The organism is Paenibacillus cymbidii (assembly GCF_004764705.1).
In the GTDB taxonomy this organism is placed as follows: domain Bacteria; phylum Bacillota; class Bacilli; order Paenibacillales; family NBRC-103111; genus Paenibacillus_AN; species Paenibacillus_AN cymbidii.
In genome coordinates this window covers 288356-346026 of sequence record NZ_SHLX01000004.1, presented here as the reverse complement: position 1 = coordinate 346026, position 57671 = coordinate 288356, and the positions used below count along the sequence as shown (strand labels likewise).

At 54.3% G+C, this 57671-nt stretch carries 53 protein-coding genes (2 of these 53 running past the window's edge); 11 read left to right on the top strand and 42 right to left on the bottom strand.

The features are described 5' to 3' along the window. On the top strand, positions 1 to 689 hold the 3' portion of the coding sequence (locus tag EXY20_RS08540; protein WP_167859092.1) for a Gfo/Idh/MocA family protein. 331 nt of this gene lie to the left of the window's left edge; only the last 689 of its 1020 coding nucleotides appear in the window; the start codon falls outside the window, past its left edge; the stop codon is at positions 687 to 689. After that, a complete protein-coding gene (locus EXY20_RS08535; RefSeq protein ID WP_135549717.1) occupies positions 682 to 1512 on the top strand; it encodes a sugar phosphate isomerase/epimerase family protein in 831 nt (276 codons plus the stop codon). The genes EXY20_RS08540 and EXY20_RS08535 overlap by 8 nt, the downstream gene beginning before the upstream one ends. Positions 1513 to 1571: 59 nt before the next feature. Here the strand turns inward: EXY20_RS08535 and EXY20_RS08530 are convergent, their stop codons facing one another. The 5 genes from EXY20_RS08530 to EXY20_RS08510 form a co-directional block, all read right to left on the bottom strand. Beyond that, the gene (locus EXY20_RS08530) at positions 1572 to 3137 is read right to left on the bottom strand and encodes an extracellular solute-binding protein (RefSeq protein ID WP_135549714.1); all 1566 of its coding nucleotides are present in this window, start codon (positions 3135 to 3137) and stop codon (positions 1572 to 1574) included. Between the two features lie 111 nt (positions 3138 to 3248). Continuing rightward, positions 3249 to 4124 (bottom strand): carbohydrate ABC transporter permease, encoded by an 876-nt coding sequence (locus tag EXY20_RS08525; RefSeq protein WP_135549712.1) that lies wholly within the window; start codon positions 4122 to 4124, stop codon positions 3249 to 3251. Between the two features lie 10 nt (positions 4125 to 4134). Beyond that, the gene (locus tag EXY20_RS08520) at positions 4135 to 4878 is read right to left on the bottom strand and encodes an ABC transporter permease (RefSeq protein ID WP_407944899.1); all 744 of its coding nucleotides are present in this window, start codon (positions 4876 to 4878) and stop codon (positions 4135 to 4137) included. Between the two features lie 433 nt (positions 4879 to 5311). Next, positions 5312 to 7156 (bottom strand): sensor histidine kinase, encoded by a 1845-nt coding sequence (locus EXY20_RS08515; RefSeq protein ID WP_268966079.1) that lies wholly within the window; start codon positions 7154 to 7156, stop codon positions 5312 to 5314. After that, entirely contained in the window at positions 7156 to 8862 is a 1707-nt protein-coding gene (locus tag EXY20_RS08510; protein WP_135549706.1) for a response regulator, read from the bottom strand. Before EXY20_RS08510 ends, EXY20_RS08515 begins: the two co-directional genes overlap by 1 nt. A 157-nt stretch (positions 8863 to 9019) precedes the next feature. On the opposite strand from EXY20_RS08510, the gene spoVB reads away from it, so the two are divergent. Both spoVB and EXY20_RS08500 read left to right on the top strand, forming a co-directional pair. Next, a complete protein-coding gene (gene spoVB, locus EXY20_RS08505) occupies positions 9020 to 10558 on the top strand; it encodes a stage V sporulation protein B (protein ID WP_135549704.1) in 1539 nt (512 codons plus the stop codon). A 97-nt stretch (positions 10559 to 10655) separates the two neighbouring features. Continuing rightward, complete coding sequence (locus EXY20_RS08500; RefSeq protein ID WP_135549702.1) at positions 10656 to 11360, top strand: hypothetical protein; 705 nt, start codon at positions 10656 to 10658, stop codon at positions 11358 to 11360. Positions 11361 to 11483: 123 nt separating this feature from the next. Here the strand turns inward: EXY20_RS08500 and EXY20_RS08495 are convergent, their stop codons facing one another. From EXY20_RS08495 to EXY20_RS40250, 6 genes are all read right to left on the bottom strand, one after another. Further along, positions 11484 to 11654 carry a stalk domain-containing protein gene (locus EXY20_RS08495; RefSeq protein WP_268966078.1) on the bottom strand — a complete coding sequence of 57 codons (171 nt, stop codon included), beginning with the start codon at positions 11652 to 11654 and terminating at the stop codon, positions 11484 to 11486. Between the two features lie 381 nt (positions 11655 to 12035). After that, positions 12036 to 13220: a HAMP domain-containing sensor histidine kinase gene (locus EXY20_RS08490; RefSeq protein ID WP_235885428.1), complete on the bottom strand. Its 1185-nt coding sequence runs from the start codon at positions 13218 to 13220 to the stop codon at positions 12036 to 12038. Positions 13221 to 13398: 178 nt separating this feature from the next. After that, a complete protein-coding gene (locus EXY20_RS08485) occupies positions 13399 to 14079 on the bottom strand; it encodes a response regulator transcription factor (protein ID WP_135549697.1) in 681 nt (226 codons plus the stop codon). Positions 14080 to 14132: 53 nt separating this feature from the next. Next, positions 14133 to 15212 (bottom strand): alpha/beta fold hydrolase, encoded by a 1080-nt coding sequence (locus EXY20_RS08480; protein ID WP_167859089.1) that lies wholly within the window; start codon positions 15210 to 15212, stop codon positions 14133 to 14135. Positions 15213 to 15375: 163 nt separating this feature from the next. Beyond that, positions 15376 to 15681, bottom strand: a complete 306-nt coding sequence (locus EXY20_RS08475; protein ID WP_135549693.1) for a hypothetical protein — start codon at positions 15679 to 15681, stop codon at positions 15376 to 15378. Continuing rightward, entirely contained in the window at positions 15682 to 15804 is a 123-nt protein-coding gene (locus EXY20_RS40250; RefSeq protein ID WP_268966077.1) for a hypothetical protein, read from the bottom strand. Positions 15805 to 15851: 47 nt separating this feature from the next. Here EXY20_RS40250 and EXY20_RS08470 point away from each other — a divergent pair, with 47 nt between their 5' ends. Next, on the top strand, positions 15852 to 16142 hold the full coding sequence (locus EXY20_RS08470; RefSeq protein ID WP_135549691.1) for a hypothetical protein: 291 nt from the start codon (positions 15852 to 15854) through the stop codon (positions 16140 to 16142). Positions 16143 to 16150: 8 nt separating this feature from the next. Here the strand turns inward: EXY20_RS08470 and EXY20_RS08465 are convergent, their stop codons facing one another. The 9 genes from EXY20_RS08465 to EXY20_RS08425 all read right to left on the bottom strand — a co-directional run bounded on the left by EXY20_RS08465 (position 16151) and on the right by EXY20_RS08425 (position 26338). Beyond that, on the bottom strand, positions 16151 to 16771 hold the full coding sequence (locus EXY20_RS08465; protein ID WP_135549689.1) for a DNA-3-methyladenine glycosylase I: 621 nt from the start codon (positions 16769 to 16771) through the stop codon (positions 16151 to 16153). After that, the gene (locus EXY20_RS08460) at positions 16768 to 17028 is read right to left on the bottom strand and encodes a TetR family transcriptional regulator (protein WP_135549687.1); all 261 of its coding nucleotides are present in this window, start codon (positions 17026 to 17028) and stop codon (positions 16768 to 16770) included. Before EXY20_RS08460 ends, EXY20_RS08465 begins: the two co-directional genes overlap by 4 nt. 121 nt (positions 17029 to 17149) lie before the next feature. Continuing rightward, positions 17150 to 17896, bottom strand: a complete 747-nt coding sequence (locus EXY20_RS08455) for a prolyl oligopeptidase family serine peptidase (RefSeq protein WP_135549685.1) — start codon at positions 17894 to 17896, stop codon at positions 17150 to 17152. Between the two features lie 22 nt (positions 17897 to 17918). Further along, positions 17919 to 18761 (bottom strand): phytanoyl-CoA dioxygenase family protein, encoded by an 843-nt coding sequence (locus EXY20_RS08450; protein ID WP_135549683.1) that lies wholly within the window; start codon positions 18759 to 18761, stop codon positions 17919 to 17921. A gap of 153 nt (positions 18762 to 18914) precedes the next feature. Then, complete coding sequence (locus tag EXY20_RS08445) at positions 18915 to 19790, bottom strand: helix-turn-helix domain-containing protein (protein WP_167859088.1); 876 nt, start codon at positions 19788 to 19790, stop codon at positions 18915 to 18917. A 331-nt stretch (positions 19791 to 20121) separates the two neighbouring features. Then, the gene (locus EXY20_RS08440) at positions 20122 to 20745 is read right to left on the bottom strand and encodes a GNAT family N-acetyltransferase (protein WP_135549679.1); all 624 of its coding nucleotides are present in this window, start codon (positions 20743 to 20745) and stop codon (positions 20122 to 20124) included. A 100-nt stretch (positions 20746 to 20845) separates the two neighbouring features. After that, positions 20846 to 23164, bottom strand: coding sequence for a glycoside hydrolase family 2 protein (locus tag EXY20_RS08435; RefSeq protein WP_135549677.1), 2319 nt, complete (start codon positions 23162 to 23164; stop codon positions 20846 to 20848). Between the two features lie 189 nt (positions 23165 to 23353). Continuing rightward, positions 23354 to 24337 carry a Gfo/Idh/MocA family protein gene (locus EXY20_RS08430; protein WP_135549675.1) on the bottom strand — a complete coding sequence of 328 codons (984 nt, stop codon included), beginning with the start codon at positions 24335 to 24337 and terminating at the stop codon, positions 23354 to 23356. 39 nt (positions 24338 to 24376) lie between these two features. After that, positions 24377 to 26338 (bottom strand): GTP-binding protein, encoded by a 1962-nt coding sequence (locus EXY20_RS08425; protein ID WP_135549673.1) that lies wholly within the window; start codon positions 26336 to 26338, stop codon positions 24377 to 24379. Between the two features lie 217 nt (positions 26339 to 26555). Here EXY20_RS08425 and EXY20_RS08420 point away from each other — a divergent pair, with 217 nt between their 5' ends. Beyond that, a complete protein-coding gene (locus EXY20_RS08420; protein WP_135549671.1) occupies positions 26556 to 28562 on the top strand; it encodes a methyl-accepting chemotaxis protein in 2007 nt (668 codons plus the stop codon). Positions 28563 to 28679: 117 nt separating this feature from the next. Here the strand turns inward: EXY20_RS08420 and EXY20_RS08415 are convergent, their stop codons facing one another. The 6 genes from EXY20_RS08415 to EXY20_RS08390 all read right to left on the bottom strand — a co-directional run bounded on the left by EXY20_RS08415 (position 28680) and on the right by EXY20_RS08390 (position 36106). Beyond that, entirely contained in the window at positions 28680 to 29240 is a 561-nt protein-coding gene (locus tag EXY20_RS08415) for a hypothetical protein (RefSeq protein ID WP_135549669.1), read from the bottom strand. A gap of 71 nt (positions 29241 to 29311) precedes the next feature. Continuing rightward, positions 29312 to 30268, bottom strand: a complete 957-nt coding sequence (locus EXY20_RS08410) for an NHL repeat-containing protein (RefSeq protein WP_135549667.1) — start codon at positions 30266 to 30268, stop codon at positions 29312 to 29314. Positions 30269 to 30557: 289 nt separating this feature from the next. Next, a complete protein-coding gene (locus EXY20_RS08405) occupies positions 30558 to 31676 on the bottom strand; it encodes a PdaC/SigV domain-containing protein (RefSeq protein ID WP_135549665.1) in 1119 nt (372 codons plus the stop codon). Between the two features lie 134 nt (positions 31677 to 31810). After that, positions 31811 to 33604 (bottom strand): ABC transporter ATP-binding protein, encoded by a 1794-nt coding sequence (locus EXY20_RS08400; RefSeq protein WP_135549663.1) that lies wholly within the window; start codon positions 33602 to 33604, stop codon positions 31811 to 31813. After that, a complete protein-coding gene (locus EXY20_RS08395; protein ID WP_167859087.1) occupies positions 33601 to 35340 on the bottom strand; it encodes an ABC transporter ATP-binding protein in 1740 nt (579 codons plus the stop codon). Before EXY20_RS08395 ends, EXY20_RS08400 begins: the two co-directional genes overlap by 4 nt. 91 nt (positions 35341 to 35431) lie before the next feature. Next, positions 35432 to 36106 carry a TetR/AcrR family transcriptional regulator gene (locus EXY20_RS08390; RefSeq protein ID WP_135549659.1) on the bottom strand — a complete coding sequence of 225 codons (675 nt, stop codon included), beginning with the start codon at positions 36104 to 36106 and terminating at the stop codon, positions 35432 to 35434. Positions 36107 to 36119: 13 nt separating this feature from the next. Between EXY20_RS08390 and EXY20_RS40400 the strand changes: the two genes are divergently transcribed. The 3 genes from EXY20_RS40400 to EXY20_RS08375 all read left to right on the top strand — a co-directional run bounded on the left by EXY20_RS40400 (position 36120) and on the right by EXY20_RS08375 (position 38142). Further along, complete coding sequence (locus EXY20_RS40400) at positions 36120 to 36359, top strand: helix-turn-helix domain-containing protein (RefSeq protein ID WP_135549657.1); 240 nt, start codon at positions 36120 to 36122, stop codon at positions 36357 to 36359. 425 nt (positions 36360 to 36784) lie between these two features. After that, entirely contained in the window at positions 36785 to 37915 is a 1131-nt protein-coding gene (locus EXY20_RS08380; RefSeq protein WP_167859086.1) for a GerAB/ArcD/ProY family transporter, read from the top strand. Beyond that, entirely contained in the window at positions 37912 to 38142 is a 231-nt protein-coding gene (locus tag EXY20_RS08375; RefSeq protein WP_135549653.1) for a hypothetical protein, read from the top strand. Before EXY20_RS08380 ends, EXY20_RS08375 begins: the two co-directional genes overlap by 4 nt. Here EXY20_RS08375 and EXY20_RS08370 read toward each other — a convergent pair. The 4 genes from EXY20_RS08370 to fmdA all read right to left on the bottom strand — a co-directional run bounded on the left by EXY20_RS08370 (position 38111) and on the right by fmdA (position 42536). Further along, complete coding sequence (locus tag EXY20_RS08370) at positions 38111 to 39316, bottom strand: Ger(x)C family spore germination protein (protein WP_167859085.1); 1206 nt, start codon at positions 39314 to 39316, stop codon at positions 38111 to 38113. The two genes, EXY20_RS08375 and EXY20_RS08370, sit on opposite strands and share 32 nt — an antisense overlap. A gap of 45 nt (positions 39317 to 39361) precedes the next feature. Next, positions 39362 to 40930: a spore germination protein gene (locus EXY20_RS08365; protein ID WP_135549649.1), complete on the bottom strand. Its 1569-nt coding sequence runs from the start codon at positions 40928 to 40930 to the stop codon at positions 39362 to 39364. Between the two features lie 66 nt (positions 40931 to 40996). After that, entirely contained in the window at positions 40997 to 41275 is a 279-nt protein-coding gene (locus EXY20_RS08360) for an FmdB family zinc ribbon protein (RefSeq protein ID WP_135549647.1), read from the bottom strand. Between the two features lie 82 nt (positions 41276 to 41357). After that, the gene (gene fmdA / locus EXY20_RS08355; RefSeq protein ID WP_135549790.1) at positions 41358 to 42536 is read right to left on the bottom strand and encodes a formamidase; all 1179 of its coding nucleotides are present in this window, start codon (positions 42534 to 42536) and stop codon (positions 41358 to 41360) included. A gap of 133 nt (positions 42537 to 42669) precedes the next feature. On the opposite strand from fmdA, the gene EXY20_RS08350 reads away from it, so the two are divergent. Both EXY20_RS08350 and EXY20_RS08345 read left to right on the top strand, forming a co-directional pair. Beyond that, a complete protein-coding gene (locus tag EXY20_RS08350) occupies positions 42670 to 43572 on the top strand; it encodes a helix-turn-helix transcriptional regulator (protein ID WP_135549645.1) in 903 nt (300 codons plus the stop codon). A 77-nt stretch (positions 43573 to 43649) separates the two neighbouring features. Beyond that, complete coding sequence (locus EXY20_RS08345) at positions 43650 to 43919, top strand: zinc ribbon domain-containing protein (protein WP_135549643.1); 270 nt, start codon at positions 43650 to 43652, stop codon at positions 43917 to 43919. Between the two features lie 380 nt (positions 43920 to 44299). Here the strand turns inward: EXY20_RS08345 and EXY20_RS08340 are convergent, their stop codons facing one another. From EXY20_RS08340 to EXY20_RS08285, 12 genes are all read right to left on the bottom strand, one after another. Continuing rightward, entirely contained in the window at positions 44300 to 44713 is a 414-nt protein-coding gene (locus EXY20_RS08340; protein ID WP_135549641.1) for a putative periplasmic lipoprotein, read from the bottom strand. Between the two features lie 40 nt (positions 44714 to 44753). Then, positions 44754 to 45560, bottom strand: a complete 807-nt coding sequence (locus EXY20_RS08335) for a phytanoyl-CoA dioxygenase family protein (RefSeq protein ID WP_135549639.1) — start codon at positions 45558 to 45560, stop codon at positions 44754 to 44756. A 358-nt stretch (positions 45561 to 45918) separates the two neighbouring features. Then, a complete protein-coding gene (locus tag EXY20_RS08330) occupies positions 45919 to 47061 on the bottom strand; it encodes a sialidase family protein (RefSeq protein ID WP_135549637.1) in 1143 nt (380 codons plus the stop codon). 13 nt (positions 47062 to 47074) lie between these two features. After that, positions 47075 to 48670 carry an extracellular solute-binding protein gene (locus EXY20_RS08325; RefSeq protein WP_135549635.1) on the bottom strand — a complete coding sequence of 532 codons (1596 nt, stop codon included), beginning with the start codon at positions 48668 to 48670 and terminating at the stop codon, positions 47075 to 47077. A 49-nt stretch (positions 48671 to 48719) separates the two neighbouring features. Beyond that, a complete protein-coding gene (locus EXY20_RS08320) occupies positions 48720 to 49619 on the bottom strand; it encodes a carbohydrate ABC transporter permease (RefSeq protein WP_135549633.1) in 900 nt (299 codons plus the stop codon). Then, on the bottom strand, positions 49613 to 50581 hold the full coding sequence (locus tag EXY20_RS08315; RefSeq protein ID WP_135549631.1) for an ABC transporter permease: 969 nt from the start codon (positions 50579 to 50581) through the stop codon (positions 49613 to 49615). The genes EXY20_RS08320 and EXY20_RS08315 overlap by 7 nt, the downstream gene beginning before the upstream one ends. A gap of 160 nt (positions 50582 to 50741) precedes the next feature. After that, complete coding sequence (locus tag EXY20_RS08310; RefSeq protein WP_167859084.1) at positions 50742 to 53084, bottom strand: helix-turn-helix domain-containing protein; 2343 nt, start codon at positions 53082 to 53084, stop codon at positions 50742 to 50744. A 319-nt stretch (positions 53085 to 53403) separates the two neighbouring features. Beyond that, on the bottom strand, positions 53404 to 54111 hold the full coding sequence (locus EXY20_RS08305) for an SGNH/GDSL hydrolase family protein (protein ID WP_135549627.1): 708 nt from the start codon (positions 54109 to 54111) through the stop codon (positions 53404 to 53406). Between the two features lie 8 nt (positions 54112 to 54119). After that, positions 54120 to 55118 (bottom strand): aldo/keto reductase, encoded by a 999-nt coding sequence (locus tag EXY20_RS08300; RefSeq protein WP_135549625.1) that lies wholly within the window; start codon positions 55116 to 55118, stop codon positions 54120 to 54122. 623 nt (positions 55119 to 55741) lie between these two features. Then, positions 55742 to 56443: an alpha/beta hydrolase family protein gene (locus tag EXY20_RS08295; RefSeq protein WP_135549623.1), complete on the bottom strand. Its 702-nt coding sequence runs from the start codon at positions 56441 to 56443 to the stop codon at positions 55742 to 55744. Between the two features lie 21 nt (positions 56444 to 56464). Further along, entirely contained in the window at positions 56465 to 57430 is a 966-nt protein-coding gene (locus tag EXY20_RS08290) for a helix-turn-helix transcriptional regulator (RefSeq protein WP_135549621.1), read from the bottom strand. Positions 57431 to 57476: 46 nt separating this feature from the next. After that, positions 57477 to 57671 carry the 3' portion of an MDR family MFS transporter gene (locus EXY20_RS08285; protein WP_135549619.1) on the bottom strand. 1329 nt of this gene lie beyond the right edge of the window, so the window shows 195 of its 1524 coding nt (coding positions 1330-1524); its start codon lies beyond the right edge, outside the window — the gene reads right to left on this strand; the stop codon is at positions 57477 to 57479.

Sequence of the window (57671 nt, the reverse complement as noted above, 5' to 3'; positions counted from 1 at the left end):
TCAAGCAAGCCGGCATCATCAACAGCTCGGGCTATTGCCTGCGTTACCTCGACACGGTGCAGAAGGCGAAGGCGTATTTGGTCGACAAGCAAATCGGCATGGTGCTCGGCTATCGCATTGGCGGCCTGCCAGGAGCGGAATGGTGGCGCAAAATGGAGCTGTCCGGCGGCCAACTCGTCGAGATGTCGACGCATCAGGTCGACCAGATCCGCTACGTCGCAGGCGAATTTGCATCGATTCATGCCATCCACGAGCAGAGGAACATCCGGAATCAGTATCCGGAAGCGGATGTATACGACGTAGGCGTCCTTTCGTTCACGCTGCAGTCCGGCGCGGCCGGCAACTTCTGCAACACCTCGCTGTCGCGCCATTTCGGACGGGCGGATGTCGAAGTGTTCGGACACGATTTCTACCTCGCCCTGAACGGCAACGGTACGACGCTGCGCATCGTCGACGACGAGCAAGACATCACGGTGAAGTCGAAATACGATTTCTACCTCGAGCAGAGCCGGGCATTTGTGGAAGCGGTGCGCACAGGTAATCAGCAGCTGATTCTGTGCGATTACAACGAAGCGGTGTCCACGCTTGAAGTGACACTGGCGGCGAACGAAGCGGCGAAGACCGGTAAAACGGTGTTCCTCTCTTCCGCTTCTGCCGTACAGCCGACAAGGAGTGAGCCCGATGCTTAAAGGCGTAAATCAATGGTGTTTTCCCGAAGGAACGCCGCTCGAAGAACTGTTCGCGATCAGTAAGGACGCGGGCTACGACGCTGTCGAACTGAACCTGAACCCGGTTGGCGGCGTCGGCCTGACGCCGGAAACATCGGCTGCGGAGGTCGAGGCGATCGGCCGCTTGGCGAGAAAGCACGATATGGAGCTGCGGAGCGTTTCCACCGCTCTGCTGTGGCGCTTTCCCCTCGTCGCCGCCGACCCCGAAATTCGCGAGCAAGGCCGCCGCATTGTAAGCAAGCAGTTGGAGTTCGCCGAGCTGCTCGGCGCCGACACGGCACTCGTCGTTCCAGGCGCAGTCAACGAGGAGACGCCATATGACGTCTGTTATGAGCGAAGCCGGCGGGAGCTGGAGCTGCTTCTGCCGGAAGCGGAAAATCGCAAGGTGCACATCGCCATCGAAAACGTCTGGAACAAATTTCTGCTATCGCCACTGGAGATGAAACAGTACATCGATGATTTTCAATCCAAGTGGATCGGTGTCTACTTCGATGTCGGCAACATTCTCGCCTACGGGTTTCCGCAGCAATGGATTCGGATTCTGGATACGCGCATTCGCAAAATACACGTCAAGGACTTCCGCCCCGGCGTCGGTACCGGCAGCGGCTTCGTACCGCTCCTTTCCGGCGATGTGAACTGGGCAGCCGTCCGCGAAGCGCTGCAGGCGATCGGCTATACCGATACGCTGACTGCGGAGGTCGGCATCTACAAAGGAAATCCGCTGCAAACCGTCTATGATACCGCGCGTCATATCGGCGTGATTATCGGTGATGGCGAAAAATAATATTGTCCTCACAATGAAGGCTACAAGAGCAACTCCTGTAGCCTTCTCCGGTTATTCTTTTATTTCTTTTGCGCAGCGTACCAATCGTTCACCTCATTATAGCTGGCTTCTCCGCCTGCGCTTTTGTATTTCGTGATAAACGCATCCAGGTTCGCAATCGGATCGACGCCTACGATAAATTTGACCGTTTGGTCGTTCAGCATCGTATTCAACGAATCGCTGTTTTTGGAATATTGTTCCATATATGGACTAAGGCCAATTACATCGGACACTTTCGTATTCGCCGGCTCCTTGATGTTCAAGAATGCATAAGCATCGAACAAGCGGGCATCCTTGCGCACGCGAGCCTGCCAATACAGCGGATAGTTCTTCTCGTCCGATCCCGTCAAGTAGCTGCTTGCAAAATTGCGTTCGTCCGTGAAAATGGGCAATATCGGAGCGTATGCGCCATCCTTGAACGTATAATGTTTGTTCTCCTCGCCGATCGTCATGAGGCGGAACGTGTCTTTTTCCAGTTTGGCATCGATCCACTTGATCGCATCCTCCGGATGCTTCGCCGATTTGGGGATAAAGGTCAGGCGATCGAATCCGGTAGGCTGCGACAAGCCGAGCTTGCCTTGCGGTCCTTTTAAGGCCGGGATATAAACCATTTTGGCATTCGGATTATTTTTGATGAGCGCATCCGTAAGCGACGGCACGTTGGACCAATCCACCGCGATCACACCGGCTTTGCCGCTCGTGAATTTTTCATTTACCGTTGTCCCCTGGTTTACAGCGAATTCCTTGTCGAGCAACCCTTGCTTAAACAGATCGTTCATGTAGAGAATATAATCTTTGTAGCCCGTATCATAGGCACGCGGGAGCAGCTTGCCGTTCACATCGTTCCAGGAGTTCGTAATTCCGAAAGCTCCGGCCAAATTGACTACAATCGGTGCGTTGCCGGCAATTGTGAACGGAATATTTTGCTCCTTGTTGCCGCCGGGGTCCTTCTCCTTGAATGCCTTCAATACCGTCACTAATTCATCGGTCGTCGTCGGCGCCTTGAGCCCGAGTTTATCGAGCCAGTCTTGGCGGATCATCAGGGAACTTGCCACATTGCTTAGCGTTTGCGTCGGGATCGCATAGATCTTGCCGTCTACCTTGACCGCATCCAACGATTGTTGCGAGATGGCCGCCTTGATATTCGGACCGTACTTGTCGATGAGCGGACCAAGGTCCACCAGTGCTCCGCGTTTGGCATAATCGGAGTATAACGCCTTGTACATGCTCGCGCCTCCGGTGGTAATCGTATCATACGGTTCGGAGGAAGCAATCAACAGGTTCAGCTTCTCATTCGGATTCTCCTGGGGAAGCATGTCGTACTTCACTTTGTAGCCTGTACGCTCTTCCAGCACTTTGGCTACCGTATACGTGTTGTAATCGGCATTCATCCAAATGCCCAAAGACCGCAGTTCCGGCTTCGGCCCCGACGAAGGCGCCGCAGAAGGAGAAGCGGCATTCGCAGGGCTGGAGCTTGCGCCTTGACTCCCCTGCTCTTTCGTTGCGTTTCCTCCACATGCGGCCAAAGAAGCGGCCATCACACCTGCTAGGGAAATGCCAACCATTTGTTTTGCCCACTTTTTCAAAGTAAAGCCTCCCTTATTTGTTCCAGTTTATCATCTATTCATTAATCCGTGCGGGCGTCCCCGCTGATGGAGTTAATGCATCGCCACACGGTGTCCGGGATGCCTGATGCTTCAGCCTTTCACGGACCCGATCAATACCCCTTTGATAAAATATTTTTGCAAAAACGGATAAACGAGCAGAATCGGAATGGTGGAAGCAATTACTGTCGCGGATCGCACATTATCCGGAGATAAATTCATGATGTCGTCCGACGAACGCATGGACGAGACGGCTGTATTGGCATCCATGACAATATCGCGCAAATAGAGCTGCAGCGGTTTGAGCGCCGGACTGTTGATGTAGATCATTGCGCTGAAGAAGTCATTCCAGTACGCGACGGCATAGAACAACGCAATGGTGGCCAACACCGGCCCGCTGATCGGAAGAAGGATGCGGAACAAGACGGTAAAGGTTTTCGCTCCGTCGATCCGGGCGGATTCCTCAAGACTTTCCGGCAGCCCTTCGAAATAACTTTTGACGACAAGAAGGTTAAAGACACTAATTAAAGAAGGCAAAATAAGCGACCATACATTATCCATCAGCCCAATATTACGAATCAGCATGTAATTCGGTATGATGCCTCCGTTGAACATCATCGTGAAGACGAACAGCACCATCATCATGCCGATACCCGGCAAGTGCCGCCTCGAAAGCGGATAAGCCGAAATCGCGGTAAGCAAAAGCGATAATGCCGTCCCGATAATCGTGATGAATAAGGAAACGCCAAATGATCGCAGGAACTGATCCGAGGTGATAACGTATTGCATGGTCGCAAGCTGGAACCCGACAGGGAACAACCCGACTTTGCCCGATACGACCGCCCATTCCTGGCTTACCGACTTGGCCAGCACATTCACAAACGGGAACAAGGTGGACGCCGCAAAAACAATCAATACGCCATACACGACCGCATCCAAACCGATATCGCTTATCGTTCGTTTTTTCATCGCACTCTCCCTACCAGATGCTTCGTTTCATAAATTTTCGACTCAAGAAATTGCCCGACAGGATAAGCAGGAAACCGATGACGGAGTTGAACAATCCAACGGCCGTGGAGAAACTGTAGTCCATCTTCCCCAATCCCATTCTGTAAACATAGGTTCCGATGACATCCCCTGTCTGATATACGACCGGATTGTACATCGTCAATATTTGTTCGGTACCGGCATCGAGCAAGCTTCCGATTCGCAAGATCAACATCAGGATGATCGTCTGTGCGATCCCGGGCAACGTGATGGAGATCATTTTCTGAATTCTGCCGGCCCCGTCGATGGAAGCGGCTTCATATTGGTCCTGTTCGATGCCGGCGATGGCGGCGATGAAGATCACGGCGTTCCAGCCGACTTCTTTCCACCCTGCCGTAAAAACGAGTACCCCTCGAAAATAATCGTTGTCAAGCAGGAAGGACACCGGCTGACCGCCTAACGATTGGATCACCTCGTTCACGATCCCGGCCGAAGGAGATAAAATGTTGATAAACAAACCCGAAATAATAACCCAGGAAAGGAAATGCGGCAAATAGACAAGCGTCTGCACCGTTTTCTTGAACCACAGTCTTCCCACTTCATTCAGAAGCAAAGCCAACAGGATCGGCAGCGGGAATAACATAACGATCTTGTACATACTGATGATCAGCGTGTTGCCGAACACTTGCATAAATTCATCCGATTGCATCAATTTCTTGAAGTGTTCCAGCCCCACCCACGAACTTCCGCTTATCCCGTCGAAAATGTTGAAATCTTGGAACGCGATGATTACTCCGTACATGGGCGTGTATTTAAATAAAAACAGGAAAACGAGTCCCGGGAGCAACAACGCATAGGTATCCAGATTGTTGCGGATCAGCCGCCGGCGGGTTTTTCTTCCTTCACGTCTTTGAATGCTTGCAAGCGAGCCCTTCAGTTCTGTAGCCAAGTCTCTCATAATCCTCCCATTTCTTGATCGGCATCACAATCTTTCTGTAGGTTTAGTATAGCTAGCCGGAACGGTTAATTATAGGTGGTGATATTTCAATTTTCGGGCTTTTCTTACACTCTGAAGATCCGCTCGGTTGAACAATAACACCCCCCAAATCACGGCAGCCGTGAGTTGAGGGGTGATTGGATTAAGGAATTCAATCGATGGACCGCAAGCCTCATTCGGAATTGCTGCGAGTTGTCCGCTCCAAGCCTATTCGCACGTTCACGATGGTGCCTTCACCCGGCCGGGAGGAAATCGCAATCCCCGAAGTCTCCCCGCCAAACAATTTGATCCGTTCATTGACATTGTACAAGCCGTAAGAACCTTCTTTGCGGTTCCGCAGCGGCGGTTCGGCCAGTAGTCGTCGCGCTTGCTCTTCTTCCATCCCGATTCCATTATCGTCTACTTCAAGCACCAACAGGTTGTCTTCCCGATACGCCCGTATCCGGATCGTACCGAATCGATCCTCCTCCAAATTGCGAATGCCGTGCAGAAGTGCGTTTTCTACGATCGGTTGAAGCGTCAGCTTGGGAAGGTTCAAATCGAGCACATTCGGCTCCGGCTGGATCCGATATTCAAACGAATGCTGGAAGCGGTTCGACTGTAAATCCAAATAAACCTGGGCCAAGTTCAACTCATCCGCAACACTCATGACATCCCGCCCTCCATTCAAGCTCAACCGGAAATACTTGGCGAGTGCGCTTATCACTTGACTTATATCTTGCTTGCCATGTCCGATGGCCATCCAGTTGACCATGTCCAGCGTATTATAAAGAAAATGAGGATTGATTTGCGCCTGCAAAGCGCGTAGTTGCGCTTCTCTTTCCAGCATTTGAGCTTTGTAGGTTTGCTCCATCAGGGCGTGCATCTCGCGTGTCATCGCGTCGACGCTGCGTTCCAGCATCATAAAATTTCCGTCCTGGATCGTATGCGTTTCGTCGAGCCGTTCGATTCCATCCTTGCGGATCATACGAATCACTTGCACCAGACGCTGGTTCATATTCCGGGTGATCAAGCTGAGCAGCACGTATACGAGAACGAGGAATAATACGAATACGAAGGCAAGCGTAACGAGCCCATCCGTTTTTTTGACCTTGATGTTCTCGGACATATCCGCAGCGGGTACTTGTGCGACCACCTTCCAACCGGTTGACGGAATCGTGGCATACATCGCGTAATCGTCTTCGTTATGAAGCTGAAACTTGACTTTGCCTTCCGGGTGTTGTCGAATGGCCGACCATATGTCTTCCTCCACCATCGTGCCGATTCGCGATTTGTCCGAGTGCGCGACAATATTCCCCCGGTCGCCGACAATAAACAGATTGCCGGGATTCGGCAAGTCAGGGCTCGATAACGTGTCCATGATCAAACTTTCCGGTACGTCAACGACAAGAACAGCCGAAACTTGATTAAAGTTTCTGGCATCATGCAGGAGCTTGGCGCTCGAGAAAATATCAACCTCGCCTATGCCGTAATAATACTGCTTGTAAATATCGGTCCAAATCAAAGCCCCTTTTCCTTCCATCACCCTTTCGTAATACGGCCAAGCTTTTAAGCTGTCCAGTTCGAAAAAATTCACATGCTCCTTCGGAAGCATCGTAAAGTCATTCACGAATAATCGCATGCGGTAAATATCCGCATTCGCTTCGACGGTTTCCCCCAAATAGCGTAAATCTTTCAATAATTCCAATTGTCGCGCCATCTCCGGGACGCTGTCTTCTTGCAAGAACCGGTACAGCTCGGGGTTCATCGCCGCTGCATTGCTAATGTCCCGAATATGTCCGAGCCGATAGGACAAATTGGCACTCACCTGTTTGACCGTCTGCAGCATCGAAGTTGACACTTCTTCCTCCAGGATCGCGGCTGTTCGCTGGGAATACGCATATAAAATGACTATGCCGGGAAGTACGATCAATACGCCGAAAACAAATAGCCACTTCCGGGGGAGGCCGAATCGACGGACAATCGATTGGATCTGACCGAATAAATGGCGGAAGGAGTCACGCACGCCGCTCACCATCATTTCCCCGCTTGATTCGATTTGCGATAGTCGCTGAGCGTAAAGCCGGTCAACTTCTTAAACAGCTTGCCGAAATAACTCGGGTCCGAATAACCGACGGCATAACAAATGTCATAAAACTTATTCATGGGATCCGCAAGCAGTTCTTTGGCCTTCTCGATCCGATGCTGCGTTAACCATTCATTAATCGTTTTCCCCGTCTCTTGTTTGAACAGCAAACACACGTAGGTATGAGTCAAAAACACCTCGCGACCGATATCGATGACGGTTAAGTTGTTGTCCGCATACCGTCTCCCGATAATCTCTTTCACCCGATCGATAACATTGCTCATCTTGCCGCTGCGGTTCTCGTTGATGGTTTCACAAATCATGGCCAGATAGGACGCAAGAATGTGGCGCAGCTCGGCGATCGTCTCTTGATGGAACAATTCTTCCAATAACTGCGCTTCTCTTCGATCCAGCTCATTGTTGCGAATATTCAACTCCAAGACGAGTTGTCCCACCAGCAGCACCACCTGCATGACCACATTTCGGGCATTTTTCAGCCCGCCTCGGCGTTCCTGCGCCAACCCTTCGAACAGCTCGTCCAATGCGGTAGCGAGCTTCAGCGGATCTCCGTTCTTCAAGACCGTATACATATTCAAGCTCTCGGTTGGACCAAAGCGATAAGACTTTGCGGGATTTATGGAATTTTTATCCATATTGAGGCTGTCCATCGTCACAATTTGATTTTGCCCGAGATACCATTTTCCCGCTACCGCTTCTCGCGCCTGTACATAGGATTCTGTTAGATTTAGCAGACTGGCCACACGTTCGCCAATTCCGATCGTGACGCTAATCGATAGCCGTTGCTGCAATTGTTCGCGAAGCTGAACCGCCAATTCGTACAACCGCTCTTCAGGTTCGGCGACTTGATTGTGCGGCGGCAGATTATCCGGCCCTCCCGTTTCTAGCAGTTCAACCGATTCCGTTTCCGTTTCCGCATATACGATTCCTACGAACTCCCCGTTGCGATGCTCGATGACAACACCCTTGAGGTGTTCGTTGACCAAATCCTGACAGACGCTTTGAATCGCAAAAAGATAGAGCTGCAATTCCCGCTCCGAGTATTTCTCCCCTACATTCGCGAAGCGGTCGATGGAGATAACGATGACCCAATAAACCGTGTCGACAGGCAGCTTGAGCTCAAGAAAAGCAAGCCTTTCTTGAATCCGATCTTGACGGCTGGCCCCGTCCCGGATCAACGACAACAGGAATTGTTCTTTCAGAAGCGGCATGCTTTCTTTCAGCCTGGCCTGCATCTCTTCGGTCAAGCGCTGGACGGCATGATCTTCGTCCAATTCGGCTGCAACCCGCTCGAGCACGGTCTGTATTTCATGCAAATTGACGGGTTTTAATATGTAATCCATTGCGCTGACTTTCATGGCGGATTTCAGGTATTCGGTATCGTCGTGTCCGCTGATAAAAATAATTTTGATTTGGGGAAAGCGCTTCCGAATTTCTTGCGAGAACGTAATCCCGTCCATTTTGGGCATCAAAACATCCGTCAGCACGATGTCTGGCATCAGTTGCTCCACAGCCTTCAGACCGGCCACTCCATCCTTCGCCTCTCCAACGAGCACCATCCGATATTGCTCCCAATTCATATAGTGGCTCATACCGAATCGGACGGCCGGTTCGTCATCCACGACCAGAACTTTGTACATTGCCCCGCACCACTCCCCCGCATAATATCCACTTATTATAGCAGGGGCTCGAAAGATTGTGCTATAAGCACTTTATCACCGCCGCGGCGGGTTCACATTTTTTCCCGAATGTTGAAATACAATTGAAGTATTCGCTAACAGGAGGACAGGATGCCCAATGCCACAACCGTCGCAAACCTTCATGAGAGGTACGTTATTCTTATCCGTAGCCGCGTTTATCAATCGCATCCTTGGCTTCATCAGCGGGATGTATATAGCCAGAGTGCTGGGTGCGGAAGGAATCGGCCTGTTGATGATGGCCCATCCGCTGGTTCCGCTGGTTATCACGATTACGGAGCTGGGCTTGCCGGTCGCCATCTCCAAGCTGGTCGCTGAGGCCGATGCCCATGGAGATCGGGTCAAGGTGAGACGAATCCTGCACGTCTCCCTGTTCGTCACCGGCATCCTGAGCGTTACGCTGACTACTCTCTCCCTGCTAGGCTCGGAATGGATCGCATCCATTCTCCTCAGCGATCAGCGTGCTTATTACGCCATGCTCGCGATCACGCCCATTGCGCCGATCGTAGCGGTGTCGGCGGTTCTGAAGGGCTACTTCCGCGGGAAGCAGCGGATGCACACCATCGCCGCCTCCGATGTATTGGAGAACACCGTACAGATCGCATGTGTGCTGGCCCTGGTACACCTCTTGCTGCCCTATGGCGTTGCTTATGCCGCCGCCGGCGCTATGTCCGCCTCGGTGGTCAGCGAGATCAGCAGCCTTCTGTTTCTGCTGGCCAGTTACAAGATGCGCGGTGAAGTCAAACTTCCCGGAGAAACATGGGCGGCCCACCTTCGTAACGGTCGATCGACACTTACAGGTCTGCTCCGAATCGGCTTGCCGACCACCGGAAATGGTGTGATTCAGTCACTTTACGGCGCCTTTCAGCCCATGCTCATTACGACAAGCTTGGCAGCAGCCGGCATCGGTACGGCAATGGCTACCAAGCAGTTCGGTATGATCGCCGGATATGCTTTCCCGTTGCTCTTCATGCCCAGCTTCATTACCCAATCGCTTTCCACTGCCCTCATCCCGGCCATCAGCGAGGCGGCTGCTACCAAGAACAGTCTGTTGATGCACGAAAGAATGGAACAGGCTTTGCGTCTGGGCCTTTTTATCGGAGCGCCTGCCACCGTCATCCTGTACGTTTGGTCTACGCCGCTCACAACCCTTATCTATAACGCGCCGGAAGCCGGCTTGTTGCTGAAAATTTTGGCGCCGATGTTTTTCCTGCATTATTTCGATGCGCCGCTGCATGCTATCCTGCTGGGACTCGGCCGCGCGAATGCCACCCTGTGGAATTACGTCATTACCACGATGTTCAAGATTGCCGTCATCTACGTTCTCGGAAGCCAGTTTGGCATTGAAGGAATCGCTTTTGCGCTGGGCTTGAGCATGGTGCTCATTACTATGCTTAACTTCTTCTCGATCTCCGGCAGCATCGGGTTCTACTGGGATATCCGCCCTTATGCGAGGGTCACTTTTTCTATGATTATGATGGTTTTTTGCGGACAGTGGGCGATTGGATACCTGGATGGCTTGGACTTTCCCATGCTATGGAACACTCTCGGATCCGTCGGCCTCTCGTTGCTCGCTTACTTCGCCTCCCTGTCCCTGACAAAAGCCTGGGGTCGGAAAAGCAGAAAAATCTATTCCTGATACATCCCCCTCCCGAAACCAAACGTTCGTTCGCAGCTTATGATGGCATAATATGTTATGATAAACCGGCGAAGCGGCAAGGGAGGATGAACGTTACTTGGATTGGATGATTTGGATTGGTTTGCTCGTACTCATGCTGTTGTCTTATATGGACCGAATGAAAACGATGGGTGCCAAAAGCTGGCTTCTCATCGTCGCCACCTATCTCGCCTGCCAATTTTATGTAAATTTGTTTGGCCTAGTCGTTCCGGTAGGCTTCTTCTTGGGCTGGCTGTATGCAGCGCGAACGAAAAGATTGCATTTGGCCAAAGCGCTCGTCTTCGGACTTATCACTGTCCTCGCCGTCGCTTACGTCCCGAAAATCAGTTTAAGCGAAATCGGAATGGCTGCTCAAATCAAACGGGAAACGGAGCAGTTCAACCAAATCAAAGCGGTGGCTCGTTTCACATCGGATTCAACCATCAACGCCGATATGCAAGCCGCTGCCGATACGTTGAAAAAAAACAGTCCCAAGTCAACCATTCAAGCGGACGATCCTCATGTTTTGTTCGACATCTGGGTACTCCGCAATCGAAATGTGGCGGTTGCCGATTTGGATTGGCTATGGTACGAAGCTCCGAGAGAATTGCACTTCTACTGGCAATCGAACCGTCCCGATCAGCTGACGGACATGGAGTACGTGATTTTCCACGATGTCGGTTATATGGGGGTGTTCAAAAGGGCGAATTCAGCGAGCCCTTACCGGCTGCAATCGATTTACGAGTTTGACCGACTGAAGTGGAATCAGCCGCAGATCCCGTGATTTATGACTAGAACATTGTGCGATTCCCGACGTTCTGCTTTTTTTTGGAAAAACAAAAACAGGCTGCCGCCGGAGCAATAGCCTGTGTGCAAGTGAAACGGGCACTATCCCTATTAATTCAAATCAGCCGCTAATTCCGAAGAAACCGGAGGCGGTGCCCACTGCGCGCAGCCCCAGTATGCCGTCGAAGAAATCGACCGGCACATACATCGTATCGTTCACGATGATCGGCGCCTCGCTTAAAGCGACAGGGGCCGTCTTATTGACGAAGTAACGATTCTCGTCCACCGTCAACGAGGTCCATTGAGCACCTCGGGGTCGCCTCGGCAAAGAAGTTATTGGGCCTCGCAAACTGATCGCGCATCGCTTGATCCGCCTTCGCCAGCCCGCCTTCGCCCAGCTTCTGCTCCAAAGTCAAGTCAGGCGCGGCTTCCTGCGCCAAACGTCCTGAAAAATAGGTCCTGTTTGATGGCCTATTTCACCAAAATCGGGCAGCCTCGCCAAAAGGCCTCATTTGGGGCCTGGCGGAGCCAATAAGCCATTTTTCACTGACTATTTCGACGAGCCACCCGAAATCGGGCAAATAAGCCATTTTTCATGGGCTATTTTCGTTACCCGGCCCGGCATGATGCCGCGGCTGCAATAATTGCGCGACGGACAATGTTCTGTAATGCATCAGGGCCGCAACGGGCCGGAAGATCTCCCGAGCGGAAGCGTTACCGTGAACGCGGCGCCTCCGTCGGGGCCGGCTTCCGCGCGGATGGACCCTTCATGCCTGTCCACGATCTGCTTGACGATGGATAGCCCCAGACCGTTGCCTTTCACGGCTCGGTTGCGGGCTTTGTCCGCTTTGTGAAACGCCTTGAAAATATCCGATCGCTGATCCTCCGGTATCCCGATGCCGTTATCGATGATGCGAACGATTGCCGACCGGCTGTCGGCACGGGAGCAAATGTGGATGGTGCCGTGGAGCGGAGTGAATTTAATGCCGTTGTCCAGCAGGTTCGTCCACACTTGCCCGAGTTGATCCTTATCCGCGTAAACCGTCACCGGCTTCAGGTCCAGTTCGACGGCGATCTGCTTCTCCAGCCACTGTGGTTCGAGCGCGATGACGACGTTTCGGAGCTGTTCATCGAGCCGGAATGCCGTCGGTTGACCGGGATGCCGATCATGCTGCAAGGCGGAAAGCCGGAGCAGGTTTTGGCCGAGTCTGGACAATCGCTCGGCCTCCTCCTCGATGATCGACAAATAATAAAACCGCTTTTCCTCGCTCATCGGCTTCTCCTTCAACGCCTTGACGAAACCGGAGATGGACGTCAGCGGCGACTGGATCTCGTGCGAGACGTTTGCCACGAACTCGCGTCTCATCCGATCCAGCTTGGAAAGCTCATGTGCCATCTCGACGAAGCTTGCGTTAAGCTGGCCAATTTCATCCTTGCGGTTCGAACGGAACCGCACATCGAAGTGGCCTTTGGCCATTCGTCCGGCCGCATCCCGCAACCGAAGCAGGGGCTTCACAATCGATCGGGCTGCGACCAGCACGAGGCAAGCTCCGACCAGAAAGATGGCCAACAGCTCTGTGTTGACTTCCCTGTTCGCCTGGAGCCACAGATCGTTGCTTTTCAGCTTGACGAACAAGGCATAAGACTTGTCGTCAACCGAAAAAGGCAACCCGACCATCGGATTCCGGCGCTCTTTCCCGGTATTCCGTACCACGTCGCCGGCCAGGGCTAGACGAATCCGTTCCGCGTCCGGAACGACGACCTCCGATCCATCAACGAGCAACGGCTTGCCGGACTCGTCGAACAATTGAATAGCGTAAATCGATAGGCCGGCAACATCGTTCATGAAAGGAATCAATGCCGTCCCAGCTGATGAACGGTAGGTCTGTATGATTTGCTTACCGTTCGATAGCAGGCTGTTCTCGAGCGTGCGCGTAAAGGACTTCCGGTACAGTAGATCGGATGTGACGGAACCGACCGCGAGACTGACGACGATCACACCGATGAACAAGAGGACGATCCGGGTATACAGGGATTTAATCCCGATACACCTCCAGCCGGTAGCCGAGATTGCGCAAGGTGACAATGCGAAAATCGGATTCGTGATCCGCAAAACGATCCCGTAGCCGTTTGATATGGACGTCCACCGTTCTTTCGTCCCCTTCGTAATCCCTTCCCCAAATCTCTTCGATCAGATGGTCTCGAGTGAACAACTGGCCGGGGTAGCTCCCGAGTTTGTAAAGCAGTTCGAATTCCTTCATCGGCAAGGTGATCTCCCGGCCGTTCTTGTCCGTCACCTGGTAGCTGCTGCGGTCCATCAACAGATCGCCGAGCCGGACTGTCCGGGAACTGGCGATCCGGTAACGCCGCAACAGCGCCTTGACCCGGAGCACCAGTTCCGTCGGATTGAACGGCTTCACGAGATAATCGTCGGTGCCCAGCCTGAAACCTTTGATGCGATCCTCGGGCTCATCTTTTGCGGTGATCATAAGCAGCGGAATGTCCCCAAGCTCGCGCAACCGGGCGCACAAGTGCCATCCGTCCATTTCCGGCATCATGATATCCAGGATAATCAAGTCCGACGCATGGTTTTCGGCATATGCCAACGCTTCGATGCCGTTTTCCTTCTGTACGATCTCGATCCCTTCATCCTCGAGATAGAGCCGCACCAGTTCGCGAATGTTCGCATCGTCGTCCACTACCAGCACCACGGGCATCCGCCGTTCCTCCTTTTATGCCGAGACTGTCTTGTGCCGCAAGACCGCCATGCTCATTGGCGGGCAGCTTCGCCGCGTCCCCTTCTGTTGTTCGCTGTCTTGCCCACGACTTCTTGGATCGCATCGACGATTGCGTCCGGGCGTTCCAATTGGATGACGTGGCTGGAGTCCTTGAGGATTCGCTGTGTGCTGTCGGAGGACCAGCCGACTTCTTCGGCCTGCATGCTTGCCCACTCGGATTCCGCACGATCGAACTGTTCACGTGTAAGACCGCCCGCTTTCTGTTGAGCTTCAGTGAACGCACTCCAAGGCTTGCCTCTGGAGAGCACGGCAAGCGGCCGGCTGCCGAGCGTGCGGAAGGTGCCGGCTTCGCGAAGCGAATCCTCGAAAGAGGCTGCCTCCGCGAATGCGGCCGCGAGCGATATCGGTTGGTAGGCCGTAATGGCTTTGGCCGTCAGGGGCGGCAGTTCCGGTACTTCCGCGTCGGGAAGCACGAGCCTCGGCAAACCGGTCCATACAACAGTCGCAAGGGCGTGAAACACGAAAGGAATCGGATCGCTCTCCGGCTGCCCGGTTGCCAGTGCGAGTCGTTTGGTCTGCTCCGGATGCGAAGCGTCTGCAAGGACCATTCCCGCGACCTCATCTCCATAGCGCTTGGTGAACGTCATGACGTACGGGCCGCCCATGGAAGCGCCGACCATTACGTATGGGGCGCTTTCATGGGCGGCGCTCAGCGCCTTGTGAAGATCCTCGGCAATGTCGGCGCCGGTACGCCGCCCCTTCGCCGGATCGCTCCACATAATACCGGCACGGTCGTAGGAGCATACCCGCGTGAACCGCGCGACCTGCTCCTGCACGGGTTGCCAAAGCGCGGACCCGCTTGTATCGGCCCCCGCCTCGAGCACGACGAGCGGTGCACCCTCGCCTTCACAATTCAGATGAATCTTGCGGCCGCCGATGTCCACGAGCTTGCCGGGGGCAGGAAATTCCCTGGCCGCCTTGCTGCGGGCCGATTGTTCATAAGCGGAGCCGAGCGCAGTGAGCCCAATTACTAATAGAATAAGGGCAATGGCTGTGCGCTTAAACCACTTTCTCCAAAATTGACGCATCCTTTTCCATTTCGTTTGCTCCATGTCACTCTCTCCTTTCAATTCTGGGGCCATTATAAAAACCCAATTTGAATTGAAAATGAACGGAGAGTTACAAATTTCAACCGCCACCTCCAATTATCGAGGCGGAAAACATCTTGCCATTCGAAGCGGTTCGGAACCGCACGGTTCAATTGCGATATCGGCGTCAAGACCGTGTGGAATGAAAAGCTGCTCTCCCCGTTTCAGCGGTATCGCCGCCTCCCCGCAGATCAGACGCCCCTCTCCCGCCGTCACGACGGCGATCCAGAACGACGCTGCCCGGGGGAAGCTCCACGCAGCTGTTCGCTTCGACCAGCGTCATTCGGAAACATTTGCCGAACCGCGATTGAAACAAAGACTGAGCCGTTGCAGGATCGGGATGCACCTGAATCGTCAGCCGTTCGGCCGAATCGAGCGCTTTGGCGAGCAGTGCGGTGGTTGCGCCGTATTTGGCAACGTGCGCGGCCCCCAACTAATAATCGGGATCCACTTCGATCAACTCCAGGAGCGTGACGTCAGCGGCCCGATCCGTTTCCTTGTCTCCCGTATCGCAGCCGGCTTCACCCGCTCCCCGCTCGCCGGCGATTTTGCTCAACCCGTCGGATTCGTCCGCCTTTCCTCCATGAGCAACCGTCGTGACCGATGCGATCCAATCCTCCGGGTTACACCAATGTCACGCACGGCAAACCGCTCGTCGTCAGCGAAACGAACAAGCTGCCGGACGCCGCGACGATAAGCGCCCAGCCGCTCTATTCCTACTTCATGATCTGGGGCGTTCGCCTGACCCAGGACAACACACCCACTGATTTGACCAATACGTACAACGATACTCGCGTCGTGAGTCGCGGCTCCGTCAGTGCAATAACTTTCTGCATCGGATCAAAAGACCCGGAAGCGGATTTCCTATCCGTTTCCGGGGGCTTCAAACACTGAATATCAGATCAATAGCTCTCTTTCCCCGGACGCTGGAAATGTTGGCGCGCCGCCTCCACCTCTCCCCGGATCGCACAATCCTCGACATGATCGTTGATGAGCCCCATCGCTTGCATGAAAGCATATACGGTTGTTGGCCCAACGAATTTCCAGCCCATCTTTTTGAGCTCCTTCGACAGCGCAATGGATTGCGCCGAGGTCGATGCGGTCTGCGGCTTGGCAAGCTGGGTTCGATCGGGCTCATACCGCCAGATGAAGGCGGCGAGCGAGCCTTCCCGTTTGACGAGCTCCTGCGCCCGCTGCGCATTGTTGATAACCGCCTCGATTTTGCCTCGATGTCGGACGATGCCTTCATCCCCGAGCAGACGGTCGAGGTCGTGCTCCGTATAGCTTGCGATTCGATCGAAGTCAAAACGATGGAAAGCCGCGCGGAAGTTTTCGCGTTTCGCAAGAATCGTGCGCCAGCTCAGTCCGGATTGAAAACCTTCCAAACTTAACTTCTCAAACAACCCGTGATCGTCGCTGACCGGAAATCCCCATTCGATATCGTGGTAATCGAGAAAATCCGGCGCGGCGCCGCACCAGCGGCAGCGCGGTTTGCCATCGGGTCCAGTTATCATTGCGTTCATTGGCCCTCCACCTGAGTGGTTCGTGCAAGCTGCGAGCTCAACCAGCTGTACAGCTGCACAACCTCATGTTTGATAAAACGTTCATCCCGAAACGCTTGTGCCAGCGTGGCGATCCCCTGACTCCGGGCAAGGAGGTGCATCGAAAGCTTCTGCATGGCATCGGCAATTTCGGCAAATGAAGTGTACTCGTAACCGCGCTCATAGAACATCCGGTCGGCCGATTCGATGATATGTCCGCGAGTTGTTTTCCCCTTCATGCTAGACACCTCCGCAGCTAATAACCCGATTTTAGAACGATCGTCCTAATTTGTCGATGAAAAAAGAGCCGTAACGGGTTGCTGCTTGCAACCCGCTACAGCCCTATGGGCAATGTTGGTCTTATTCCGTCCCGAATTGGCGGAACCACTCAATGGCGCCTTGCAGCATCCTGTCCGTAAATCGATGCGGCACACCCGTATGCTTGACGACCGCTAGCCGCTCGGGACAGTCCGCGTACAAACCGCCGCGCAGCGCCGCGACGAATCGCAGCGCCCCGTCCGGCGGCACCTGCGTATCCAGTTCGCCGCACTGGAAGCAAATCGCCGGCCGACCCGCATAATCGGTCAAATGAGTCAGCGGATCGCGCCGGTCGTAACAGGCTTGCGCGGCATCGTCTGGCTCGCCCGGCGGCTCGTGGCTGCCGGGACGCAGCCAGTCGGGCGTGGCGATGCATGCCGCCACGGCGGCGATGCGCGCGTCTGCGCCGGCAGCGGCGGCGGCGATGTCGCCGCCCATCGAGATGCCGCCCGCCATCACGTTCCCGCCGAAACCGATCCGCTCGCGGGCGCCGTCGATGACGCGGGGAAATTCCTCCGCCGTCAAGGCGAGAATCGGCCAGAAGTGGCGGCGAATATTGCCGACCACTCTGGCCGCGAGCGCCTCCCGCGTCTCCGTCGCCCGCTCGCCGTGCTGCACGGGATCGAAGCTGAGCGCGTGGAAGCCGGCAGCGGCGAAAGCGTCCAGCTGCGCGACCGTGTCTTCTTTTCGCCCGGAGAAACCCGGCAGCCAAACGACCAGATCGCGGCCGGGGCCGTCGGACGGCTCCCGCCATATCGCCGGTATTCCGTCGATCGTTATCCGCTGCATTTCGTTTCCGCCTCCCACCACGCTAGCCTTTGATCGCCGCTTTGTCCGCGGCCGCCCACTTCGCCCACATCTCCTCGTCCGTGTCGAGGAAGCCGGAATTGGCCCGTGCCTGCAGACGCTCGTCAACGCCGAACAGCCTCATCGTCCGGTGATCGTTGCGGGACCGCGCCTCCGAAACGATCCGCTGCACGTTGGGGCCGCTGTGGTTGTCGGTATGCTTCAGCCACGTCTTGTTGTAGTAGACGCTGAAGAAGTAGCGGATTTTGCCCGACGTGTTCTGGGTGCCGCTGTGGATGAGCCCATTATGCGTAAACACGACGTCCCCGGCCTTGACGTACAACACAAGCTCGTCTTGATGCGGCTTGCCGCGCTCCTCTGTCGGAATGCCGACCGGCATCCGGTGCGATCCGGGAATGACGCGCAGCGGACCGTATTCTTCCGTCAAATCCTGCAAATAACTGATGGCATTGACAGACAGCGGGCTCGTGTAATCCTCCGTCAACGGCCAATTCGCCCAGCGGTCGCGATGCCAGCCCGTCTTGCCCCGGTTCTCCGGGGAGGCGGACGGAAAGCCGGCCAGCGTCAAATTGTCAAGCTGCACGAACGGGCCCATCACCTTTTCGGCAAAATCGAGAATAAGCGGGTTCGTCACGGCCGGCAGCATTTGCTTCGGCGCCATCTCGCATGTATTGGCAAACCACCATTGCTGCGGATCGATGCCGTTGTCCTGCAGACGGTGAAACGTCTCCTTGAACGAACGGATCGTCTCGTCGTCGTATACGCTTTCAAAGACGGTGTAGCCGTCCTTCTTGAATGCCGAATAACGCTCCTCGAGCGTCGACTGCTGGGCCTTCGTCTGTTCCATCGTGTTCAGCCTCCCGAAATGGCGATCCTTCTGCTTCACCGCCGGCGGCTGCTGCTGCGGCCGCGCCCGCGTCCCGGCAAAACGTCTGCCCTCATCTTAGCAAAAGGGGCAAAGCGAAGGAATGAAGCGAGCCGCATACTCTTTATCCAATTTTCAGGTTGGGTAATGGCTTTTCCTATAGTCGGTCGGCGTGTAGCCGGTCATTTTTTTGAACATGCGGCTGAAATGGTAGACGTCGGAAAATCCGCAGCGCTCCCCCACTTCGGAAATGTTCAGTCGGCCCGTCCGCAGCAGCTCCGCCGCCCGGTCGATGCGCAGCCGCAAATGATGGTCGAGAATGCTGCTGCCCGTCTGCTGCTTGAACAGTTCGGACAAGTAATTGTAGTTCATCCCCATCGCTTCGGCGATTTCGCCGGCCGTCAGCTTGCCGTCGCAGCGGCTTTCGAGATAACCGATGACGCGGCGCACCGTCAGCTCCGCCTTGGAAGGAACGGCGGCGGCCTCCGACTTGTGGATGAAGTAGATGAGCAGCTCCATAAATTTCAGGCTGAGCAGCAAATGGCGCAGGCTGTGCCGCGACTGGTACAGGCGGAGCATCGCCTTCAGCTCGCGCTCGACGTGCAGGTCGCCCGGCAGCTCGATTTTTTTCGGCAGCGCGACCTCCGCCCTGTATTTGTCCGGTGAGAAAAACAGCGCGTCGCGGGGCAGCAGCGAAAACGAGAGCGGGCTCGGCCCTTCCGCAGACGCGAAGCTCTGATCGTAGAAATGGACGAACACCCAGGAGGATCCGGGTGCGTTGACCGGCCTGCCCCATTGCCGGACCCCATGCTTCAGCAGCAGCGCATCCCCTTTGCGAAGCAGGTATTCGTTGTCGCCTTCGCCTAGGGACAGCTCTCCTTCCGTTACGTAGAGCAGCAGGTTTTCCGCCATCGTGCGTTCCGGATGGGCCCAATTCGGCTCCGGCGCCCCGTACACGCCCATGTCCCGGACCAGGTGCAGCCTGTCCCCGCTCAGCCGTATTTCATGCATATGCGCTCGCACCTCCGATGCCTGATTCCGCAATTGTTTGTTTTTTAAACATCCCATGCTTCTAATGGTGTTTTTTCAATCGTAGCAAGGAAACCGTCCACGCTTCAACAGGAGCCGACAAAATAGGCCACAAAAAATGGCTTATTTCGCCATTCCCATATTATCCCAAAGTAACCTGACAACATCGAGCCCTCTCTCTCTAACTCGGTTTCGGCTATCCCCATCGCGGAACGACGATACGCTTGAAATGTCGTAACTTTCGTTTGTTCACGTTGCGGCACAAATCGGGCAAGCGCCTCTTCCCCGGAACGAGAGGCTCCCGAGTGCGCAGCTACGATTCTTTTTCTGCATGGTTCGGATAAATCCCCTGCACCCATTCGTTCTTATTTAGTTCGAAATAGATCTCATCGTTAAAATAGTCATACTGAGCTTGCATCCCCGATATTACGCCTTTTCTTATCAACCCTGCCTTCTCAAGTACGCGCAAAGAGGCCAAGTTTCTTTTCTCCGCAAAGCCAACTATTTTCTTTAAATTTAAATGTTCGAATCCATAGTGCAGCAAAGCTTTTGTAGTTTCTGTTGCATATCCTTGTCCCCAGAACGGATGATCAATGCTATAAAATACTTCCGTAAGAGTGCGGTCAAACTCTGGTCCCCCTATCCCGCAATATCCAATGACTTGATTTGAATTCTTTTCGACCACAGCAAAAAAATAGCGAAATCCTTCTATTATGTTCTCATCTTTATATAACTTCTGTGCAAAATGAAGGAAGTTGTAAGCATCGTCAATAGACTTCCAAGGATGATCCGGAGTAAACTCCGTCATCACTGGATTGCTTTGTATTCGCAGCATGGCAGGGCAATCTTCAATAAAGAACGGTCTTAATAGCAATCGTTCTGTTTCGATCTTAAAGTCCTCAGCAATCATCCCGATGTCCCCCTCAAATAATTCCATGTCTACTATACCTCATAATGTCCGATAACTGAAAAAAGCCCACGGTTTACGCGGACTTGATTCGGCCCAGCTATTGCCTTTCATGGCTTGTTGCTTTCCTTTATCGCCCCACCGCGTCCGCATCGAATGCATCCGGCAGCTTGGCAATCTCCTGCAGCCACGTTTTATATTGCGCAAGCGAAAAACCCGGGCTGCCAAGCATATAGTGGTTGCCGTACCGTTTGCCGTCTATCGTCCATTCGATCAGCAGCAGCCGCTGCATACTGCGCGGCGCGCGAATGTCCCCGAGCGCAAGCAGCCCGTTAGCCTCCACCTCAAAGGCTCCGGCCAGCAGCGTTTCTTTGCTCTCGGCATCCCAAACGCGGAAATCTCCCCTGGCCGCGCCATTCGTGTCGTTGCCGACCAACACCTGCACATTCCAGTTTTCCGGTTCATCCACCATTACGCATACCGGCTGCTGCACCCGTTTGATATAATGATAAGCCAGCTTTTTGACATGATAGTAGTCGACAACCGCATCGGAAAATTGCGGCCAGCCGTCAAGCAGATTCCACCACAAAATCCCCGTCGTCTGCCATTTGTTCAAACGCACCCGTTCCACAAAATATTTTTTCGCTTCCGCCTGGGAAATCTGCGAGGCCAGAATAAAATCTTCTATCCCTTCCGGGTATTCGCCAAACAGCTCATTGATCTGATCCGCCATCAGCTTGACGCGGAAATGGTACATCGAATCCTTGCTGCCCAGCGGATCGGTGCTGTGAATAATCCACTGCTCGTTTTCCTGCCACGGCCAGACATGCGAAGGGTCGATAAACCGGCGGATCGAGGAGAGATTGGTGCAGCCATGGTAACCCATTTCCCCGGCAAAATGCGATTTTGGCGTCGTATAGAAAATACTTTTGAAGTAGTCGCGTACTCCCCATAAATGCCGCTCCGGCAGCACATCAACGGATTTGAGCGCATAAGCTTCGGGCGATATATAGGGCGAACTCGGCACATAAGGGCGGTAAGGATCGCATTGAAAAACAACCTCAGGAAGCACGCGACGCGTCAGGATGTTGTTGTTCGGATCCAGCCCGCGCATGACGAAAAATTCATCGCACTCATTATCGCCGCACCAAACCGCCAATGACGGATGGTTGCGCAGCTTTCTGACAATTGCGGTCGCTTCGTTGCGCAACATTTCCTGAAACTCGGGAGCCTGCGGATAAATCGCGCAAGCCATGGCAAAATCCTGCCAGACCAGAATGCCATTGCGATCGCATAAATCGAAGAAGGCATGATCCTCATACACGTTCCCGCCCCAGGACCGCAGCATGTTGCAGTTCAAATCCACCGCGAGCGCAATGGCGTCGGCATATTTGGCCGCATCCTTGCTGTGAAACAGGTCCATCGGCACCCAATTCGATCCTTTGATCAGAATCGGCACATGGTTCACCTTGAACAAAAATTGGCCCGGCCGCTCGATTGTCGTCACATCGGTACGGATGAATTCCAACAGCCGCAATCCCGTTGTATCGCTGCGGGCAGCGATCATTTCACCTTTATGCAGCAGTTCGGTCTTCACTTCATACAGGGACGCCTCACCGTAGCCTCTCGGCCACCATAACTGCGGATCGGTTACGGTAACTTCAATATTGCCGTAAGCAAACCGCAAATCGCGCGTCACCGCAAATTGCGATTCGCCGCACGTCCCGCTGATGCGAAGCTGCAGGCCAACCAGTTTCTCCGGCTCGACCTTCAGTTGATAAAATACTTGCAGCGTAGCCTGCTTTGCGTTGGCGGCGGTGGTGGCGAAATAAAGCTCGGCGATTTCGTTTGCGCCATGGGCGACAAGCTCCACGGACCGCCACAGTCCGGCGGATACGGCTCTGCCCATAATATCCCAGCCGAAGCTGTGGGCGGCTTTGCGAATCCAAAGCTGCTCGAAATTCACCGGCAGCGCGAAGCTCGACGGGTCATACGTCTTGCCCAGCGCCTCGATAACCGGCGACTGCAGGCGCACCGTAAGCGTATACGTCCGACCCGCTTGCAGCAATCCCGTAACATCGAGCCGATGCTCAATCAGCATATTCGCGGTGCGACCGATTTCCCGGTCGTCCAGCCAATAGGTGGCCAGGCAATCGACGCCATGAAACAGCAGCTCAAGCTTGCCCTGGCTGATCTCCGCGCCTACGGTAAACTCGCGCTGGTACCACCACTCATAAATTTCGTACTCCTTCAGCAGATGAATGTTTTCGCCCACACCCGGGTCGGGCAGCAATCCCGCCCGCTGCAGGTCCAGTTCAACGTTGCCCGGCACAGCCGCAGCGATCGGCTGCAGCTCCAGAAGCTTAAGCGAATCCGGATGAGCAACAGCATACTTCCCCTGCGGAAAATAATACAGCTTCCATTCCCCGTTCAAATCAAAGGATTGCATCGGAGTCCTCCTGATCGGTAAGATTAAACAATCCTGTCAACTTGCCAGAAAGAACCCGGTGATTTTATTGTATTATACAATAATACAATTGAATTATAGTTGGTCTTGTATTCGGCTGTCAATCGTAAAACACAAACAAAAAAAGCCGGTTGCACGTCGCAACCTGGCTGTTCCTGGCTCTCGTCGTCTCTATTGCAAATCCCGCCAGTCCTTTACGAGCGCATCCATCACGCGGCTGGTGCGGGCGGCCGACTCCCCTGTGCTGGGGCATTTGCCGATGCCGAGCAAATCGTTCACGATCGTCTGAATCAGCGGCTGCTGAATGTGCTCCGGACTCTCGAACGGAAACCTTGTCGCCCCTTCTGCGGTTTCGAGTACAATGGGTTCATGGCCGAATGTGGAGAACACGAGCTTCCCTTTGGAGCCGATTATTTCGTTGCGGTCCTCGCGGCCATAAGCCGAGAAGCACCACGTTCCCATACCGTGGACACCGCTTGCGAACTGGTAGGTTCCCGTCACGATATCCTCGACTCCCTTTACCTGCCCCGTCTGATTGGAGGCAAGCCCTTTCGCCTCGGCGACAGGCCCCAATAGAAAATCGAGGATATCCAGCGTATGGCTCGCCAAATCAAAGAACAGTCCCCCGCCCGACTGCTCCGGCTGAAGCCGCCACGGAACGCTATCGCCTTCGATCAAGGGCGCCGGCTGGTACTGCACCGTCTGCACGAAACGAACGTCGCCGACCGACCCGGCCTCCAGCAGTTCTTTTATCTTCAGAAACCGCGGCAGCGCACGTCGGTAATAGGCCACAAAAAGCGGCACCTTCGCATCGCGGCAGGCGGAAACCATCCGGTCGCACTCGTCCCCATTCATCGCCATAGGCTTCTCTACGTACACCGGCTTTCCCGCTTTGGCCGCAGCCAGCGTATATTCGAGATGCGAGCCCGGCGGCGTCGCCACATATACCGCGTCGACTTCCGGGTCATGGATCAGCTCCTGCGCATCTGCGTACCAGCGGGGCACGCCATGCCTGCGGGCATAATCCTCGGCCAGCTTGCCGTTTCGCCGCATGACGGCGACCAGGCTGGAGAACGCGGCTTTTTGAAAACCGGGACCGCTCTTCACCTCCGTAACATTGCCGCAGCCGATAATACCGAACCGTATTGTTTTCATAAACGTGCCGCCTCTCTTGTTTGCAAGATTGCCAATCGCCTAAAACAAATGCATCTTCGCTTCGGCCTCGTCCCACGGCACCGTATACCCGCTCCCTTTGGCGCAAAAGATCGATGACGAGGTATAAAGCGGGTCGGCGTCCTTCCGGTAGCCGATTTGCCCGATTATTTCTTCCGTATTATGACACAGGTCGTAGCCGCCAAACGTCATATGAAGGCTGCCTCGCCCATGTGTAAAAGAAGCGAGCTCCGTACTGTAATTCATGAACGTCGCGACCGGCACCTTGCCTGTAATGACGGCATGTGTGTCCGACGTTTGCGGCGGATCGAAGCGGCCATGGGCCTTCTGCATATCGGACATCACTCTGCCCAGATCGTCCAGCCCGACTTTGATCTTCACTTCGTAATAAGGCTCAAGGAGCACATTGTCGGCCTTCTCCAGCCCTTGCCTGAGCGCCCGGAACGCCGCTTCGCGGAAATCGCCGCCATGCGTATGCTCGTTGTGCGCGCGGCCCGTCAGAAGCGTAATTTTGATGTCGGTAATCGGCATCCCCGTCAAGAGGCCGTGATGGTCCCGTTCAAATAGATGCGTCCTGATCAGATTCTGGTTGCCAGTACTTAAATCGTCGATATGACAGGCGTTCTCGAACGCAAGGCCGCTGCCCCGCTCCCCCGGCTCCAAACGCAAATGCACCTCCGCATAGTGCCGGAGCGGTTCGAAGTGCCCATAGCCGGTTACGGCGGATTGAATCGTTTCTTTATATAAAATCTCGGGGCTGCCGAAAGCGACATCAAGATTGAAGCGCTCCTTCACCAACTGCTCCAGCACCTCCAGCTGAATGAGGCCCATGACATGAAGATGGATTTGCTGCGAGATTTCTTCCCAAACCACGTTCAAGGACGGGTCCTCCGCGTTAAGGATCCGGAACGCCTTCAGCACGTCCTTTACATGGTATGATTCGGCGAATACCACTTTGGACTTCAGCGTCGGCACCATGTCGTAAATCAGCTTTCCGGCGCAGTCGCCTATTCCCTGGCCGGCCTCGGCGGCGGAAAGTCCGGTTGCCGCAAACAGATCGCCCGCTGCAACTTGATCGACCGGCAGCATTTTCGCCCCGCTTACGAGGAACAGCCGCGTGACCTTCTCGCTAATCGGCTCGCCGCCCGGATTGTAGAGCAGTTCGTCCCTGACCTTCAGCATGCCGCTCAGCGCCTTAATGAAGGTCAGCCTGGCGCCGCCGCCGTCATGACGGATTTTGTACACGCGTCCGCCGAAAGGAGCTTCCGTCTGCGCATCGTAGTCCGTCACCGTCAAGCGATGCAGTTGATCGAAGAACTCGATCACGCCCGAATCCTGCAGAGCGGAGCCCCAGGCGCACGGAAACAGCTGCCGGCCGCGAATCATTGCCTGCAGCTCCCGAAGCCAGAAAGCCTGATCCTCCTTGCCTGCCAGGAACGCCTCCAGCAGCCGCTCGTCCCGCTCCGCCATGCTTTCCATCAATACCTCCCCGACAGCTGCGTTCGTCAGATGACCGGTTATCGCGCACACATCGTCTGTCAGCTGCTTGCGGATGTCAAGAAGTACCTCAGCCGTATCCGCTCCGACCCGGTCCGTCTTGTTGATAAAAAGGAACGTCGGGATGCGATGCTTGTGAAGCAGCTGCCAGACCGTCTGGGTATGGCCTTGGACGCCCTCAATCGCACTGATGACGAGAATGGCGAAATCCATCACTCGCACGGCTCGCTCCATCTCCGGCGAAAAATCGACGTGTCCGGGTGTATCGATCAAATAATAGGTCGCCCCGTTATACGACAGGAAAGCCTGGTCGGCGAAAACCGTAATGCCCCGCTGCCGTTCGATGTCGTGGCTGTCGAGGTATGCATCCTTATGGTCGACCCTCCCCCGCTCCCGGATGCTCTGCGTATGGTACAGCAGTTGCTCGGCGAATGTGGTTTTGCCCGCATCCACATGCGCGAACAAGCCGATCGTCTTTTTGGCCATCGTATCTCCTTGTGATTCCGGCGAGTTGTCTTTGCTTCTCTTCTGATTATTTCACTTCCATAGAGAAAATGGAAGGGCACCTCATGTCATCCGTTGTTGGCCAAGAGTACGATTTGCCCACCCCGATGATGTAGTGCATACGATTTCATTGTGGTAAAATAGTCCAGAAGAAAGACACAAAACTCGACATCAATCGACACTGGGAGTGATCCTTTTCATGAAGCTCTACTCGATTCAGAACAAAATCATTTGGCCGCTGCTGGTCGTCATCGTTGCCGGAGCTGCCGCGATGGCCATATTCATTTACAGACAAGCCGCCGACAACATGCACCAGAAAGGATTGACGACGACCGAAATCGCTCGGCTCGGCATCGAAAACGCCATCATCGCGCGGAAAACCGCCGAGGAAGTGATGGAGCAGGAAATGATCGCCCAAGCGACGCTCGTCTCCTACCTCGACGCCTCCCCCGGCTTTACATACGAGAAGGCTTCCGCGCTGGCCAAAAAAGCCGGCATAGATGAAATTTGGATTACGAACGACAAAGGACAAGTTACGGTCACGAACGCCGGCCCGTCGGTCGATTTTAACTTCGCTTCCGATCCGAAAGGACAAGCTTTCGAATTCATGGACTTGATTACGGGCAAACGCGCCGTCGTCACCCAACCGGCTCAGCAGCGCACAATCGATCCGAAAATTTACAAGTACGTCGGCGTAACGGGCTGGAACGGCAAAAAAATCGTTCAGGTCGGCCGCGAAGGACAGCGGCTCACCGAGCTGGAAAACCGGATCGGCGCGAAGCCGATGATCAAGCAGCTGAAAGCGGAGCTTGGCGACGATGTCGTCTTCGCCGCGATCGCCGAGCCGGACGGCAAGCTGCTGTATGCGAGCGACGACAAGGCGGCTGCGCTCGATCCGGCGCTGCTCGCAACGTTGAAGCTAAGCTACGACACGAAGCAAACGGCGATGCGCACCTCCGCGTACGACGGCAAAAAAGTCGATTATTACGTCTCCGTCCTGTCCGATAACCGCGCGTTCGTCGTCGCCCTGTCCACGGAGGTGTTGACGAGCATCCGCAATACGATTGTCATCGCGACGACCATTCTGGTGCTGCTGGCCGGCACTGTACTGTTCTATATTGTGCATCGCCAAATCCGCCGGCTGCGCCTGCTGCAGAGCGCAATGGTCGAGATCGGCGAAGGCGACGGCGATTTGACGAGACGGCTGCCCCAAACCGCCCGCGACGAAATCGGCGTATTGTCCGCGGCGGCCAACCGCTTCATCGACAAAATTCATTCGATCGTCGCAGATGTCAAATCGGCGACAGAGACGAGCAAGGCCGACTCCGACGATATGAAGCAAGTATCCTTGCAGACGATGGAGCTTGCCAAAGAAATCAACGTCACCATCCATCAGGTGGCCACTGCGACGAACGAACAAGCCGAGCAGGTGGAACAAGGCCTTGTAGCGGTTCAGGAGCTTGCCGCGTATGTCGATCAATCGAAGCGCAAGACGGAAGAGCTGTCGGCCGCCAAACGTTCAATCGAAGACCGTCAGGCGCGCGGGCTCGACGCCGTCGCTGCACTGACGCGCCTTATGTCGCGCAACGTCGAAGTGTCGCAGGACGCGCAACGGCAGCTGGAGCAATTGAAAGCGGACATCGACGCCATCGCGCAAATGACCGACATCATCGCCGGCATCTCCAGGCAGACCGGTTTGCTTGCGCTGAACGCCTCGATCGAAGCGGCACGCGCGGGAGAGCACGGCAAAGGCTTCTCCGTCGTTGCGACGGAAGTACGCAAGCTGTCCGACCAAGCGAACGCGGCGACCGAGCAAATTCGTGCCACCGTCGACAACGTGCTCTCTTCGGCGACGAACACCGCCCAGTCGATGGACGCGGTGGCGGGTATCGTAAGCGAGCAGGAAAACTCGGTCCGATCGACATCGTCCGCCTTCACCGACATCCGTGAAGTGCTGCTCGAGATGAACGAACGCATTGCCCAAATCGCGTCGGCGATGGACGAGCTTGACGGGAAGAAGGAAACGATCGTCGCCTTCGTCGAATCGGCTTCCGCCGTCTCCGAGCAGACGGCAGCCAGCGCGGAAGAAATCGTCGCCACGGTCGAATCGCAGATGACCGGCTTCGAAAACGTCGGCCGGCTCGCCCTGCAATTGAACCGGACGATGGGACGGCTGCAGCAGGCAGTAGACCGGTTCCGCATCTGATCCCGCTTGCTTGATCAGACAAAATCCGCTCACGGGGAAGCTCCAGCTTCTGGCGTGGCGGATTTTTTTGCCTTACCGGCATCGTGTGCAGATTTGCATGGTCATCCAATCATCGGATCACCCTGCATTTCCAACATATAAACTCAAAATAATTTGCGCATCTTGTGCATCTACCGTTCCGCTGTTATCCATATCGAGTGCATATAACTGGTCGGCGGGTGTAACAAGCCCGTCCCCGGTTGCATCGCCTCTGCTCAAACTGGAAACTGCCTTCCATTCGCTAGCCGCGGGCACTCCCGTTGTTGTGCCGGTTGCCGCTACAGGCGTCACCTCGAAACGAATGTACTTGCCCTTCTGCGTCGCTTCCAACACGTAGCTGTCGGAAGTTGCCCCGGCGATCGCCGTCGCGTTAGTGCCGTTAGCGTTGTCCGCCACTTCCCACTTGAATAGGGATGCACCTTGCGCGGCGCCCTCGGCATCGGCATAGGTATAAGTGCCGCTCAAAGTCTGACCTGCATAAAATTTGCCTGTAATGTCCACGTTGCCGGCGGTTGGCGCGGAGTCAACAGTCGAGTAATATTTTACCGCCGCTCCGCTCTGACTAGTAACGACGATATACGGCTTGCCGGTGGTTGAAACGGCTAATGCCACGATACGCAAATCAAGTTCGGTTTCCAATAGAATCGTCTCCCAATCGGAACCGGCCGTTTTTGCCATTTTCAAAACTGACGTCGACCCGGTACTATCATTCATGAATGTAGTATATATTCTATGTCCGGAGCGATCGCAAGATTAATTTGATACGGCGCCGCATTATCTATTGTAGAGCCGACTTGTTCCCATGCCGAATCGCGGTAAGCAAACAATTTGGACGCATACAGATAGAGCGGATTCTCACTTACGTTAGGGGTGGCAAATACATAGGGAGCCTGCCCTATCGGGGTAATCGCGATGGGCGCCGCGGACCTGGTATTGAATTCCATGCCGTTGATCACAGGATCCCCCAGATTGGACCAGCTCTGCCCGTCATAGCGGTAAACGGAGCGAGTACGGCTAACGTCATTCCCATACTTCACCGTTACGTACACATTGTCCTGCGCATCAATGGCTATGGAGGTATTCGTAACAAGAGATTTGGTATTGTCCACAATCGCGTCTCCGCCAACTGTCTCCCAACCCTGGCTTGGGTTATACCGCATCACGCTCAGCTTGTAACTTTGCGTTGAATTGGGAAATGCCACATAGGGCGTATTATTGCTCGCCAGCGCAAACGCCACGTGATCCTGCAAATAGCCGAATGTGAAGTTCGCCGAGCCTAGTACGCTCCAGCCGTTTCCCGCATTCGTCCAAAGCGTCAGTTTATTAACGCTTGCGGATTCACCGACGAGAGCGTACAACTTATTGTCCGTTCCTACGGCAAGCTTGATCACAGAAACGCTCGCCCCTGTAAAATTTGCAGCGCCAACGGTAACCCAATTGCTGCCATGATATTTTTTGACTTCCGCCTCCGGATTGAGGAAGCCGACATATGGAGTACCCGCATTATCGAAGACGATAGAGGGAACATAGGGGTCATAGCCATCAAACGGATCCCCCAAGCTCTTCCATTCGCCTGTCTGAGGCGGAGCGGGATCCGCCGCCCCTCTCTCCGGCATGCCGATCAGGCCGGACCCGAATAAAACCCCAAACATAACAATCGCCGCCATTTTGGTCCACTTGATTTTCTACAACAAATTATTCGCCAACTCCCTGTCAAATGAAAATCCGCTTCATCCTTTCACTAAAAAAGATGCCAGTCTGAATGCCCAGTGACCTTTGGTCATCGATTTGCCCCATGAGTTGATATTCAAAAAGACCAATACAGAAAATACCTTCCGCCTGCAATCGATTTATGAGTTCGACCGGCTGAAGTCGAATCAACCGCCCATCCCGTGACAGGCGGTACAAGTGACTTTTGAATGCAACGCTGTATACGGGGCTCTATCCATATTATTGTCAGCCGCTAATTCCGAAGGAGCCGGAGGCGGTGGCTACCACGCGCAGCCCCAGTATGCCGTCGAAAAAATCGACCGGCACATACATCGTATCGTTCACAATGATCGGCGCCGCACTTAAAGCGATGGGGGCCATTTTATTGACGAAGTAACGATTCTCGTCCACCGTCACCGAGGTCCATTGAGCACCTCGGGACAGCTCCGCACTGCGGGTTTCCCCTCTCCACTCTACATCGAAGCCTAGCTTCTGGGCAGCCATCCGCAGCGGTACGAGCGTTACCCCCGCCTCGTTCTTCACCGTCTGCTCCGCCTCAATCGCCACCCACGGAGCGGCTTGGTCCTCCCCGACTACCGGTATGTTAACGATACCTGCTGCATACGGCGCAATCTCGTATTGCGCAAAGACAAGATTCACGATGCCCTGCTCGACGAAAAACGGCTGCTCCGGCGAAACGCCCTTGAAACTGTTGATCGCCTCGGGAAAGAAGTTATTCGGCCTCGCAAACTGATCGCGCATCGCTTGATCCGCCTTCGCCAGCCCTCCTTCGCCAAGCGCCTGCTCCAATGTCAAGTCCGACGCAGTTTGGGCGCTAACCGTCGCATTGTACAGATCTACGCGGGTCATGCCGTGCGCCCCGCCCGTGTACGTATAAGTGCTGACCTCAAGGGAAAGGATGCCGCGATTGTCGGTATTGCCATCCGATTTCACCTCGTACGATATGTACAACTCATACTGATGATAATCGTACCCGTTTTTTTGCGAGTCGGCGAACGCTTCCTTGGCCTCTTGCTTGATCGTTTCGAGGTCGCTCAACGCCTGCTGTTGAATGCGATCGTTCAACTTTTGCTGGTAATCGGTATCCGCCATCCCGCCAACAACCGGTATTTGGATCGTTACCTTGACCCGTTCGGAAGGGTCGTCGATCGACTTGGACGAAACGGCAATCGGGGAAGCGACGGCTTCCGGCAACAGGGCGGAGATTGGCACCGCCTTAGGCGGCGTTGTATTGGCGGCGGGAGCGGATTCTTGTGCCAATACGGAAGGGGCCAAAGGAGCGGCGACGACCAGCAGACTTGCGCCTACGGCGGCGATAGTAAACATACGAAATGTCGATTTCATCGTAAAGTACCTCCAGTTTTTCGGCTAGTCCGTGATATTCTCACAGAAATGCACCTTATATAGACCTTGATGCGATCTATTTATTAGACGGTATATCTACGCAAAATAGTAATAAGGTTTTCCCCGTATCCGATTTATTGAAGCCCGGCTTGAATAACCGCAGCCTGTTTTTTGTATTGCATCCGGTAGAGCTGCGCGTACCGCCCGGAACACGCCAACAAACGGTCATGGTTCCCTTCTTCCACCACTTCCCCATTCTCCATGACGATAATACGATCGGCGTTGCGGATCGTGGATAAACGATGCGCGATCACGATCGCGGTCCGTCCGTCCATTAGCCGTTCCAAAGCTTGCCCAACAAGTTCCTCCGACTCGCCGTCCAGCGCAGAAGTAGCTTCATCTAGCAGCAACAGCGGGGCATCCTTCAGCATTGCGCGCGCGATGGCGAATCGCTGGCGTTGTCCGCCGGATAATTGCGCGCCATGTTCGCCGACACGAGTATCCAAACCGTCTGGCAACTGGCGGATTAATCCTTCCAACCCTGCTTCGCGCACGGCATGCCACATGTTTTCATCGGTTGCTTTTGCATTGCCCCATGCGATGTTTTCTCGAATAGTGCCGTCAAAGAGATAACAGTTTTGAGGTACATACGCGATAAGATTTCTTACCGCTTCTTGAGAATACCGCTCGCGCGGCTGCCCGAATAATCGGATGTCCCCGTTCTCCGCTTCCGCGAGCTCCATCAAATAGCGAATCAGCGTCGTTTTGCCTCCGCCGCTGCCGCCGACAATCGCCAGCTTTTCGCCGTTTTTGATTTGCAAAGACATATGATTAATAACGGGCAAATCGGTATCGTACGATACCGTGACATGTCGCATATCGATCGCAAGCTCCGCGTTTACGTCCGGTGTTACCGTATTTTCCCGCATTTGCTCTTCGGGGCGGTCAAAGATTTCCTTGACGCGCACCGCGGCAATCGTTGCGTATTGCAGCTGACGATACAAGTTTGTCATGATCAACACGTCATTATTGATTTGCGACTGCATCAGCACGATGAATACCACGGTTCCCAGATCGGTCATGCCCATGTGAACGAACATGCTGCCAGCGATCAGCGTAAAAACAATGGCGCCCCATTGTATGGCTGAACTTGATGATGAACGCATCGCGTTATAGTTAGCGCCTCTCATCGCACAGGAATAAGCGGTCCTGGAATCGGTCTCGTACTTCTCCTGCATATGCGCAGCAAGCCCGAACATCCGCACGACGATGGTGCCTTCAATCATGTCGATCATACGCTGCGTCAAAGCCGACATGATGCCCATTCGTTGGGTATGCCACGAGTATTCTCTGCGAATGCAAACCAGGTTTGCATAGATGCTGATGAATAAAAATAGAAGATTCATCATGCCGATGGCGGGCTGCTTCACGAAACAAATGATGGTAGCTATCAGGATGCTGACAGGAATGGCGAATAAACTGCGGTCGCCGGTCATCATGGAGCCGAAAAACGCGGCCGTGCGTTCCGCATCCATGCTCATACGAGTGGCCAAATCGCCGGAAAGCTGCCGATTCGCCTCCGCCATGGGCATCGCGGTCAATTTTGCGAACAGCGCCTTGCGGATCTGTGCAAACCCCAAGATATGGATTCGTGACGAATGGTAATTAGCGGCCGTAATGACGATGATGCCGAAAAGTACAATGACAGCAACAATGCCGATCGTATCCAACATCGCTGCAAAGTTGCCCGTTGCGGCGTGCATCGTCGTCTGTCCGATTAAATAGGCGGAAGTGATCGACATCCAGGCGTTCTGCAGGATGCTGAGCACGAAGCATAGAAGATATTGCGTACGCCACGACCGAATGAACTGCCAAGACCATGCCATCATTCGAAACGTATGCCGAATGCTGTCAATCGCAGGTTTCATATGCCCGCCTCCTGCGATTTATAGAGTCGATAGTATACGCCCTGCAACATCATCAGTTGTTCATGCGTACCGCTCTCCAAGATTCGACCATCTTGCATGCATAATACGCGATCGATGTTTCGAAGAGCAGACAACCGGTGCGCAATAACGATCGTGGTGCGTCCCTGCTTGAGCCGCCGAAGCGCTTCGGACACCAAATGTTCGCTCTGCGTATCAAGCGCGGAGGTAGGTTCGTCAAGCACAAGAAGCGGAGCTTCCTTCACCATCGCGCGGGCGATCGCAACCCGTTGCCGCTGTCCGCCAGAAAGACGAAGCCCGCGTTCGCCGATTTCACGCTGCGTGTCGATCCCGTTCAGCAGCGCATCGTCAATCGCGGCTTGAATGTGCTCGCTCGTTGCGCTGCGATTCCCCATTGCCACGTTGTCCCATATGCTTCCTGCAAACAAATATGTCTCCTGCCCCACATACGTGATATGTTGGCGCAGCGCGTCCGTCGACCACGCCTCTATTGCATGGCCGAATAGCGAGATTTCTCCTTTGTGATGACGGTATAACGCCATGAGCAGTTTAATCGCGGTTGACTTGCCCGAACCGCTTGCGCCGACTAGTGCAATATGCTCGCCTTGCTTGATGGAGAAGGATAACCCTTTTAATACAGGTGGCTTATTCGGATAGGAAAACACTACGTTATCGAACAGGACGGCGTCTCCTTTCGGCATGTTTTCCGTTCCGCCCGTCGGTTCTGGCGGCAGATCCCACAGCTCGAATACGCGGGCAGCGCAACCGCGCGCTGTTTTGAATGCGCCCAGAACGGAAGAGAAGTCTCCGATCGGGTTTCCGATGAAAACGTTCAGTACAATAACGGAGATAACCCCGCCGGAAGTAATGTGATGGATGCTTGCGAGATATACGCCGAATCCGCAGATGATGATTTGCGGAAGGAAGAACAATACCTTCCCTAACGGGTTGAGCAATATGGTCGCGCGGTTGGCATTGATTCCGTTAACGGCCGCACGTTCCACCGCCGCGTCGTAACGGTGACGCAACTGTTTGTCCAAATTGTACGCCTTGGCGACTTCGTAACCACCCATTACGTTATTCGCAATGGATAGCGATTCGCCAGCCGCTTGCTGCCACTGTACTACGAAACGTGTTAAGGGAGACGAAATTTTCAATTGAAGTATTGCAATAATCGGTACAATGGCAAGGGAGAATAGCGTTAATTGCCAGCTTATAAGGAGGGATACGACAAGCGCCACGAGACCGATGATTTGCTGTGGCAACCGCACCGAGAAATAATTTTGCATGACCCCGTTGATTTGCCCTAAATCACTATTGGCGCGAGACAGGATGTCGCCCATCCGCCCGGCATCAAGAGTCTGCTTGTCGATCCGGGACACGATCGCAAACGTTTTGTCGCGCATCGTAAGGTCGCACAGCTCGCCGTATTTGATTCCGAGAAATTGTTGCCAATATTGCGAAGGAATAAACACCACGAGCGAGATCAAAAGAAGTACGGTCTGCTTGGTAATGATCGATCCCGTTTCGCCATAATCATCAATAATTACATGAAGACATTGCGTCAAGACGCTTAATACGACAGACGTTAGAAACGAGAATAAGATCGTTGATGCGAGAACCGAGGTGTGCTTTGCATTGACTGCCAAATAACGTCGGACAACTTGTATTGCGCTCGGGATTGTTTCACGCGTAGCCGGCATCATGCTTGCATTCATGTGCCCATCTCCTTTTTGATTGTGAATGAATAGTTCATTCATTAATATTCATGAAATATAGCACGCCGAAGCGTGCCGGGATCATTGTCATTTATGTCGCTTGCAGTAAGTAAGACCTTGCCACGAGATCGACGGCGATATTACGGGCTTCCTCGCGGGGAACCGAGATGTCGGGCATTAAGATGTTCGCATTCATTGCCCACCACGTCAAAATATCGTTGATGCATTGCACGTGGACGCGCGGAAAATCGAGTTTCCGGATTTCGCCGGCTTCCGTGTAAATCGTCAAGTTATGCTCAAAAACTTGGAAGAACTTATCCTTCACCGGAAAAAAGGCGGTTGCCAATTCACGAAGAATACTCGCGTTCGTTTCGATATTTCCGGTTGCTAGAAGGATGTCCGCGTACATGTCGAAAATATCCGAAACCATCTGCTTGAAGCGCTTGATGATCGATCCGTTCTCGTCCGCGATGCGCAAAGTATCGTTGAATATCCGGTTATACTGCTTCAAGCAAAGCTCATTCAAAAGGCTCGCATCGGCCTCTTCGACCGGCAGCGCAATATCCGAGTCGAGATAGTCTTTCTCCAATGACGCGCGGATGACAAAGGTCAAGATGGCCTTTTTGCTTGCAAACAGATTGTAGATCGTGCCAGTGGCGACATTGGCCGCGGCGGCAATTTCCGATACTTTCGTATTCGCGTAACGTTGGGTATTGAAAAGTCTGCCCGCATGAAAATAGATGCTTTGAAGTCTTGCGTCCGCCATAGCTCACCTCGAAATGAACGATTCATTCACATTGTATCCTTGGAGATGTTGGTTGTCAATCCGGCCAATAACAGTATCCATTCCATCGGGCAATCCGTGGATGAGCCTTGCCGAAATTGCGGAGGCCATCGGGTTCAGGTACGACACTTATTTCGTCAAACAATTCAAGTCCAAAATTGGGCAAACCCCAACGGAGTATAGGCAAAGTTTTTGGGAGGAAAAGGATAATCGACTGGCAAAAAAAGTGGAATAACCGGCATGTTCATTTTTTTTCAGTGCGCAGTCGTTCACACAACTCCAATCGCAGAAGCACGTCCGCAAGCAAAGTCCGCAAAGCATCCGCAACAAATCGAAACCGAAGTATCCTTGTACGCTTTTCCTCCGATATGAGCATCATAAGGTTGTTTAACGTTTCCTGATCGAGTGCTGATGGTATTTGTAAGGCTGCAACCTGGATCATTCCATTATTCTCCTCACTCGCATTGCCGATTATGTTGCAGAAAGCCGACTCCTTCCGTTATCTGGTATACATTCTATTGCCGGATACTTCCGATAGTCAATCCCCCGTTCGCTCTTGTCACGAGCTCGATGAATAAAAAGGACGTGCGGCGGGAACAGTATCTTGGGAATATATAACAATCGCCGACAATCCGGTTGTACAAAGGAAGGTGCATGCGCATGCAGGACCGGGTAGAATCCCCGAATACGATCAGTTCGATGCAAACCATGCTGCTGATCGTGTTTACGATTTTGCCGACCGCCATTCTGTTCGTGCCCGGCATCACGTCCAGCTTCAGCAAAAACGATGCCTGGATGTCGACGCTGCTGGCCGGTTTCGTCGGGTTGCTGGTCGCTTGGTTATGCGCTGCGCTGACCAGTCGTTATCCGGGCGAGACGGTCATTCAGTTTAGCGGGAAAATAGTCGGCAAATGGGGCGGATTGGCAGTCGGGTGGATGTTCAGCCTTTATTTTCTCTATGTCGCTTACTTCGTGCTGCGCGAATTTAATGACTTTATGAACACATTCGTTTTACCGGAAACGCCTTCCATTTTCATCGTCGGTTCGTTTACGATTCTCGCCGCCCACGGCATTTACAAAGGACTGGACGTATTGGCCCGCTCCAACAGCGTGATCGGATTGATCTGCCTTGCGGCGCTTGGCATCGTTATGCTGATCATGATCAACGACATGAAATGGGCGGAATTGCTGCCGATCTTCGGCAAAAACACTACAGGAAGCATCGTGATGGGTTCGTTTGCCCCGAGTTGTTGGATCAGCGAATGCGCCATCATCATGATGTTCGCTCCGTATATGAACAAACCGGAGCAAGCGATGCGAATGAATATGCTGGCCATTGCCGTCATCCTGGTTACCTTGACGTTGTTCGTTATCGGCGGGCTGACGATTTTTGGCTACGATATTTTGAGCCGGCTTCACTTTCCGCTGTTTCATGTCGTCAAATATGCGCGCCCGGCCGAATTTCTGGAACGGATCGATCCGGTATTTATTGCCGTCTGGATCGCGGGAATGATCATGAAATTCAGCATCTATTATTATTCCGGCGTACTCGGGTTGGCGCAAACACTGCAGCTTCCAAATTACCGGTCCCTGGTGCTGCCAACGGGAATGCTGCTGGTCGCGCTTTCACTCATTTCCTGGAATAACATTGCGGAGCTGAAGCAGTTCTCAAGCGATGTCTTTCCGCCCTCCGTATTGTTCGTAACGGTTGGCGTTACATTGCTGCTCGCGGTCGGCATGTGGTGCCGCCGGCTGTTTGGCGATAAAAAAGCGGGAGCCCGGCAACCATGAGTGTCGTCTTTCTATTTCTTATCGCAGCCGCGATTGGCTGGATCGAATTGCCAAAGATTGTTCGCGCCAAGAACAGGAAAGAACTTGTCTCGTTCGTAATCATACTCCTATTGGGCTTGCTCTACTTGTGCGATTGGCAATTCCATCTCATGCTGCCGAATCCGACAGAAACGATGAACCGGCTGTTCCGGCCTGTTACGATTTGGCTGGAGGACCTGTTGCTGTAGGCGACGCTTGCGACGTAATTTCTGGCAGCGATAACGACTGCCCGCTCATGCCGGTGCCGCGTACAGTAATACTTGTGACAACGGCGATCTTCATATGCGGGAACTCTTCATGCCAGTTCGATTGTAATGCTTTCCAATCTCGCGGGTACGTGCGATCGATCACTTTGCCGAAGCCAACGACGTCGGCCTTGTATTGGTGCTGCAACGCGTCAATCGTCGATTCGATCCGGCTGCGAAGCTTGTCTGCGAGCAGGTGCTGCATCGCTTCGACATTGGCCGGTTCCGTCAAATCGAGCGACGTCGTGTTCTCCATGATATCGACAGTAGCACGCGTTTTTAATCGCAAGACGATCTTTCCCTCTTCCTTCTTCGCCTTCAATGACGATTTGGAATGCAGGACAGTAGCGCTGACGAACCCGTTCATATCGGGAACGGGAACCGTGATGATCGCGGTTTTCGCCTCTTGCACCAGCCACATCAGACCGCGCGTCGCGCTGCCGTCAAGCATGCCGACCAGCTTGTCCTTGTGAAAAATGGCCACGCCGGCCAGCTTGAAGGTAGATTGGCGCGTCTCACCCTGCTGCACCAGTTCGATCGTGGGGATCGCCAAATCCTGATCGGACAGAATGGCTTGATACACATCCTTCAAATCCATCTGTCTGCTTATCCCGGACAATTGCATGTCGCGAAGCGCTTCGGCCGGTTCTTTCTCCAGCAAATACGGCGTTTTCAAAATATCGGTCGCCGTGCTCCCTTTGGCAACCATAATGTACGTTCTCATGCGGGAACGCGGATCGCGGCTGAAATGATCGAGCATCGGCTGGATGCCCCTGCGCGCCAGTTCCTCGCCGACGATCAGAATGCGCCTCTGCGCTACGAACATTTTTCGCGAGAGCTTTTCCTGCAAGTTGCCGATCGTATCCCGCAAATCAACCCCGCTTGTCGTTTCAATCAAAAAGGTGCGTGTGCCCCCCACTCCGCTTCCGCCGGATTGCTGTCCGACCCCAAGCGGCAGTATTAACTGTACGGTCGTTCTGATTTGATTATCCGGCATCGCATCCACTCCGGTAGCGAGCGTAATCGCCAGATCGGTAATTTCCGTTCGATCCCAACAGCCGGCCGGCACGACCGATATCGCTGCGATCAGCAGGCACAGGAAACAGCGTTTGAGCACGAAAACATCCATCCCCGGTAACAGAGTCGTGTTGCCTGATTGCAGTCATCGGCGCTCTCTGCGCGAGACGCGCTGCGAATTTTTGTATCCGATGTAACGCGGCCGAAACTTCATGCTCCACAAGGGGGCGCGAATGAAGACGTCCTTCAGGTCGCGCGGTACGAGCGGGGCCACAGGAGCCAGATAAGGAACGCCGAACGAACGCAGCTCGGTGAGATGGAACAGAATGGCGACCGTGCCGAGCACAATGCCGTAAAGTCCGAGCGTGCCCGACAGCAGCATAATCGGGAACCGCAGCATACGGATCGCGATGCCGAAGCTGTAACGCGGTATCGTAAACGAGGCGATGCCGGTGATGGACACGATGATGACGAGCGGGGCGGAAACAATCCCGGCCCGAACCGCCGATTCTCCGATCACGAGCACGCCGACGATACTGATGGCCGATCCGACCTGCTTGGGCAACCGGATGCCCGCTTCCCGCAAAGCTTCGAACGTGATCTCCATCAGCAGCGCTTCGATCAGCGCCGGAAACGGACTTTTTTCCCGGGCAGCCGCGATGCTGAGCAGCAAGCCGTTCGGGAGCATTTCTTGATGAAAGGTCGTAATGGCAATATATAAGGAAGGAAAGAGAAGCGCGATGAGCAGGAATATAATCCGCAAGCAACGAACCGCCGTTCCAATCAGTACGCGCTCGTAGTATTCCTCCCCCGACTGCATCGCCGACCACATGGTCATCGGGGCAATCAGCACAAACGAAGACCCGTCGGCGAATATCGCGACCCGTCCTTCGAGAAGCTGGCCGGCCGTTACATCGGGCCGTTCCGTGTTCAGCACCTGCGGAAAGGGGGAATAAGGCGAATCTTCGATAAATTGCTCGATATACCCGCTGTCCAATATCCCGTCGATTTCAATCCGCTCCACCCGCCGGCGCACTTCCTCCACGACGGATTCCGTTGCAATCCCGTCGATATAGGCGATGACAACACCAGTGTGCGACACTTCGCCGATTGTACAATGCTCGAGCTTGAGCCGCGGCGTACGCAGCCGGCGGCGCAGCATGCTCGTATTCGTCAGCAGATCTTCAATGAAACCTTCCCGCGGCCCGCGGATGGCCGGCTCGGAAGACGGCTCCTCGATGCCGCGGTTCGTCCATCCCTGCATGGTCACGAGCATGGCGTCGCTGCAGCCATCCGTCAAAATCGCCACATTCCCTTGCAGCACATGCTGCACGATAACGGGAATGCTGTGCATTCTCTCCGTTTCTCCGGAAGCTACGATCAGCTCGTCCATTTCTCCGCCTGCGCCGTTGCCGTTGGTATCGGCCATTCTGCAAACAAGCGGCTGCAGCAGCGCTTCATCCAGACGTTTGGTATCGACCAGACCGGCTGCGTAAATAATGAGCAGCGGTTCCAGCCGGCCTCCGACATGAAGCGAACGGAACACGATGTCGTAGCTACTGCCGAATATATCGCGTAAGATGCGTTCGTTACGGACGAGATCGGCGGTCAGTTCGGTCTGTTCGACCGGTTTTTCCTCCGGCTCCGCAACAGGTGAAGCATCTTTGGGAGTGAAGGGCAGCCGCCGTTTGTTGCGGAAAAACCGAAAAAACATGTCGAAAACCTCCGCTATTGGCTTAGCCTTAACATGCCAAATAGGGAGAAAAGATATGCAAAAATGTCAATGCCCGAGCTGCCAGGGGCGGCTCGGGGGATGAAGGCGGGTATTGTGCGAATGGGCTTCGTCGATCGGGCTGCTTGCTGTAACCACCTTCGGAATGACGCTCTGTTCGATGCGGGTTCGCCACTCACGCGTACCGCTCAGCAAACCGATCCGGCAATAGTGTCGACGCGCTTGCTCTCCGCAAGCGGGGCACGGGCAAACCTCCTCCGCCTGGCTCATGCTGCGGTAAAGCTCGAATGCCCCGCACCGGTCGCAAATATAATCGTATCGCGGCATGCCGCCTCATCTCCTTTCGCACGTTATAGGGAGTCAAAGCGGCCCCGGCGCATCATATGCAACAGACTTGTATCCGGGGCGATCAACGCGGAATAATGTCAAAGTTGAAAATTGCGGTCGGCAAGGCCAACGTGCAGCACGCATTCGGAATGTCCACGATTCCGCTGATGCGGCCTTCGAGCGGAACTGCACTCAGCAGCATATAGGCCTGCTCGCCTGTGTAGCCGACGATTTTCAAATACTCGATGGCATTTAAACAAGCGCGCCGGTAAGATGTATACGCATCCAGGTAATACTGTTTTCCTGTCGTTTCATGGACGGAAATGCCTTCGAATACCAGGTAATCGCAGAAATGCGGCTCCACCGGCCCCGTACGGAATACCGGATTATGCACGATGCCGTATTTGGCCATGCCGCCTTTAATCACATCCACGTGCAAGTCGAGATAGCCGGCCATCTCGATCGCGCCGCAGAACGAAATTTCCCCGTCGCCCTGCGAGAAATGAATATCGCCCATCGACAGCTTCGCGCCTTTCACGAACACCGGAAAATAGATCCGTGAGCCTTTCGACAAATTTTTGATATCGCAGTTGCCGCCGTTCTCGCGCGGCGGTATCGTCCGGGCTGCCTCTGCGGCGACGCGGGCGTACTGGTCCCGCGGAAGTGTACCGAGAACCGCGGAATCGGGATTGGGCAACTCCGCCAGGGGCGGCACCCTCGTTGGATTGACCGCAACAAGCTCGCGCTCGCGCCTGTTCCACTCGTACAGCAGCTCGTGCGAAGGCGCTACGCCGATCAGACCGGGGTGCATCATGCCGGGGAACGTCACCCCCGGAATATGCCGCGAAGAGGTATAAATGCCATGAAAATCCCAGATTGCTTTCGCCGCCTGCGGATAATATTGCGTCAGGAATCCTCCTCCGTTGTCCCGGGAGAAGATGCCGGTGAATCCCCACTCCGAAGTAGGGAACGCGCCGATATCGAGAATATCGACCACGAGCAAATCGCCCGGTTCCGCCGAATGAACCCAGATCGGTCCGCTCATCGCATGGACGACGTCCAGATTGATATCGCGCACGTCGCTCGGGTCGTCGTTGTTGTGAATTTGCCCGTCCGTCCAATCCTTGCATTCGATTCGAAACACCGCTCCCGGATTGACCGATACCGCTGCCGGAATGTCGGGATGCCAGCGATTATGCCCGGGTATGGGTTGGTCCCATAGCGGTTTATTCAAATCGACATGAAACAGCACTTCCGGCATAGTAGCATCCACTCCTTCCCTACCCACCTTATGCCCGCGCCACGATACGTATGCCTCCCTCTCCCGCAAGATCCGAAACGGCAGCGAAGCGGAACCCCGATGGTGCATGCTATAATCTAGCCAGGTGATACGTATGCAAATAAACCGTTTATTCGAAATCGTATATCTGCTCTTGCACAAAAAGAACATTACCGCAAGAGATCTGTCCGAGCGCTTCGAGGTGTCGCAACGCACGATTTACCGCGACGTCGAGACGCTTTGTCAGGCAGGCATCCCCATCATCACGAACAAGGGCAAGGGCGGCGGGATCAGCCTGATGGACAACTTCACGCTAAACAAATCCGTGCTGTCGGAGGAGGAGCGTGGCGAAATTTTGTCCGCGCTCCAGGGACTGCAGGCCACGGGATTCTCGGAAGCGGATCAAGTGCTCTCCAAGCTGAGCGCTTTGTTCGGCACGAATGCGCCAAATTGGGTCGAAATCGATTTCTCCGACTGGAGCGACACGCAGCAGCACAAATTCTCCCAGGTGAAAGAAGCCGTTCTCCGCAAGAAGGTCCTGAGCTTCGACTATTACAGCAGCTACGGCGAGAAAACTCGCCGGATCGCCGAGCCGCTGCAGTTGTGGTTCAAAGGCCGGACATGGTATGTCCGGGCGTACTGCAGATCGAAACAAAACATGCGAACGTTCAAGCTGACTCGGATGAAAAATCTGGCGATTATCGAGGAGACGTTCGACCGGGCTTTGCCCTCCGACGAATCGCCTTCGGCCACGAGCCATCCTCAGGAGCACCCTGTCGTCACAATTCGGCTGAAGGTTGATTTTTCGCAGGCGTTCCGGGTTTACGACGAATTCGACGAGACGGAGATCACGAAGGATGCGGACGGAAGCTTCCTGATCACGGTCTCCTATCCGGACGACGATTGGGTGTACGGGCATCTCCTCTCGTTCGGTCCCCATGTGGAAGTATTGGAGCCGGCTCGCGTCCGGGAAAATTTGATCGTGTGGCTGCGAAAAACATTGGAACGCTATTCATAATATGACGCGCAGTTGTCACATTAAAGGCTGTACAATAAGGGCATCGCCGGTCGCAAGACCGATTCAGGAGGATGAATATGGGCCATACGGAATTTTGCCAAAGCTGCGGGATGCCGACGGACGGCAATGCAGATCTGCACGGAACGAACACTGACGGAAGCAAGAATTCGGAATACTGCGTGTATTGCTACAAGGATGGGGCCTTCACCGCCGATGTCAATATGGAGCAAATGATCGAATCGTGCGTCCCCCACGTCGTCGCCGCGGTGCAGGGAATGACGGAGGACACCGCAAGAAGCATGATGCGCGAGCAGTTCCCGACGCTTAAGCGCTGGCGGGATCAATGAAGCGGAAGACGCTCAACTTCTCCAGAGCAGCCTCCTGAGTGGCCCGATTGATTGCTCGGAAACCAAATAGCCCATGAAAAATGGCCTATTTGCCCCAAATCGTCCGGCTCGTGGAAAATAGCCAGTGAAAACACTGGTTATTTGCCCCAGATCGCCTTCAGATAGGCACTTCAAGAGAAATAGCCAGTGATTTCGCTGGTTATTTTGAAGAAGCTGCCCGATTTTGGCGAAATAGGCAAGAAAACATGGCCTATTTTGAAAGGATTTAGTTGGCGATTGGGGAAATGGTGCGCATGAAGCAACGTATCCTCTTTCAGACTCCAAACCCAAAAGGACCGTCAGGGTGATCTTCCTGACGGTTTTTCTCATTGAAATCATCTTCATTCAACCTTAACGACAAAAGCGTATGTGCCACTACGATTGCTCCACTCGGAACGAATGGAATATATATAGGTGCCTTTCTCTTTGGGAAGCTGAAACGTCTTGTTCTTGATTTCAGTTGGATTTATTTCTTTGTCGTCTTTCCATTCAGAAATGACCATTTTTTTAGGCTTCTTACTAAATTTTATCGATAAGGTTGCTTCGGACGCAACTGTTTGAGGTTCTTTGTCTTTGACCAAAAGCGGCGGAGCTGCAGCATCCGAGTGTACCGTTTTTAAAAATGATTTGCTGAAATAAGAACCAAGTTCATAGTCAATCTTTTCATCATTAACGCTGAGACTGGGCATCGGCGGTTTACCCCCGCAACCAACCAATAAGAACGAAAATACAACAAGCAAACCGATAAACCGCATAAAATCCCCCCCTTTTTTGGGGCTTGCATTCCGGATTCATTTACCCGCGTGCAGGCTCCGTCATTTCTAGACGTTTCTGAGCGCTCAAGGCCGCCAAATGTCCGTCATTTGCCATTACTTGCTCAAGATGAATCATCCGCTGTGGCGAAGCTGTATTCATCATCGTTTCGGAGTAGTTGCGGTCGATCCAAAATCTGGCTGCCCCTGCGATATAGTCGCGCAGCTCCTGCAGATCCGCCTCCTCATACCGTTGGCACATATTAATAGTAAACATTCTCCGACTCGTGCTGCCGTTCCATGAAGAATGGAACGTATTGTGATTAAAGACGAGCACATCACCGGGCGTAACATCGAGTACGTAAGCGGGCACTGCATTCCCCGCTATATTCCAGCTCGCCTTGGGGTCCCGCATTTTAATCGACAACTGTTCACCGAATTGGTCATGCAAGCGGTGGCTGCCGGGAATAACACGCAAGGCTCCGGAATTGCCATCCAGTTCATCGAGATAGAACGCAATTTTCAAATGCTTGTATTTCTTATGATAGCCGTCGCGATGCCAGCTGGTGTCTCCTGAGTAATAGTTGCCGTCGCTGCCCATGTAATTGAAATCCTCGCCCAGCAAAGCAGCGCCGATTGCTTCGATTCGGGGATCGTCCAGCAACTGAGACATACGCTGATCGATAAAAGGCACGATACACGTCCGTTTCGTGCCGTCATGCTTGTTGTCATCAGGAAATGTCTTGGTGAATTCATCGATAATCCAGTCCAATCGATCTGCCATCAGCTGCGGAAGTTTGAGAAAACCAAACGTTTCAAAAAAATCGATTTGTTCTTTACTCAGCTTCATTCGAATACCCTCCAATTTGGTAGAAAATAATTACGGAATTAGAGCTATCGCGTCCATTTGCACCATGATAGGACCCATATTTGCAGGAAATATCGTTCTTGCGGGATAGGGTGGACTAAAAGCTCGAAAGGGCCTTGTCCCGTAACGTACACAGTGTTGCCGACTTTGATTGCCTGGGAATAAGCATTCCAGAATACTCGGAACGTAGCTGTTGCAATTTCTATTGCACCATAAACAGCCATGCAAGTATATATCAATCATTTGACATTAATATATATAATTTGGCGTAAATGCAACTGCCTGCTCTTATAGATGCAAAAAAAAACACCATTCATCATGAATGGTGTTTTTTTGTCCTTCACGTCGTATATACCTTCCGCACCAGGATCGTTTTTCTCTTGACGCCGGCCGCATCGGGGACGTTGAAATCGGAATAAACGAGCAGCGCGGTATGATCGTCCAGCGCAATCATATCGGAGTATGAGCATGTGTCCTGCTGATACGGACCCGGCGGGACAACGGCGATTTTGTCGCCCCACACTTCCGCGGCGGGATCGGTCGTGCCGCGCACGAACAGCCCGGTTCTGCCGTATGAGGCGAGCGTTACGCCGTTCCCCAAGGTCAGCAGCCTCGGCCATACGCCGATCGTATCGAAGACGACCGGCTTGGACCACGTCCTGCCGCCATCGGTCGAGCGGCTCTCATATAGCGGGCCAAGGCCGTTGCTGTCCGTCGTCCGCAGCAGGCAGAATATCGTGCCGTCCGGCAGGAAGGAGACGTCCGGCTCGGAGAACCCCTCCCGATCTCGCCAGAGCGTATCGGCAGCCGGATCGCCCGTATACGGAATCGTGCCGATCTGTTGCCAGGAGTGCCCGTTGTCGGCGGAGCGGTAGAATACGGCACAAGAGCAAATATGCGACTGTTCCGTATGCTCCCTGTACTCATAATGGACACCCCAAAGCGAACCGTCCGGCGCCAGCCGCATCGTCCAGAACCATTGGCGGGGGATGCGCCCTTCACCGATGAAGCGCAGCTCGTTCACCGTCTCGACTTGGGCATGCTCTGTCTGCCAGACAGACGTCCCTTCAGGCAGACGGGCGAACGACCATCCGGTCAGTTCCGGCGGAAAGTCCCCTTGGCGGTAAAAGGTGCGCCGATTGCCATAGCTGATCACTTCGCCGATCGGCTCGGGAAGCGTGAAGCCTGCCTGGTCCACCGCCGTCAGTTGCACCGACCGCAGCCGGTCGCCGCTGCGCAGGCGCAGGCCGCCGGTGTCGGCAAAGGTCGATACTTCACGCCATGTCGTACCATCGTCGTCGGATATGGCATGTCCTTTGACTTGCCCATAGGACAATATGGAATCTGTGTGCCGGTGGAAGGTTACGTGCAACCGGCCGCATGCCATCCGCTCGATCTCCGGAAACTGCCATGGCCCCCACCGGAGCGGATGCTCCGGCCCTTGCGACACGATGACCGGTTCCCCCAGTCGAATCTGTGCCATGTCTTCACCTCGCTTATTTTTTCTGCTTCGCTAGGAAATCCGCCATCACTTTCTCGGCCTTTTCGCCGCCGGCTTCCGCCCATTTCTTCTTGATGTCCTCCATCGCCATAGCCGGGGTATATTTGTCGCCGGAGATGATCGCCTTCAGCCGGATTTGCGCCAACTCGGCGTTAAACGCCGCCACCGTCTTGTCTTTGTCGTCGTCAAGCGGCCCAATCGGGAAATCGTTGCGGAACGCTTCCTTCATGAACACTTTGTTCCCGCCGACCAGCATTTCATTGAACGCCTGCACAACCGGATCCGGATTTTTCGGCTTGGCCAACTCTTCCACCGACGTCTGGTAGTCCTTCACGATCGCATAGCCGCTTCCATACACTTCCTTGGCGTTTTTCTGCTGATCGATGACGACCCTGACGCCGTTTTCCTTCTTGTAGTGGACGCCTTCGATGCCGAACATCATCGTTTCCCAGCCTTTGGCCAGCATCCAATCGATGAATTCCATAGCCGCCTTCGGGTTTTTCGCTTGTTTGTTCAGCATGACCATAATATCCGTCGAATCCAAGGGCGTGCGCACATAGCCGTTTTTGCCGTACTTGTTCGATACCATCGGCAGCGGGACCATTTCCGCCGTCGGCACCGTCTTCTTCAAATCGAGCAGCTTGCCCCATGTCCAGTGCCCGATAGCCATACCGGCTTTGCCGCTCGTCAAAAGCTGTGTTTCCCGGTCGAAGTTTTTGTCCGTCGGAAACTCTTTGTCTACCAGCCCGAGATCGTAAATTTTCTTGAACGTTTCGAGGGAATCCTTGTACCGGTCGAGCGTCGGGCCATACCTCGGTTTGCCGTCCTCCACATACCAGTAGGATTGCCCGGCCTGGAACATATGCTCGAAGTAAGTGAATTGGCGTGTGCCGTCGAAGGCGAAAGCGACCGTGTCTTTTTTTCCGTTGCCGTCCGGGTCCTGCTCGACGAACGCCTGCCCGACCGCGATCAATTCGTCCAGCGTCGTCGGCATTTTCAAATTCAGCTTGTTGAGCCAATCCTGGCGAATGTAGACACCGGTATCGAGTGACGGATTGTATTGCCGATTTACGGTAAAGTTGTACATTTTGCCATCGTCATAGGTGACGCCGGCTTTCAACCCGGGATATTTGGCCAAATAATTTTTGTAGGCCGTGCTGTACTTCTCCACGAATTCGTCGACCGGTTGAATCGCGCCTTGCTTGATCAGACTGGCCGGATATTCGCGGCCCCAGTCCCAGATCAGATCGGGCGCTTCGCCGGCGGCAAGCATCGTATTGATTTTTTGCGTCCGCACAGCTTGACCTCCCGCCTGCGGAATCGGCACCCACTTGACCTTGACCGGCGAATTTTCGTTGATCCACTTCGTCCACCGGTTGTCCGCCCATGTCCCTTCTTCGCTCGGAAGCGGCGTGTTCTCGTAATATTGGATCGTAATTTCCTTCGGCAGCTTGTCGTACTTGTCTTCCACAGCCGGTTTGGCCGAAGCGGCGGAGCCTGCGCTGTCCGTCCCTTTGCCGGATGAGCAGCCCGCTGCCGCCGATACGGTCATGATAAGCGCGATGAAAAGCGGTATGTTTCTTTTACGCATCGATAAAGACCCTCCCTGTTTTCGTTTGTTATGACAAGCCCGCCGACGGTCACCCTTTGACAGAGCCGATCAACACGCCTTTGATAAAATATTTCTGCAGAAACGGATACACCAGCAAAATCGGGGTCGTCGTGATGACGATCGCCGCCGCTTTGATCGTTTCCGGCATCAGCTTCCCGACGTCCATCAGCGCAATGCCCTTCTCGTCCACCAAATATTGCTGCACGTTGGTCAGCATCGTATACAGCTTCAGCATGATGGTCGCCTTGTCCGGGTCATTGATGTAAAGCAGCACGCCGAAATAAGAATTCCACCAGCCGACGGCATAAAACAAGGCGATGGCAGCGAGCATCGGCTTCGCCAGCGGCAGCACGATCCGGGTAAATATAAGCGGATCGCCCGCACCGTCGATGGCGGCCGATTCCTCCAGCTCCGGCGGCAACGAGTCGAAATACGACTTCATGACAAGCATGTTGTACGTGCTGATCAATCCCGGCAGCCACAAGGCCCAGTACGTATTCATCAGGCCCAAATATTTGACGAGCAGGAAGCTCGGGATGAGCCCCGAGGTGAACAGCATCGTAAACACGATGCCGACCAGAATCGGGCCGCGCCCTCTCAGCCTCGCCTTTGACAGCGGATAGGCGGCCAGCGACGTGGCGATCAGATTGAACGCCGTGCCGACCAGCGCAACGACGATCGAATTGATCAGCGCCCGCGTCATCGTGCCTTCGCGGAAAATTTGCCGATAGCTCAGCGTATTGAACTCGACCGGCCAAATCGACACCTCTCCCGCCGATATCGCCCGGGCGCTGCTGAACGACGAGGCGGCCACGTGCAGCAGCGGAAACAGCATCGTGGCGGCAAGCACGGCAAGTAACACATACAGCGCGGCGTAGGCCCATTTGACTTGCAGCGGTTCTCTTCGCGCCAATCGTCGATTCACCATATGCCTCTCTCTCCCATCGCCTTCACGATTTTGTTCACCGAGACGATAAGAACGAAACCCACCGCCGATTGGAACAACCCGAGCGCCGTCGTAAAGCTGTAATCCATCGAGCGGATGCCTTGCTTGTACACATAGGTGCTAATCACTTCGGCCACGTCGACCACCATGTCATTTTGCAAAGCGTAAATGTGCTCGAAGCCGACATCCATCATGCTGCCCATGCTGAGAATCAGAATGATGGCGATGATGCTGCGAATGCCGGGCAGCGTAATGTGCCAAATTTGCCGCAGCTTGCCCGCGCCGTCCATCCGGGCGGCTTCGTACAGCTGGGGGTCGATGTTGGCCATCGCCGCCAGGTACAGAATCGTTCCCCATCCCGCTCCCTGCCAGATGCCGGACAAGACGAACGCGATCGGCCACCAGAACGTGCTGATCAGAAAATAGATCGGCTCGATGCCGAACACGCGGTGCAGCAAAAAATTGACGATGCCCGTGCTCGGCGACAAAACGGCCGCGACCATGCCGCTCAAAATGACCCAGGAAATAAAATGCGGAATATACACGATGCTCTGAATGACCCGGCGGTAAAAGGAAAGCCGCACTTCGTTCAGCATGATCGCCAGTATAATCGGAACCGGAAAACCGACGGCTAAACTGAACACATTCAAAAACAGCGTATTGCGCAGCACCTGCCAAAACGTTTCTTTGTCGAACAACTCGCGAAAATGCGCAAGCCCCGCCCACTCGCTGCCGAAAATGCCGCCGCTGATCGTAAAATTTTTGAATGCGATGATTTGGCCGATCATCGGGGCATAACGGAACAGCAAATAATATACGATGACGGGGAGCAGAAACAAGTACAAATACCGGTCGCGCTTCATTTGCTTCCACAGCAGCGACCTGCCGCTGGCCCATGTGCGGTAGCGTCTGTCCGGATTTGGCGGCGCAGCGGAGCGATTCATGTCTGACGGATCATCACCTTTCCTTTGTGTCCTGGTTTGCGAAGGTTTTCGAAAACTTCGCTATCACCATACATCGGAACGGAGCCGCCTGCCTATCCGGACTTTTTAAGATCGTCCGCAGCTTTTCACCATCCGCAGCAATTGCCGCCCGGAAAGCCGATTAATATTTGTCGCCGAGCTCCCGGTTGCGGTATTCGCCGGGCGTGTTGCCGGTATGCTTCTTGAACATCCGGATGAAGCTGTACGTGTTGTGGTAGCCGACGGCTTCGGCGATTTCGCCGACCGTCGCCTTGCTCGACTGCAGCATCGCCTGCGCCTTGCGCATGCGGAGCGTGAACAGATAAGTGACGAAGTTGCTGCCGACCTGCTCCTTGAACAGCTTGCTGAGGTAAGGAACGCTGATGCGGAACGTGTCCGCCAGCATGTTGAGCGACAGGTCGCTTTCGCTGTAATGTTCGTCGATGTACGTCTGGATGTTGCCGATCAAATCGTTTTTGGTGCGCGGGCTTTTCCGCTCCGCCATCCGGTCGGACAGCTTGCCGAGCGCCTCCTGCAGGTAACGCTTCATATCCGCCGCATCCCGGCATTGCGAAAGCCGGGCGTAGACGTTTTCGTCCGCCGCAAACGACTGCGTCCATTCGACGCCGGCGGCGGAGACGATTTCGATCGCTTTGAACAGGATGTACAGGCACATCTGCTTGAACATGTCCGGCGACACGTTCTTGTGCGAATACGGCGGAAAAATCGTATCAAAGGCGTTTGCCAGCCGCGTCCGGTCGCCGCTCTGCACACTCTCCAGAATCGCCTCCACATCGGCGAACACGAGCTTCAAATCGTCGTTCCTCGTCTCCTGGATGTCCTCGTACGAAATAACGGCTCCGCTGCCCATGATCATCCGGAATTTCAGCGCTTCGAGCGAGTCTGCATAAGAACGGTGAACGCCGCCGAGCGAAACGTATTGTTTGCCGATGCCGATCGTCACAGTCAGTTGGAAAAACCGCTCGGCGTTCGATTTGATAATTTCCGCAACGGCAACGGCCATGATTTGATTTTTGCGTTCGTCGTCGTCGTCGAAGCTGACGATGCAGATGCAGCTGTCCTGCGTCAACTGGACGGCCACTCCCTTGTGCTCCGCGTTGATCAATTCCTCCGCCATATTGGCGACCGCGTACAAGTACAGCTGGATATCCTTCGGACTGGCCTGCAGCGAAATAGGATCGACTTCGATCGTCATCGCAATGTAGTTGCGCGGGTACAGCTCGATACCCAGCATCTGCATATACGGTTTTTCCTGTTCGTAATCGAACCGGTGCGACAGCACGATCTCCATCACGTAGCGCCATTTGACCGCCAGCTTGCTGTCGCGGATTTGCTGCTCCATATCGTCCTGGTTGTCGATCATTTGGCGGAATGCCGCTTCCAGTTGGCCGAGCCGGATTTCGCCCGTTTGCGGCAGTTCCATGCGATCCCCCGCAGGGGTGGGATGCGGCTTGATGCGGCTCGACATTTCCCGCAGAAACCGGTCGACCGGCTTGAACGTCCAATTCGTGAGCACAACGACAGCGCCGATGGAAAGCAGGAACATGGCGGTGGCGACAATCAGCAGGATGCGGCGAATCGACTGGAACGGCTCGTAGAAATTCGCGATCGGCACAACCCGTACATACTTCCAGTCGGCCTGTTCCGCGTCCTGGTAGAAGAGATAGCTGTTGACGCCGTTCACCTTACGTTCAAGAAATCCGCTGCCCGCAAGGCCGGACAGCTGCGCCGGATAACCGGCGTCGTCGAGCGGCCGGTTCAGCAGCGACTTGTCGCTGTGCATCAAGATTTTGCCCGCCGAATTGATCACGAATGAAGACCCGACCCGTTCCCTCATATCGTTCGTGAGGTACTGGTACAGCGTGTTTTCTTCCATGTTGACCAGAATCGCGCCCGTCCGGGTTGACGCCGTGCTCAGCAGCGGGTATGTGCGGATGAACGTAATCATGTTTTTGTAGTCTTTGTCGATTCCGCTGTTGAACGGCACTTTGCGGGTGCTGAGCAGCATCGAATATTCATTTTTATCGCGAAATGTTTCCAGCCACTGCACGTCAAAAAACTGATCTTCCGCATACAATGTGCCGTCGGTCATAATCGTCCGGCCTGCCTGGGAATACAGGTACATGGAGAACATGTTTTTGTTCGCGTACATAAGCGCTTTCATTTTGTTCTGCACCGACTCGACCGTTTCGTACCGTTCGGCCGAGTCGGCATACTGCCCGCCGACGAAACGAGCCACCTCCGGCGTCTCGCCGAATTGTACGGTCGACTTGCTGATGTCGCGCAACAGCAGGTCCATCTTCTGGTCCACCTGCCGGAGCAGCGACAGGTTCGTTTCCTGCAGCGTTTGCTTCAATTGGTGCAGCGAGTTCCAATAGTACAGGGCGGCAATCGAAACGATGATTGCGAGAAACAGGACGATATAAAGCAGTGCCGCGCGTTTGAAATTGCGATACGAAAACATGGTCGTTCTCCTCTGCTCAGCCTCGGGATGTCTTTTCATTATCGTTTGATTCCGGCGGAAAAGGCAATATCGAGTTTATGGCGGGAACCAAAACAGCCGCCGGCGATTTGGTTCGCGCGGCGGCAGTCTCCACTTATCGACAGTCCTTGCGTATTGGTTGCGAACGTTCTTGAAAGCTTCGCCCCTTACCATACACCGGAACGGCGCTGCTTGCCTATCCGGATTTTTTAAGATCGTCCGCAACTTTTCACCATCCGCACAAATTGCGGACCAAAAACCGATTAATGCTACTCGCACAACGCGGCGACTTGCCGGAACGTCAAGCCGTTCCCAACCGCTCGTATATCGCTTGCGCGATCGTGCGCTGGAACGCCCGGTCCGGATGATTGATGCCGTTGGCCAGCCGCGTATGGATGTCGACCCCATCGCGTTCAAGCTCCTCGAACATCGCGTAAATATCCACATGCGGCAGCCGCTCCTCGCGCACAAGCTGGCGCAGCGCATCGACGTACAACTGCAGTCTGCCGTCTTCCCGGACGCGCAGGAAATTCGGAACATGCACCCGATCCTTCTCGTGCACGTTCGGGTTGTCCGCCTCAATCATCATGTTCGGCGTGAGAACGAGGATGTCCGCCTTTGTCAACGACCGGACGTCGGCAATGCGGGCGCGCAGACCGTCAATGTATGGCTTCAGTCCCGTTTGGCCGCCGTGAGCGTCATTGACGCCGAAGCCGATAATGACCAGATCGGGATCGTACGCAAACACATCCCGCTGCCACCTCTCCGTCGAACGAACGACCGTATCGCCCGATACGCCCGAATTGATCACGCTTACGATCGTATTCGGGTACGCCCGTTCCAGATGTTTCTTCAACAACTGATGGTATACCTCGTCATGTTCGATCGTGTTGTATTCCATGCAGCCCTGCGTCACGCTGTCACCCATCGCCACGACAATGACCGGCTTGGCCCGCACATCCTCTTGTTTCTCCTTCAACCTGCCGTGCAGTCTTGCAAACGGTCCCATACTGCCGTTCACTCCTCGTCGGGGTTATGGTAATTGCGCGGCCATTTGTGCCTGGACAACACTTCCAGCACCTCGGCCGGCAGCTTGCGTCCGTCGGATACGCGCACGTTAAGGTCCACTTCATGCACATTCTTCATCCCCGGAATGGCGCAACTGACCGCGCTGTCGTCCAGGCAGAAACGCAGCGCGATTTCCGCCAGATTCACCTCGGACTCGCCTGTTGCCGCGGCAATATCCGCCTTCAACCGATTGACTCGGTCCAATGTTTTGGCGAAGCGGCCGCCCTTGAAATAAACGCGGCGCACATCGCGCTCCCCGAAAGTCGCGTACGTATCTGCCGACCAGTTGCCGATCAGCGAGCCTTCGTCGAACGGTACCCTGGCAATAATGGCAACACCGTTGTCACGGCATGCGGGGAATAATTGCTCGGCCGGACGCTGCTCGAACAGATTGTAAACGACCTGCTGCGATGCCGCTTTGCCGGAAGCGGCAAGCCGGGCGCCGTCTTGCGGCCTGTAGTCGCGAATGGACACGCCGAACTCGCGAATTTTGCCTTCCTTGCGCAGCTCGGACAAGGTGTCGTACCATTCCGTCTGCTCGATCCCTTGCGGGAACCAGCCGTGCAGCTGATAGAGGTCGATCGTTTCCAGCCCAAGCCGTCGCAGGCTGTCCTCGCACTGGCTCCGCACATACTCCCGCGGATATCGTCCTTCCATGGAAGGATCGGTTTCCGTTGCCCGCGGCCATTGCACCGGCTGCACCTTCGTTGCGATATAGATATGTTCGCCGGTCCATTCCTTGAGCGCGCGGCCGATTACTTCCTCCGAGTGGCCGCGGCCGTACATTTGCGCCGTATCGACGAAATTGATGCCGCGCTCCCATGCCGCATGCAGCGTACGAACCGACTCGGCGTCGTCGACCGGACCGAAGTCTCCGCCCAGCTGCCATCCTCCGAAGGCGATCTCCGATACTTTCCAGTCCGTCTTGCCGAACGTGCGATATTGCATTGGGCCACAACCTTTCCACCATAATTGCAGATGCAGCTGCATCTGCGTTCATACCTTCTCCGATTGTAACGAAGATCGCCCAAGCTGCGCTTGGGCGATCTTCCTGATTTATGGTGGCATTTTGCACAGCTCCGCTTGGGTGAGCAGCATATAAGCTTCTACGTTAATTGTTCGCCGTGGAATATCTTCAGAATAAATTCCCGTTCATTCACCTTCAACGTTATTCAATTCGCCGTTCCATTCAAATGCTGCTCCCGCGGCAACCCTTTGCCAAATAGGCCGTGTTTTCTCGCCTATTTCGCCAAAAACGGGCCGTCCATACGAAATAGCCAGTGATTTTACTGGCTATTTCGCTTGAGAGGCCTATTTGAAGGCGTTCACGGGCAAATAACCAGTGTTTTCACTGGTTATTGCAGGCGAACCGGGCGATCTGGGGCAAATAGGCCATTTTTCATGGGCTATTTGGGTTGCCCAGCAAAAAAACGGGACGCTCAAGGGGCGACTCGCCAGGAAAGGCTTCTTGCAGCAGCGCGTGAGTATGACCGTCCACGAAGTAGCGCAGCGGCTGAAGCGCGAAGCTTGGTTGCGGCTTCCTAGCGCCAGCACGCCTGCAATAAAAAACGTCAGCCGTTCAAATGCTTCAACAAAAAATCCATCATTCTACGTTGCACTTGATAGTCGTTATATGTACAATGCCGCATGCCGGGAGCTTCGATATATTCCACGTTCATGCCTCGTTGTCTCATTTTTTGGACTAATACGTCCGAATGCTTTTGTTTATTTACCGCCTGATCCTGATCGCCGTGTACAATCAAATACGGAATATCCGGCAGCGATTCCACCAAATGAATGGGAGAGTGCTGCTCCATCGCCTCCTGCAGCGGTATTCCATAATGGCCAAACGCGTAATGCATGGTCCGGGGCAGGTCTTCTCTCTCCGTACTGTGAAACGGCACGTCGGCCACGGGGCAATTCACGCCGCAAGCCGCAATCGGCCTTGTCGAATAACGGGCGAAGACCAATGCGCTGCAACCGCCCATGCTGCCTCCTTTTAGAATAAGCGGAACCTCATCCGCCAACGCATATTCGCTGTATATCCTGTCGATCAATTCATTCACGGTTTGACAAGCTCCCCGGTTCATCCACGACCAGGGGCCGTAATACGGAAATACCGTCAGTGCTCCTGCATGGGCCAGCTCCAGATCCTCGGCATTGGGATCCTGTTTCATCCCGCTGTACCCCAATCCGTGAAAATCGACGACAACTCCTTTCACCGGTTGTTTGAGCAGCTCATCGCCGATCCATGCAAACTGTTTCACATTCATTTGGACATCTCCTCCTGGTTTCTAGTATTCCGCATCCAACCCGTCATACTTGTCGGCAATCTCCAGAGCGGTCTGTTTCACTTTGGCGGCAATTGCGGCAGGTTCAAGCACCTCGACATCGGTCAAATAATGGAACGCCGTACGAATCAACCACCCTTCGTTCGAATAGAGCTTCCGCACGAGGATCCGTCCGTCCGGCAACCGTTCGATCTCCTTCTCGTCGAATTGGTCCATTACGGATGCGGCAGCGGAAGCATTAAACCGCAGGACGGCGGCAATCTCCTCCTTCGGCTCGTTTCGCTCGGGAGCCTTCCACCTGTCGTTCAGCTGCGCAAGCGACTCCGCCCGACGAATGAAAGGTTTGGAGGTTACGCGGAGCTCCCGAATGCGCGTCAACTTGAAGATGCGGTAATCGTCGCGCAAGCAGCAATAGCCGTGAAGGTACCAGGCGTAATTTTTGAGCACAAGCGCCATGGGCTCTACCTCGCGCTCTTGTTCCCCGTTCGTTCGGCTCGTGTACTTGAATCGTATGAGTTTCCGTTCGTTTACGGCCTGGCGAAGGGAATCGTATCGGGTTTGATCTTCATCGCTGCTCCTCCACGGGGCAAAATCGATATGAATGCTGTCCCCTTCTCCTGTTCGGCCCCGTTCGGCTTGCGCCACCATCGCGCCAACTTTGCCAAGGAGCAGGTCCATATTCGAACCATCGTAGGCTTTGGTCGATTCAAGCCCGCGAAGCGCGGTGAAGAGAGCGGTCAGCTCATCGTAGGACAGGAGTTGCCGGTCCAGCCGGAAGCTGTCCATAATTTCGTAACCTCCCTCCATGCCGGTATAGGAGACGATGGGAATGCCGGCTTGACCGAGCGAATCGAGATCGCGGTAGATCGTGCGCAGCGACACTTCAAGCTGATCCGCCAATTCCTGCGCTTGCACCCGCTTCCGATTGAGCAGCAGAATCGTAATGGTCAGTAACCGTTCAAGCTTCATTGTCATCTCTCCTAAGCCGGTATAATGCAACTTGCCGATGGATCGATTAATGGGCGGCGGTTGCGAGCGGTTCGTTTTCGGGAACCGGGTCCATTTTGACCTTCGTCATCAGGAATGCCGCAACCAGCGCCATAACGGCGGGAATGAGGCTCCAGGCGAAGGTTGCTCGAAGGGAGCCGGACAGCCCTTCCGAAATGGTATCGAGAAGCCCGGAATCGACCGTTTGCCGAAACGCCGGATC

Excerpts from the sequence above, each read along its gene's own strand:
- EXY20_RS08535 (WP_135549717.1), top strand. The coding sequence starts at position 682 with ATGCTTAAAGGCGTAAATCAATGGTGTTTTCCCGAAGGAACGCCGCTC.
- EXY20_RS08525 (WP_135549712.1), bottom strand. The coding sequence starts at position 4,124 with ATGAAAAAACGAACGATAAGCGATATCGGTTTGGATGCGGTCGTGTAT.
- EXY20_RS08515 (WP_268966079.1), bottom strand. The coding sequence starts at position 7,156 with ATGGTGAGCGGCGTGCGTGACTCCTTCCGCCATTTATTCGGTCAGATC.
- EXY20_RS08510 (WP_135549706.1), bottom strand. The coding sequence starts at position 8,862 with ATGTACAAAGTTCTGGTCGTGGATGACGAACCGGCCGTCCGATTCGGT.
- spoVB (WP_135549704.1), top strand. The coding sequence starts at position 9,020 with ATGCCACAACCGTCGCAAACCTTCATGAGAGGTACGTTATTCTTATCC.
- EXY20_RS08485 (WP_135549697.1), bottom strand. The coding sequence starts at position 14,079 with ATGCCCGTGGTGCTGGTAGTGGACGACGATGCGAACATTCGCGAACTG.
- EXY20_RS08480 (WP_167859089.1), bottom strand. The coding sequence starts at position 15,212 with ATGGAGCAAACGAAATGGAAAAGGATGCGTCAATTTTGGAGAAAGTGG.
- EXY20_RS08470 (WP_135549691.1), top strand. The coding sequence starts at position 15,852 with ATGCGATCCAATCCTCCGGGTTACACCAATGTCACGCACGGCAAACCG.
- EXY20_RS08465 (WP_135549689.1), bottom strand. The coding sequence starts at position 16,771 with ATGAACGCAATGATAACTGGACCCGATGGCAAACCGCGCTGCCGCTGG.
- EXY20_RS08460 (WP_135549687.1), bottom strand. The coding sequence starts at position 17,028 with ATGAAGGGGAAAACAACTCGCGGACATATCATCGAATCGGCCGACCGG.
- EXY20_RS08455 (WP_135549685.1), bottom strand. The coding sequence starts at position 17,896 with ATGCAGCGGATAACGATCGACGGAATACCGGCGATATGGCGGGAGCCG.
- EXY20_RS08450 (WP_135549683.1), bottom strand. The coding sequence starts at position 18,761 with ATGGAACAGACGAAGGCCCAGCAGTCGACGCTCGAGGAGCGTTATTCG.
- EXY20_RS08445 (WP_167859088.1), bottom strand. The coding sequence starts at position 19,790 with ATGCATGAAATACGGCTGAGCGGGGACAGGCTGCACCTGGTCCGGGAC.
- EXY20_RS08440 (WP_135549679.1), bottom strand. The coding sequence starts at position 20,745 with ATGGAATTATTTGAGGGGGACATCGGGATGATTGCTGAGGACTTTAAG.
- EXY20_RS08435 (WP_135549677.1), bottom strand. The coding sequence starts at position 23,164 with ATGCAATCCTTTGATTTGAACGGGGAATGGAAGCTGTATTATTTTCCG.
- EXY20_RS08430 (WP_135549675.1), bottom strand. The coding sequence starts at position 24,337 with ATGAAAACAATACGGTTCGGTATTATCGGCTGCGGCAATGTTACGGAG.
- EXY20_RS08425 (WP_135549673.1), bottom strand. The coding sequence starts at position 26,338 with ATGGCCAAAAAGACGATCGGCTTGTTCGCGCATGTGGATGCGGGCAAA.
- EXY20_RS08420 (WP_135549671.1), top strand. The coding sequence starts at position 26,556 with ATGAAGCTCTACTCGATTCAGAACAAAATCATTTGGCCGCTGCTGGTC.
- EXY20_RS08410 (WP_135549667.1), bottom strand. The coding sequence starts at position 30,268 with ATGGCGGCGATTGTTATGTTTGGGGTTTTATTCGGGTCCGGCCTGATC.
- EXY20_RS08405 (WP_135549665.1), bottom strand. The coding sequence starts at position 31,676 with ATGAAATCGACATTTCGTATGTTTACTATCGCCGCCGTAGGCGCAAGT.
- EXY20_RS08400 (WP_135549663.1), bottom strand. The coding sequence starts at position 33,604 with ATGAAACCTGCGATTGACAGCATTCGGCATACGTTTCGAATGATGGCA.
- EXY20_RS08395 (WP_167859087.1), bottom strand. The coding sequence starts at position 35,340 with ATGAATGCAAGCATGATGCCGGCTACGCGTGAAACAATCCCGAGCGCA.
- EXY20_RS08390 (WP_135549659.1), bottom strand. The coding sequence starts at position 36,106 with ATGGCGGACGCAAGACTTCAAAGCATCTATTTTCATGCGGGCAGACTT.
- EXY20_RS40400 (WP_135549657.1), top strand. The coding sequence starts at position 36,120 with ATGAACGATTCATTCACATTGTATCCTTGGAGATGTTGGTTGTCAATC.
- EXY20_RS08380 (WP_167859086.1), top strand. The coding sequence starts at position 36,785 with ATGCAGGACCGGGTAGAATCCCCGAATACGATCAGTTCGATGCAAACC.
- EXY20_RS08375 (WP_135549653.1), top strand. The coding sequence starts at position 37,912 with ATGAGTGTCGTCTTTCTATTTCTTATCGCAGCCGCGATTGGCTGGATC.
- EXY20_RS08365 (WP_135549649.1), bottom strand. The coding sequence starts at position 40,930 with ATGTTTTTTCGGTTTTTCCGCAACAAACGGCGGCTGCCCTTCACTCCC.
- EXY20_RS08360 (WP_135549647.1), bottom strand. The coding sequence starts at position 41,275 with ATGCCGCGATACGATTATATTTGCGACCGGTGCGGGGCATTCGAGCTT.
- fmdA (WP_135549790.1), bottom strand. The coding sequence starts at position 42,536 with ATGCCGGAAGTGCTGTTTCATGTCGATTTGAATAAACCGCTATGGGAC.
- EXY20_RS08350 (WP_135549645.1), top strand. The coding sequence starts at position 42,670 with ATGCAAATAAACCGTTTATTCGAAATCGTATATCTGCTCTTGCACAAA.
- EXY20_RS08345 (WP_135549643.1), top strand. The coding sequence starts at position 43,650 with ATGGGCCATACGGAATTTTGCCAAAGCTGCGGGATGCCGACGGACGGC.
- EXY20_RS08340 (WP_135549641.1), bottom strand. The coding sequence starts at position 44,713 with ATGCGGTTTATCGGTTTGCTTGTTGTATTTTCGTTCTTATTGGTTGGT.
- EXY20_RS08335 (WP_135549639.1), bottom strand. The coding sequence starts at position 45,560 with ATGAAGCTGAGTAAAGAACAAATCGATTTTTTTGAAACGTTTGGTTTT.
- EXY20_RS08330 (WP_135549637.1), bottom strand. The coding sequence starts at position 47,061 with ATGGCACAGATTCGACTGGGGGAACCGGTCATCGTGTCGCAAGGGCCG.
- EXY20_RS08325 (WP_135549635.1), bottom strand. The coding sequence starts at position 48,670 with ATGCGTAAAAGAAACATACCGCTTTTCATCGCGCTTATCATGACCGTA.
- EXY20_RS08320 (WP_135549633.1), bottom strand. The coding sequence starts at position 49,619 with ATGGTGAATCGACGATTGGCGCGAAGAGAACCGCTGCAAGTCAAATGG.
- EXY20_RS08315 (WP_135549631.1), bottom strand. The coding sequence starts at position 50,581 with ATGAATCGCTCCGCTGCGCCGCCAAATCCGGACAGACGCTACCGCACA.
- EXY20_RS08310 (WP_167859084.1), bottom strand. The coding sequence starts at position 53,084 with ATGTTTTCGTATCGCAATTTCAAACGCGCGGCACTGCTTTATATCGTC.
- EXY20_RS08305 (WP_135549627.1), bottom strand. The coding sequence starts at position 54,111 with ATGGGACCGTTTGCAAGACTGCACGGCAGGTTGAAGGAGAAACAAGAG.
- EXY20_RS08300 (WP_135549625.1), bottom strand. The coding sequence starts at position 55,118 with ATGCAATATCGCACGTTCGGCAAGACGGACTGGAAAGTATCGGAGATC.
- EXY20_RS08295 (WP_135549623.1), bottom strand. The coding sequence starts at position 56,443 with ATGAATGTGAAACAGTTTGCATGGATCGGCGATGAGCTGCTCAAACAA.
- EXY20_RS08290 (WP_135549621.1), bottom strand. The coding sequence starts at position 57,430 with ATGAAGCTTGAACGGTTACTGACCATTACGATTCTGCTGCTCAATCGG.